General features: G+C 46.2%; 54 protein-coding genes, 2 tRNA genes and 2 pseudogenes. 29 read left to right on the plus strand and 29 right to left on the minus strand.

Annotated features, from left to right (window positions below):
- Positions 1 to 15: 15 nt before the first annotated feature.
- Positions 16 to 966, plus strand: a complete 951-nt coding sequence (locus tag HA494_00260; GenBank protein ID NHV96216.1) for a radical SAM protein — start codon at positions 16 to 18, stop codon at positions 964 to 966.
- Position 967: 1 nt separating this feature from the next.
- On the opposite strand, the gene HA494_00265 is transcribed toward HA494_00260, so the two are convergent.
- Positions 968 to 1,102: transfer RNA gene (locus HA494_00265), tRNA-Ile, on the minus strand.
- 181 nt (positions 1,103 to 1,283) lie between these two features.
- Between HA494_00265 and HA494_00270 the strand changes: the two genes are divergently transcribed.
- Both HA494_00270 and endA read left to right on the plus strand, forming a co-directional pair.
- A complete protein-coding gene (locus HA494_00270) occupies positions 1,284 to 1,937 on the plus strand; it encodes a DUF47 family protein (protein NHV96217.1) in 654 nt (217 codons plus the stop codon).
- 16 nt (positions 1,938 to 1,953) lie between these two features.
- Entirely contained in the window at positions 1,954 to 2,499 is a 546-nt protein-coding gene (gene endA / locus HA494_00275) for a tRNA-intron lyase (protein NHV96218.1), read from the plus strand.
- Positions 2,500 to 2,681: 182 nt separating this feature from the next.
- Here the strand turns inward: endA and HA494_00280 are convergent, their stop codons facing one another.
- Positions 2,682 to 2,993 (minus strand): hypothetical protein, encoded by a 312-nt coding sequence (locus tag HA494_00280; GenBank protein NHV96219.1) that lies wholly within the window; start codon positions 2,991 to 2,993, stop codon positions 2,682 to 2,684.
- Between the two features lie 36 nt (positions 2,994 to 3,029).
- A complete protein-coding gene (locus HA494_00285; protein NHV96220.1) occupies positions 3,030 to 3,749 on the minus strand; it encodes an NAD(P)-binding domain-containing protein in 720 nt (239 codons plus the stop codon).
- 130 nt (positions 3,750 to 3,879) lie between these two features.
- On the opposite strand from HA494_00285, the gene HA494_00290 reads away from it, so the two are divergent.
- Genes HA494_00290 through HA494_00300 form a run of 3 tightly spaced genes read left to right on the plus strand, consistent with a single transcriptional unit; the run spans position 3,880 to position 5,636 of the window.
- Positions 3,880 to 4,161 (plus strand): acylphosphatase, encoded by a 282-nt coding sequence (locus HA494_00290; GenBank protein NHV96221.1) that lies wholly within the window; start codon positions 3,880 to 3,882, stop codon positions 4,159 to 4,161.
- Positions 4,162 to 4,177: 16 nt separating this feature from the next.
- Positions 4,178 to 5,206, plus strand: a complete 1,029-nt coding sequence (locus HA494_00295) for an isocitrate/isopropylmalate dehydrogenase family protein (GenBank protein ID NHV96222.1) — start codon at positions 4,178 to 4,180, stop codon at positions 5,204 to 5,206.
- Positions 5,184 to 5,636, plus strand: coding sequence for a DUF488 domain-containing protein (locus HA494_00300; protein NHV96223.1), 453 nt, complete (start codon positions 5,184 to 5,186; stop codon positions 5,634 to 5,636). Before HA494_00295 ends, HA494_00300 begins: the two co-directional genes overlap by 23 nt.
- Here HA494_00300 and HA494_00305 read toward each other — a convergent pair.
- The 3 genes from HA494_00305 to HA494_00315 all read right to left on the minus strand — a co-directional run bounded on the left by HA494_00305 (position 5,633) and on the right by HA494_00315 (position 8,807).
- Positions 5,633 to 6,565, minus strand: a complete 933-nt coding sequence (locus tag HA494_00305; GenBank protein NHV96224.1) for a DUF362 domain-containing protein — start codon at positions 6,563 to 6,565, stop codon at positions 5,633 to 5,635. The two genes, HA494_00300 and HA494_00305, sit on opposite strands and share 4 nt — an antisense overlap.
- Positions 6,566 to 6,737: 172 nt before the next feature.
- Positions 6,738 to 7,793 (minus strand): 4Fe-4S dicluster domain-containing protein, encoded by a 1,056-nt coding sequence (locus HA494_00310; GenBank protein ID NHV96225.1) that lies wholly within the window; start codon positions 7,791 to 7,793, stop codon positions 6,738 to 6,740.
- A gap of 51 nt (positions 7,794 to 7,844) precedes the next feature.
- Positions 7,845 to 8,807, minus strand: a complete 963-nt coding sequence (locus HA494_00315; protein ID NHV96226.1) for a hypothetical protein — start codon at positions 8,805 to 8,807, stop codon at positions 7,845 to 7,847.
- A gap of 103 nt (positions 8,808 to 8,910) precedes the next feature.
- Here HA494_00315 and HA494_00320 point away from each other — a divergent pair, with 103 nt between their 5' ends.
- From HA494_00320 to HA494_00340, 5 genes and pseudogenes are all read left to right on the plus strand, one after another.
- Positions 8,911 to 9,357, plus strand: a complete 447-nt coding sequence (locus HA494_00320) for a 30S ribosomal protein S13 (protein NHV96227.1) — start codon at positions 8,911 to 8,913, stop codon at positions 9,355 to 9,357.
- Between the two features lie 7 nt (positions 9,358 to 9,364).
- Positions 9,365 to 9,898 carry a 30S ribosomal protein S4 gene (locus HA494_00325; GenBank protein NHV96228.1) on the plus strand — a complete coding sequence of 178 codons (534 nt, stop codon included), beginning with the start codon at positions 9,365 to 9,367 and terminating at the stop codon, positions 9,896 to 9,898.
- Between the two features lie 4 nt (positions 9,899 to 9,902).
- Positions 9,903 to 10,304, plus strand: a complete 402-nt coding sequence (locus HA494_00330; GenBank protein ID NHV96229.1) for a 30S ribosomal protein S11 — start codon at positions 9,903 to 9,905, stop codon at positions 10,302 to 10,304.
- A gap of 76 nt (positions 10,305 to 10,380) precedes the next feature.
- Positions 10,381 to 12,106, plus strand: a pseudogene (gene glmS, locus HA494_00335) (glutamine--fructose-6-phosphate transaminase (isomerizing)).
- Between the two features lie 163 nt (positions 12,107 to 12,269).
- Positions 12,270 to 13,250, plus strand: a complete 981-nt coding sequence (locus HA494_00340) for an FAD-dependent oxidoreductase (GenBank protein NHV96230.1) — start codon at positions 12,270 to 12,272, stop codon at positions 13,248 to 13,250.
- Here the strand turns inward: HA494_00340 and HA494_00345 are convergent.
- The 6 genes from HA494_00345 to eif1A all read right to left on the minus strand — a co-directional run bounded on the left by HA494_00345 (position 13,234) and on the right by eif1A (position 18,408).
- The gene (locus HA494_00345) at positions 13,234 to 13,812 is read right to left on the minus strand and encodes a rhomboid family intramembrane serine protease (GenBank protein ID NHV96231.1); all 579 of its coding nucleotides are present in this window, start codon (positions 13,810 to 13,812) and stop codon (positions 13,234 to 13,236) included. The two genes, HA494_00340 and HA494_00345, sit on opposite strands and share 17 nt — an antisense overlap.
- A 239-nt stretch (positions 13,813 to 14,051) precedes the next feature.
- The gene (locus HA494_00350; GenBank protein NHV96232.1) at positions 14,052 to 15,071 is read right to left on the minus strand and encodes a DNA topoisomerase IV subunit A; all 1,020 of its coding nucleotides are present in this window, start codon (positions 15,069 to 15,071) and stop codon (positions 14,052 to 14,054) included.
- Positions 15,072 to 15,114: 43 nt separating this feature from the next.
- A complete protein-coding gene (locus tag HA494_00355) occupies positions 15,115 to 16,740 on the minus strand; it encodes a DNA topoisomerase VI subunit B (protein NHV96233.1) in 1,626 nt (541 codons plus the stop codon).
- Positions 16,741 to 16,742: 2 nt separating this feature from the next.
- Positions 16,743 to 17,303 carry an RNA-binding protein gene (locus HA494_00360; GenBank protein NHV96234.1) on the minus strand — a complete coding sequence of 187 codons (561 nt, stop codon included), beginning with the start codon at positions 17,301 to 17,303 and terminating at the stop codon, positions 16,743 to 16,745.
- A complete protein-coding gene (locus HA494_00365) occupies positions 17,300 to 18,085 on the minus strand; it encodes a serine protein kinase RIO (protein NHV96235.1) in 786 nt (261 codons plus the stop codon). The genes HA494_00360 and HA494_00365 overlap by 4 nt, the downstream gene beginning before the upstream one ends.
- A gap of 11 nt (positions 18,086 to 18,096) precedes the next feature.
- Entirely contained in the window at positions 18,097 to 18,408 is a 312-nt protein-coding gene (gene eif1A / locus HA494_00370; GenBank protein ID NHV96236.1) for a translation initiation factor eIF-1A, read from the minus strand.
- Positions 18,409 to 18,592: 184 nt separating this feature from the next.
- On the opposite strand from eif1A, the gene HA494_00375 reads away from it, so the two are divergent.
- The 6 genes from HA494_00375 to HA494_00400 all read left to right on the plus strand — a co-directional run bounded on the left by HA494_00375 (position 18,593) and on the right by HA494_00400 (position 26,138).
- Positions 18,593 to 19,786: a CoA transferase gene (locus HA494_00375; GenBank protein ID NHV96237.1), complete on the plus strand. Its 1,194-nt coding sequence runs from the start codon at positions 18,593 to 18,595 to the stop codon at positions 19,784 to 19,786.
- A 250-nt stretch (positions 19,787 to 20,036) separates the two neighbouring features.
- Positions 20,037 to 20,131: transfer RNA gene (locus HA494_00380), tRNA-Ala, on the plus strand.
- Positions 20,132 to 20,309: 178 nt separating this feature from the next.
- Positions 20,310 to 21,293 carry a (Fe-S)-binding protein gene (locus tag HA494_00385; protein NHV96238.1) on the plus strand — a complete coding sequence of 328 codons (984 nt, stop codon included), beginning with the start codon at positions 20,310 to 20,312 and terminating at the stop codon, positions 21,291 to 21,293.
- A gap of 32 nt (positions 21,294 to 21,325) precedes the next feature.
- On the plus strand, positions 21,326 to 22,492 hold the full coding sequence (locus HA494_00390) for a lactate utilization protein (protein NHV96239.1): 1,167 nt from the start codon (positions 21,326 to 21,328) through the stop codon (positions 22,490 to 22,492).
- A gap of 65 nt (positions 22,493 to 22,557) precedes the next feature.
- The gene (locus tag HA494_00395; GenBank protein ID NHV96240.1) at positions 22,558 to 24,360 is read left to right on the plus strand and encodes a hypothetical protein; all 1,803 of its coding nucleotides are present in this window, start codon (positions 22,558 to 22,560) and stop codon (positions 24,358 to 24,360) included.
- On the plus strand, positions 24,357 to 26,138 hold the full coding sequence (locus HA494_00400; GenBank protein NHV96241.1) for an ATP-binding protein: 1,782 nt from the start codon (positions 24,357 to 24,359) through the stop codon (positions 26,136 to 26,138). Before HA494_00395 ends, HA494_00400 begins: the two co-directional genes overlap by 4 nt.
- On the opposite strand, the gene HA494_00405 is transcribed toward HA494_00400, so the two are convergent.
- From HA494_00405 to HA494_00420, 4 genes are read right to left on the minus strand one after another with little or no spacing between them, the layout of a single operon-like run.
- Complete coding sequence (locus tag HA494_00405) at positions 26,131 to 27,672, minus strand: molybdopterin-dependent oxidoreductase (GenBank protein ID NHV96242.1); 1,542 nt, start codon at positions 27,670 to 27,672, stop codon at positions 26,131 to 26,133. The genes HA494_00400 and HA494_00405 overlap by 8 nt on opposite strands.
- Positions 27,673 to 27,692: 20 nt before the next feature.
- A complete protein-coding gene (locus HA494_00410) occupies positions 27,693 to 28,733 on the minus strand; it encodes a cysteine synthase family protein (GenBank protein NHV96243.1) in 1,041 nt (346 codons plus the stop codon).
- The gene (locus tag HA494_00415) at positions 28,714 to 29,085 is read right to left on the minus strand and encodes a sulfur reduction protein DsrE (protein NHV96244.1); all 372 of its coding nucleotides are present in this window, start codon (positions 29,083 to 29,085) and stop codon (positions 28,714 to 28,716) included. The genes HA494_00410 and HA494_00415 overlap by 20 nt, the downstream gene beginning before the upstream one ends.
- The gene (locus HA494_00420) at positions 29,086 to 29,310 is read right to left on the minus strand and encodes a sulfurtransferase TusA family protein (GenBank protein ID NHV96245.1); all 225 of its coding nucleotides are present in this window, start codon (positions 29,308 to 29,310) and stop codon (positions 29,086 to 29,088) included.
- A gap of 165 nt (positions 29,311 to 29,475) precedes the next feature.
- Here HA494_00420 and HA494_00425 point away from each other — a divergent pair, with 165 nt between their 5' ends.
- Together HA494_00425 and HA494_00430 are read left to right on the plus strand one after the other, a co-directional pair.
- Positions 29,476 to 29,844, plus strand: coding sequence for a translation initiation factor IF-2 (locus HA494_00425; protein ID NHV96246.1), 369 nt, complete (start codon positions 29,476 to 29,478; stop codon positions 29,842 to 29,844).
- A 5-nt stretch (positions 29,845 to 29,849) separates the two neighbouring features.
- The gene (locus HA494_00430) at positions 29,850 to 30,215 is read left to right on the plus strand and encodes a DUF424 family protein (protein ID NHV96247.1); all 366 of its coding nucleotides are present in this window, start codon (positions 29,850 to 29,852) and stop codon (positions 30,213 to 30,215) included.
- A 57-nt stretch (positions 30,216 to 30,272) separates the two neighbouring features.
- On the opposite strand, the gene HA494_00435 is transcribed toward HA494_00430, so the two are convergent.
- The 3 genes and pseudogenes from HA494_00435 to HA494_00445 form a co-directional block, all read right to left on the minus strand.
- Entirely contained in the window at positions 30,273 to 30,419 is a 147-nt protein-coding gene (locus HA494_00435; protein NHV96248.1) for a hypothetical protein, read from the minus strand.
- 86 nt (positions 30,420 to 30,505) lie between these two features.
- Positions 30,506 to 31,460 (minus strand): annotated as a pseudogene (locus HA494_00440) (trypsin-like serine protease).
- Between the two features lie 69 nt (positions 31,461 to 31,529).
- On the minus strand, positions 31,530 to 32,762 hold the full coding sequence (locus tag HA494_00445; protein NHV96249.1) for a matrixin family metalloprotease: 1,233 nt from the start codon (positions 32,760 to 32,762) through the stop codon (positions 31,530 to 31,532).
- Positions 32,763 to 32,819: 57 nt separating this feature from the next.
- On the opposite strand from HA494_00445, the gene HA494_00450 reads away from it, so the two are divergent.
- Positions 32,820 to 34,079 carry an aminopeptidase P family protein gene (locus HA494_00450; protein ID NHV96250.1) on the plus strand — a complete coding sequence of 420 codons (1,260 nt, stop codon included), beginning with the start codon at positions 32,820 to 32,822 and terminating at the stop codon, positions 34,077 to 34,079.
- On the opposite strand, the gene HA494_00455 is transcribed toward HA494_00450, so the two are convergent.
- A complete protein-coding gene (locus HA494_00455; protein NHV96251.1) occupies positions 34,076 to 35,095 on the minus strand; it encodes a hypothetical protein in 1,020 nt (339 codons plus the stop codon). The two genes, HA494_00450 and HA494_00455, sit on opposite strands and share 4 nt — an antisense overlap.
- Before the next feature lie 39 nt (positions 35,096 to 35,134).
- The gene (locus tag HA494_00460) at positions 35,135 to 36,085 is read right to left on the minus strand and encodes a hypothetical protein (protein NHV96252.1); all 951 of its coding nucleotides are present in this window, start codon (positions 36,083 to 36,085) and stop codon (positions 35,135 to 35,137) included.
- Positions 36,086 to 36,154: 69 nt separating this feature from the next.
- On the opposite strand from HA494_00460, the gene HA494_00465 reads away from it, so the two are divergent.
- The 4 genes from HA494_00465 to HA494_00480 are packed head-to-tail and all read left to right on the plus strand — an operon-like array spanning position 36,155 to position 38,043.
- Positions 36,155 to 36,586, plus strand: coding sequence for an archease (locus HA494_00465; protein NHV96253.1), 432 nt, complete (start codon positions 36,155 to 36,157; stop codon positions 36,584 to 36,586).
- A gap of 14 nt (positions 36,587 to 36,600) precedes the next feature.
- Positions 36,601 to 37,155, plus strand: coding sequence for a UbiX family flavin prenyltransferase (locus HA494_00470; GenBank protein NHV96254.1), 555 nt, complete (start codon positions 36,601 to 36,603; stop codon positions 37,153 to 37,155).
- A 1-nt stretch (position 37,156) separates the two neighbouring features.
- On the plus strand, positions 37,157 to 37,465 hold the full coding sequence (locus tag HA494_00475) for an LLM class flavin-dependent oxidoreductase (protein ID NHV96255.1): 309 nt from the start codon (positions 37,157 to 37,159) through the stop codon (positions 37,463 to 37,465).
- Positions 37,462 to 38,043, plus strand: coding sequence for an LLM class flavin-dependent oxidoreductase (locus HA494_00480; GenBank protein ID NHV96256.1), 582 nt, complete (start codon positions 37,462 to 37,464; stop codon positions 38,041 to 38,043). Before HA494_00475 ends, HA494_00480 begins: the two co-directional genes overlap by 4 nt.
- On the opposite strand, the gene HA494_00485 is transcribed toward HA494_00480, so the two are convergent.
- Complete coding sequence (locus HA494_00485; GenBank protein ID NHV96257.1) at positions 38,027 to 38,656, minus strand: hypothetical protein; 630 nt, start codon at positions 38,654 to 38,656, stop codon at positions 38,027 to 38,029. The two genes, HA494_00480 and HA494_00485, sit on opposite strands and share 17 nt — an antisense overlap.
- 86 nt (positions 38,657 to 38,742) lie before the next feature.
- On the opposite strand from HA494_00485, the gene HA494_00490 reads away from it, so the two are divergent.
- Genes HA494_00490 through HA494_00510 form a run of 5 tightly spaced genes read left to right on the plus strand, consistent with a single transcriptional unit; the run spans position 38,743 to position 40,277 of the window.
- Positions 38,743 to 39,048 (plus strand): RNase P subunit, encoded by a 306-nt coding sequence (locus HA494_00490; GenBank protein ID NHV96258.1) that lies wholly within the window; start codon positions 38,743 to 38,745, stop codon positions 39,046 to 39,048.
- Positions 39,049 to 39,094: 46 nt separating this feature from the next.
- Complete coding sequence (locus tag HA494_00495) at positions 39,095 to 39,550, plus strand: 30S ribosomal protein S19e (protein NHV96259.1); 456 nt, start codon at positions 39,095 to 39,097, stop codon at positions 39,548 to 39,550.
- A 10-nt stretch (positions 39,551 to 39,560) separates the two neighbouring features.
- Positions 39,561 to 39,833 carry a DNA-binding protein gene (locus tag HA494_00500; GenBank protein ID NHV96260.1) on the plus strand — a complete coding sequence of 91 codons (273 nt, stop codon included), beginning with the start codon at positions 39,561 to 39,563 and terminating at the stop codon, positions 39,831 to 39,833.
- Positions 39,834 to 39,992, plus strand: a complete 159-nt coding sequence (locus HA494_00505) for a 50S ribosomal protein L39e (GenBank protein ID NHV96261.1) — start codon at positions 39,834 to 39,836, stop codon at positions 39,990 to 39,992. It abuts the gene before it with no gap.
- A gap of 9 nt (positions 39,993 to 40,001) precedes the next feature.
- Positions 40,002 to 40,277: a 50S ribosomal protein L31e gene (locus HA494_00510; protein ID NHV96262.1), complete on the plus strand. Its 276-nt coding sequence runs from the start codon at positions 40,002 to 40,004 to the stop codon at positions 40,275 to 40,277.
- On the opposite strand, the gene HA494_00515 is transcribed toward HA494_00510, so the two are convergent.
- The 7 genes from HA494_00515 to HA494_00545 all read right to left on the minus strand — a co-directional run.
- On the minus strand, positions 40,274 to 40,792 hold the full coding sequence (locus tag HA494_00515; protein ID NHV96263.1) for a hypothetical protein: 519 nt from the start codon (positions 40,790 to 40,792) through the stop codon (positions 40,274 to 40,276). The genes HA494_00510 and HA494_00515 overlap by 4 nt on opposite strands.
- A gap of 89 nt (positions 40,793 to 40,881) precedes the next feature.
- Positions 40,882 to 41,925 carry a hypothetical protein gene (locus tag HA494_00520; protein NHV96264.1) on the minus strand — a complete coding sequence of 348 codons (1,044 nt, stop codon included), beginning with the start codon at positions 41,923 to 41,925 and terminating at the stop codon, positions 40,882 to 40,884.
- Between the two features lie 72 nt (positions 41,926 to 41,997).
- Positions 41,998 to 43,290, minus strand: a complete 1,293-nt coding sequence (locus HA494_00525) for a tRNA (N(6)-L-threonylcarbamoyladenosine(37)-C(2))-methylthiotransferase (GenBank protein NHV96265.1) — start codon at positions 43,288 to 43,290, stop codon at positions 41,998 to 42,000.
- On the minus strand, positions 43,287 to 43,592 hold the full coding sequence (locus HA494_00530; protein NHV96266.1) for a MoaD family protein: 306 nt from the start codon (positions 43,590 to 43,592) through the stop codon (positions 43,287 to 43,289). Before HA494_00530 ends, HA494_00525 begins: the two co-directional genes overlap by 4 nt.
- A gap of 42 nt (positions 43,593 to 43,634) precedes the next feature.
- On the minus strand, positions 43,635 to 43,964 hold the full coding sequence (locus tag HA494_00535; protein NHV96267.1) for an iron-sulfur cluster assembly protein: 330 nt from the start codon (positions 43,962 to 43,964) through the stop codon (positions 43,635 to 43,637).
- Positions 43,961 to 45,430 (minus strand): glycine dehydrogenase subunit 2, encoded by a 1,470-nt coding sequence (locus HA494_00540; GenBank protein ID NHV96268.1) that lies wholly within the window; start codon positions 45,428 to 45,430, stop codon positions 43,961 to 43,963. Before HA494_00540 ends, HA494_00535 begins: the two co-directional genes overlap by 4 nt.
- Before the next feature lies 1 nt (position 45,431).
- On the minus strand, positions 45,432 to 46,382 hold a 951-nt coding region (locus HA494_00545), incomplete at its 5' end, for a glycine dehydrogenase (GenBank protein ID NHV96269.1).

Consider the following 46,382-nt stretch of genomic DNA (forward strand, 5'->3'; position numbering starts at 1 on the left):
AAAGGTAGACGATTCGTGTATAGAAGCGTGGAGGATGTTAAGAAGGATATAGACTCAGCCAAAGCAATCGCAGACCTACTAAAAATACTCTCAGATAAACTCGGTGGGCTGGACTGGCTTGCTAGGCTTATCGACCCCATCTTCCTCTACAACAAGGGCTATGAAGAGCTGAGCCCACAGGAGTTAAGAAACTACGAAAACATCGTGCTGGTTTATCGGTGGTTGAAAACTGGTGCCCGAACCGTCTTCCTTCAAGACGCGAATACCCCAATAATGCGCACAAACGAGCTCGTCGAAGTGCTAAATCACATAAAAAGAAGCTTCCCAACCGTTGTAAGGATCACATCTTACGCCAGGGCAAAAACGCTAGCTCACAAACCACTCGAAGATCTGATCAAGATAAGGCAAGCTGGGCTTACTAGAGTACACGTTGGCTTGGAGAGTGGGGATGACGAGGTTCTGGCATATATTAGAAAGGGTGTGACGAGCGAGGAACAGATCGAAGCGGGCAGACGCGCAAAGAAAGCTGGCTTCGAGTTATCAGAATACTGGATGCCCGGAGTAGGTGGTAGGGCCCGCTGGGAGCAGCACGCTAGAAACACGGCTAGAGTACTTAATGAGATAAACCCGGATTACATAAGATCAAGACCATTCACACCACGCCCAAACACTCCCCTCTACGAAGCATATATTAGAGGAGAGTTTCAGCTCACAACACCACACGAAAGGCTGCGGGAGCTAAGATTGACTATCAGCGAACTTAACGTCACAAGCAGGGTCTGCTTCGACCACTTCATGAACTCTTGGCGCAAAGCAGACGGCACCTTCTTATTTAAACAAGACTACGAGGGCTACAAATTCCCGGAAGAGAAGCAGCTAGTATTAGAGTTGATAGATGAAGGGTTAAGGCTCGATGAATCGACTCATATAAGTGCAGAAACCTTGGCCAGAATGCCATACATATAAGTGGGACCGCGCGGATTTGAACCGCGGACCTCTACCGTAGCGTTAACTCGCCAATTCGGTTATCAGCGTCGCCGAGCACCCTTAGGCTCTCGAACGCTCCTTGGCCAGCCTGCTAACCAAGCTGAGCTACGGTCCCCAGACGCTTTAGCTTATAGAGCTTCTAAATAACTTTTATGTATGGGTCGAGGATGATGTTACGATAAGGTCTTAGTGTTTGGTGCTTTCTTTGGCTATCACAATTCTACTTATCGTAACATCATCCAATGGATAGCCGTAAAAATTATTAATCAAAGAGCCTAACATATGGCGGAAATATTATGTTCAGCAGCAGTAGTGAGCTTCAGGCAAGGAGGAAGACGCTTTCCATACTCCAGGATGAGGCTAAGCGTGTACTGGAAGCAGCTAGGGAGTTCTCTGAAACCTTCCCCGCTATACTTGGAAACGATCAACAAGCACTTAACAGATGTGCTGAAGCCATTATGAAGGCCGAGGATGATGTTGAGAATCTACGGAGGGTGTTGACGAGGGAGTTAGCTGAGTTGGGTCCGATGGTTATTAACCGTGAAGATGTTTTACGTGCAGCCTACGACATAGAGGAGATCACTAGCTACATATCGAGCGCAGCTTTCAGATTGGCTGGGTTTAAGCTTACCGACTTTAAGAAGACTTCTCTACTAAAGGATCTTGGTTCTGTTATCGATCTAGCTGTTGAAATGGTTCATAGACTTAATGAGGTTGTTCGGGCTTTGACAATAAACCCTAGCCTAGCCATCGAGCTGACGAACAGTATTCAAAAGATTGAGAGGCAGGTTGACGACCAATATAGATCGCTTAGTTTGAAGCTCTTAAGTGAGCTGGAGTCCTTTAAGGAGGTGCTTGTGCTGAAAGATATAATCGAGCGGGTGGAGAACATGGCTGATCAATGCCTCAAAGCCGCTGATTCGATTACCATAATCGCCCTAAGCCTATAGATGAGGAAGTAGCAATATGCACGCTGAGCTTGTAGGCAACAGAATCATCATCTGGAATATTGACGATGCGAGAGCCCTCTTTAAAGAAGGATTTTACGGCAAACCCTTGGGCATACCTAAACCTAAGAACGCTGAATTTAATGCACCTCTTGTCCTAGATCTGATAGAAGGATACTATCTTCTAGAGAAGGGCAAAATTTCTATAACACAGTCACCGTCGCACCGAAAGATGAGTTTAAAGAGTATAAGAGAAATTTGTAAATCCGAGTACTTGGACTTCCCAGAAAAGTATCTGGTGTATAAGCATCTTAGAGAAGCAGGGTTAGTAGTTAGCCCGGGCATCAAGTTCGGTTGTGATTTTGCTGTATATGAGCATGGGCCGGGAATAGATCACGCGCCCTATCTTATTGAAGTCGTTAAACCTTCACACGACCTCACAGCTACCCGCATTATCTTGTCAGGTAGGTTGGCTACTACTGTAAGGAAGCAGTTCATCTTAGCTGTTGCTGACGTACCCAGAAAGAAGGTTGAGTTTATAGCCTTTGATTGGTGGAGAGCTTAAGCAACAATAATATATTTAGCCGCATCTATTGCTGTGTTGGTGGGGCTTATGGCTGAAGGTGTAAAATGCCCATACTGCGACTCTACGTTCCCAGATAAAGCCACTTTATCCAAACATATCGATCAGGTTCACCTTGGGAAAGGTCTTCTTGAAGGGGATAGGAGAAAGTGGTAATCTGAACGCTACCCTCTCTTTTTAGCACATTCATCACAGTACGCTACATCAGGTGGTACAGGCTTACCACATAAAGCGCATCTGTCAGTAGCCTCAGCTGGGGTGGAGGAGGTTGGGGTTAAGAGTCCACTTCTAACGAACGGTTGCCTAGAACCCAGTTTCGCTCTCTTAAGATCAGGTAGAAGAATGAGGATAAGCCCGAATAGCACCATTAGGAATGAGGTTGCTGCGAACATAAAGGATTCAAGCCTTAAGAGGATCATCGATAGAATTACCAAAATGAGCCCGACAGTCGGCGTGCTGTTGCTAGAGATAGGCATCCCCGCCTTGATTTAGAGAGAGGGTTATAAAGTATTTTACTGCTTATTTCTACTATAGGAGAAGCTAAGAGCTTCTATCTTCACACCTTGTAGCGTTAAGAACCTTATAAGTTCACAAACCCCTTCCACAGACCTCCAGTACATCTGAGGCACTTCGATAAACTCAGCGTTGGGGAAGACGTCTCTTAACACATTAAATAGGGTCTGAATGTCTTCTGAATTATATCCCCAACTCAGTATCGGCTCACTCATATTCTTCCCCAAGCTAAGCATCTTATATGAAATCGTCTTTAAGGTAGCGGTAATATGGGGTCTAGAACCAGTGGCATCATTCAGATACAAATAGATCTCCTCTGTTACCGAAGGGCTCTTCCCTGGACCAAAGTGGCTTCTATACCTTTCAAGCTGCCTTGTATTGAGAAGCATAGGTGAACGAAGCTTATGGGGCACTATAACATCAACTACATGTTTTGCGGTAAGCTCTGCAGCCAGCTGGTCTAAAGTGTCTTTCAGCGCATCATAAGGTATGGTTAAGAATACCATTTCTGCCGCTTTAGCAGCCTCTGCATTTGTTGCGCCTACTACTCTGTTTGTATCTAAATTGCGTGCTTTCACAATCTTTGACGCTGTTTCTTGCGCTCTGAAGAGGTTTCTAGAACCTATATATACTTGGTAGCCCGTTGAGGCAAACTCTGCGGCTAACGCTCTACCTTCTAATCCAGACCCACCTATGATGGCTATCTTCTTACTCTGCACCACACTATTGTATATAATATATTAGAGTATTTCAATTTTATTGCCTCCGTTGTGTAGAGGTATCGTACCAAATGTAGTCTTTTGCTAGTCGATCAGCTTAAATTCTACCTTAACTGCATGTGATGAAGGTTTGGCTAAGGGTAGGTTACATCTTTACGTTTCAGGTTATGTGCAAGGTGTCTTTTATAGATCTAATGCGAAGAGGATTGCGGAGTCGCTCTCATTGACAGGCTGGGTTAGAAACCTTAGGGATGGGCGTGTTGAGATCGTAGTAGAAGGGGAAGAGGAGGGTCTGGCAAAGTTTATCGAGTGGTGTAAGCGCGGCCCGATTGGCGCTAAAGTGGAGTCGGTTGATGTTATGCGTGAAGAATATAAGGGTGAGTTTAAAGGGTTTGAGATAAGGTATCAATAGATTAGTGGTGGTTAATTTGGTTAAGAGAGTTGCCTTGATCAGAGGGGACGGCTCAGGTCCTGAGTTAGTAGATTGTATGATAAAGGTTCTCAAAGCTGTTGATGCCCAGGTAGAGATAAAGGTTTGTGAAGCTGGGTATGAGTGGTGGCAGAAGCACGGTGGCGACTCCTTTATACCAAAAGAAACTTGGGAAATACTGCAGAATTCGGATGCTTGTTTTAAGGGACCAACTACTACACCCCCAGACCCCAACACACCCAGAAGTGTAGCCGTGAGCATAAGGCAGAAGTTCAATCTCTACGCAAACATAAGGCCGATTAAAACATTCAAGGGTGCTGAAGGTCCGCTAGGCTCTGTTGACTTTGTCTGCGTCAGAGAGGCCACCGAAGGCTTGTATAGCGGCTTGGATGTTCGTCTCAGCGAAGATACTGCAATTGCTGTGAGGAAGATAACACGCAGCGCCTCTATGCGTGTCGCTAGACGTGCATTTGAGGAGGTTGTGAGAAGGGGTTGGAGTAATCTCATAGTTGTGACGAAACGGAACGTTTTGAAGGAGACCGATGGTCTCTTTTTTAACTCAGTTCTAGAGGTGGGTAAAGCGTACCCCAATGTTAAGGTGGAAGAGTATTATATCGATAACCTTGCTCAGCAACTTGTTAAGAACCCCCAACGCTTTAACCAGCATGTCATTTTAAGCACAAACCTATTTATGGACATAATCTCAGAGGAGGCTTCTGCGCTGGTTGGCAGTATAGGTATGATCTACTCTGGCAACTTCGGCGATAACTACGCTATGTTTGAGCCAGCACACGGGAGCTCGCCTAAGTATAAGGGGTTGGATAAGGTCAACCCCACCGCGACGATTCTCTCAGGCGCTTGGATGCTCGAATATCTTGGAGATGTAAAAAGAGCTCGCGCTATCTTTGAAGCAACAGAGGAAGTAATCGCTGAGAAGAGAGTTGTGACCTATGATCTGGGCGGAAACGCCAGATCGTCTGAGATGGCTGAAGAGATAGCTAGGCTTGCAGCGAAGAAGCTCAGATAAAACCGTGATCTACACCATAGGCTACGGCGCGAGGAGTAAAGCGAGTTTTCTACATCTATTGCGCAAGCATAAGATAGAGGTTCTAGTGGATGTTAGAAGGTGGCCTAGCTCAAAGATCGAGGAGTTCAGGCGGGATTTTATGGAAAGGTGGCTTCAAGAATCCTCGATAAGATATGTGTGGATGGGAAGTAGTCTAGGCGGTTTCAGAAAAGGTGGCTACGAGAAGTATATGGCTGATGCTGAGTTCCAAAATGGGGTTAAAGAGCTGCTTAAAATCGCTTCGCAGAATAGGGTGTGTATAATGTGTCGAGAGGTCAGCCCTAAGGGTTGTCATAGAAAGTATATCGCAAGATATCTACGAGGCTTAGGAGTGGTGGTTAAGCATATAATGTCAGATAAGAAGGTTGTCGATGATGTTGAGTTGATCTAACCTTGCTTCTGTAGAACTTCTTCTATCCACTCGACTTCTTCTTTGCTCTTTTCGTCAAGAGGTATAAGTTTTATATCATCGGCAGAGCCTACACCAACGCCTATTTCAGCAGCCCTCTTGATCTGTTCAAGCTCGAAGATTCTGCCTTTCATAACATCTGGTGTAGAGCCGAACCTTCTCAATATAGCAGCACCGACAGCATCTATAGCAACTCTATCGGTGCTGGCTATGATCAAGTTTGGTTGGATTACTCTTCCACTCTCTGGTCCTCCCGTAGCGAAACCAGATAAAGCATCTAAGATCACTAGATCAGTCTTATAGAAGGCGTTGATCTCGGCGATCATAAGTCTCTGGTAAGGTGAAGTATGCAGCTCAACCATGTAGTCGTAAAGTTCCCCTGGCACATTCTTTGCGACAAGCCCTACTGAATTCTTTAGCGACATCGTGAAGTGCCCTCCAAACCTATGTGTCTTTAAACAGCACGTCTGAATCACTCTATCAGCTTCAAAAAGGCTCTTCGGCAGATAGAAGCCTCTTAACCAATGCGTACCATCCGGCTCTACTTTAACCCATCTACTCAAAGGATTGTCGTTAAGTACCTCTACTTTTACCCCCGCTTTAGCAGCTAATTCAAACACGCCCAACCGCTCTAAAACCATGCGGGTATCTCCCATCCCACTTCTTTCACCAATAATCATCTCATTTACCTCTTGGCTTTTTAGAGAGGCGATAATCGTTCTGAGCGTATCTAAATGTGTGGATGCTGGATATGGGTCTGCGCTATTAAAGTTGGCTTTTAAGAAAACTTTTTTGTCCCTATAGTCAGATAGATTAAATTTTGAAAGGATTCTCTTAACACCATCACCCCTATCAACAGTTTTAATTATGTAAACCTCTGCTGGTCTCACAACCCCCTTATTCGCCTTCATCTCTCTTAGTGACATTACGGTAAAGTATGCTGAGGCTAAAGCGCCTACTGTACCCAAAGCGGATAAAGCGATCAATCGACGCCTACCAATCTTCAACTAATACAATTGAGCACCCAGAGCCATATATGCGTTCTTTTGAAAAATAGGGCCTATTTGAAGAAAAGGGAGCGGTTTAAGATGGACTGCTTAGAGCCTTAGCCCTCCTATTCCTTTGGATAGCTGAAAGCTTCACTACTGTATCGTAAGATGCTTTGTGTTTCTCTATGGGTTCTGTTTCGATGTAACCTGCTTTCACAGCGGACTCTAAGACATTTTTGCCCTGGTCTGTTCTCACTACACATATTGTCCAACCTTGTGCACCGGCTCCACCAGCAGATATATCAGCCAACTCTGCTGAAAAGTCTCCGCAGTAGAAGCAGCCCTTTCTCACATACTGCCTAGCTTCCTTCAGACCTATTTCAGCTACTCTACCATCTTTTGTTTCGATTATTATCTTACCCTTTATGTTCATCTTCGCTATCTGACTAGGCTCTATTCCAAGCTCTCCTCGAATCTTCTTATCTATGAGCCCACTCATAGAGTAGCTTTCGTGGCACATCAAGCCTATTGTGAAGACTACTGTGCCTACACTCTTCCTCAACTTATTGTACTGCATCTTCCTAACCGCCTCAACTTCACACCCTGTTCCTACAAAGGCTACTCTGATCCCCTTAGCACCAGCCTCCCTTAGCAGAAGGTTATTAGGGCTATAGGTGTACCGTGTTCCAGCAGATGAAAGAACCTCAGCCTTAGTCCTAACTAATCTAGGCCTAGCCTCCCAGGTCTCAGGGTTAAACCCAGCCACTATAGCAGCATCAATTACACCGTTTTCTAAACTCCAAATGAGGAGCGAAGACACCAACCCTCCATCTTGACACACTTTAAGCACATCTGGATCACGGCTTCTGGCTGCAAGTATGCTCTGGTGCACACCAAAGGATTCTCCTTCACTCGTTCTGTTGAAGAGCATCCTCTCCACATCAGCAACATTGAAGTTATAGCGTGGGCAGGCCTTAAAGCAGACACCACAATCAGTGCACTTCCCTACTAGGGCTGGTAATGTTTCCTCATAGAGGTAGGTTAGTGCTGTTTGGGGGCAGACCGCAACACAGGAGCCGCAGCCACAACATTGACCGCTATCAACTACCGCGTGGTAAAACTCTTTGAATGTTGTTTTCTGTGTAGACATCTAAGTGAAATGGGGGTTGATGTGTCTTTTAAATTTTTTATCATCTTTCGGCTAGATGCTTTGAGCAAGCTTTGTAACAGTGTGATCTACATCTTGCATCGGTATTCGACCGCTGTTTGTGAAAGAAGCAAGTTTAACTACACCCTTGCCTAAGATAGATCTGTCCTCAATGTCCTCAATAAACTTATGCGGCTTGCTTTTGGAGGAGGTTTCGGTTTCACTCTTATAGATGCGCTTTAAAACTTCAATAAGCAGATACCCCAGGTAGAGGTATGCATCCACCACCATATTCGCTTCAAGCAGATAAAAGGCCTTTTTCGCAGCAAGCGTTGGGAGCAACTTTTCTAATTTGCATTGTCCTAAGAGCCCTAAAGCCTCTGTTTCGTAACATCTAGATAAGAAGTCAAGCCTTCTTTTCACGGTTGTAGTGGTCGCTTCCGCTAAACCGAGCAGCGAACCTATGGTCTGGCTGTAAGCGCCACAATATGCTCTAAACTGCTTCATTAGATGGGATGGTCGAGGGGTGTCGCCAGCAGCCCAGATCAAAACTTCAAGTAAGCTGTAGCCTGATGCTAGAAGCCAGAAGCATGCACTCATATTGTAATCTTCTTTAAGGGCGCGTTTGCCTAAGCCGAGGTAGCTGATGGAGTTTGTAAGCGCTGAGGCTGCTAAGTTCTTTCTTACCTTCTGGGTCTGGTTCTTGAGCAAGTTTATTAGCGATGCCAGGCGTAGATCTGGATCTTGGAGGATTATACATTCGGTTAAGGATGGAATGAGCACATTATCAGATCTGCGAGTTATCTGTTCTACATCGGAATACCATATGTCTAAAATGAGGTCTTGCTCTACTATCCTCTCAAAACCATCACAGTTTCGTGAAATTATGACCAAATCGAGTTCACATACAGGATGGTTAATACCCTTAGCCCAGCATCCAACCAAACCTACAGGAGAATCTTCATGTTCGTCAAGAATCTTTCGCAGCACGTTACCGTAGAGTTCCCGCCAATCCATAGTTAGAAGGAGAGTAGAGGATGCTTTTAAGTTGCTTCGCGAAAAGTCTTTAAAGGGTTAAGTAGAGCCACCTTACTAAGAGCGGTTAGAGTGAGCCCAAAGGTTGAGCGAGTTTAAGCACATAGTCAGGATAAAGGGTAAGGACCTCGATGGTTCGAAGAAGCTAGTGGCGGCGCTAGCTGATCTTAAAGGCGTTGGGTTAAATCTGGCATACGCTGTCATTAACGCTTTGAGGCTTGATCCTAAGGCTAGGCTAGGTTTCCTTTCCGATGCTGAAATTAACGAGATAGAGAAGGGGTTGAGTGATCCGAGTAGAATCGGAATTCCTACTTGGAAGCTCAACCGAAGGAAGAGCCCAGACGATGGGTTGAACTACCATCTTATAGGTGCTGACCTAGAGTTCGCTGTAAGAAGCGACATAGAGCGGGAGAAAATGATCGGTAGCTGGAGAGGCGTAAGACACTCACTTGGGTTAAAGGTTAGAGGGCAGAGAACCCGCACAACAGGCAGAAAAGGTAGAACCGTTGGGGTAAGAAAGTCGGCGTCGTGATCAGCATATGGGAGACCCTAAGAAACCTAGAAAAAAGTACACGCGACCAAGGACCCCTTGGAGAGCGGACCTACTAGCCCAAGAACTATACTTAGTCGGAACCTACGGGTTAAGAAATAAACGGGAACTATGGAAAGCTCAGACCCTTCTCTCTAAAATCCGTAAACAAGCAAGGATGCTTCTAGCAGCCCCTCCAGAGATTAGAGCGAAAAGAGAAGCTACACTTTTAACTTCGCTCGCTAAAAAGGGTCTGGTTTCTACAGACGCTACGCTTGACGACGTTCTCAGCCTCACTGTGGAGAACATCTTGGCAAGGAGGCTTCAAACAGTAGTCTGGAGAAAAGGGTTGGCTTCAACACCTTATCAAGCACGCCAACTTATAACACATAGGCACATAGTAATCGGCGATAGAGTTGTGACGAAACCGGGCTATTTGGTTTCGGTGGATGAAGAACCTAAAGTAGGGTTTAGAGCCGATAGCCCTTATAAAGCTAGGCTCGCCACATTAGCTGCCACACCCGCCTCTGAGGAAGGTGAGTAAAGAATTGGCGCAGAAGGAAGAGCCTACTAAATGGGGTGTAGCGCACATCTACAGCAGCTACAACAACACCATAGTTCACATCACAGATCTGACTGGCGCAGAAACCATCGCGTTCAGCTCGGGAGGAAGGCACGTCAAAGCAGATCGGTTTGAGTCCTCACCCTACGCAGCTATGAAGTCAGCGACCGCAGCGGCGGAAACAGCTAAGGCTAAGGGAATAACACATCTTCACATAAAAGTAAGGGCTGTGGGAGGCACAGGACCAAGAACACCTGGTCCAGGTGCACAAGCGGCTATTAGAGCTTTAGCTAGAGCTGGTTTCAGAATAGGTAGGATAGAGGATGTAACGCCTATTCCTCATGATACTACGAGGAAGAAGGGTGGAAGAAGAGGAAGAAGAGCCTAGCCTCTAACCTGCGCATTCAGTTTCAGCTTCTGATTCGTAACATATTTATTATAAGACTGTGTTTTAGGTTTGTGTAATGTGTGGTATTATCGGGTGTGTTACCGATGTTGATGTAGTAGAAGTGTTAATCGATGGTTTGAAGAATATGGAGTATAGAGGTTATGATTCTGCCGGGTTTGGTGTGCACGACGGAAACACAATAAGAGTCTGTAAAGGTGTGGGGCGAGTAGATGAGATAGTTAGAAGCCTAGATCTGAAGAGCTTCTCTGGTAAAATAGGCTTGGCGCATACAAGATGGGCGACACACGGAGGTGTAACACCAGAAAACGCTCACCCACATTTATCTTGTAACGAAGAAGTCGCAGTTGTCCATAATGGCATCATCGAAAACTATCAAGCGCTTAAAGCGAGTTTAGAGGCTAAGGGGCATAGATTTAGGAGCACAACCGACACAGAAGTGATCCCGCATCTGATAGAGGAGAAGCTAAAGGCTGGTAAGAATCATAGAGACGCTGTTTTGGATGCTGTTAGGGAGCTGAAAGGCTCATACGCCTTCCTCGTTCTATTTAGAGATTTAGGCGACAGATTGTATGGTGTACGAAAGGACGCTCCTCTCATAATCGGTTTAAGTGAAAGAGGGAACTTTCTGGCAAGCGATGTGCTCTCTTTTCTCAAACATACGAATAAAGCTGTGTTCTTAGAGAACCTAGAAGTAACCGAGGTCAAGAGAGATAGCTACATTATATGGAATTTCGAAGGCGAAGAGGTTCAACGCAGCGTCTCTACTTTGGTATGGGAATCCATGACTGTCTCAAAAAAAGAGTTCACGCACTACACATTAAAAGAGATCCTTGAGCAGCGTGAAACTATCGCTTTGGCCCTCAGACAAGATTCAGACGATCTTGACCGCTTCTGCTTAGCCCTGCAAGGGGCTGATAGGATATATATCATAGGTGCTGGGACGAGTTATCACGCTGGGCTGGTAGCTAAGCACCTTTTCCTTAACCTAGCTAAGCTACCTGTAGAAGTGATCTTAGCGAGCGAATTCGAGGATTACGTTACACTTATCGATGAGGGAACACTTCTGCTCGCTATCTCGCAGAGCGGCGAAACCGCTGACGTATTATCTGCCGTTAACATAGCTGAGAAGAGGGGTGCGTCTGTGCTCTACTTTAGCAAGAATGAGTGAGCAGACCCTTTACCTAAATTGTGGTCCAGAGGTTGGTGTGGCTGCTACGAAGACCTTCACAGCTCAGCTCGCTGTCATCTACTGTATAGCCTCTAGGCTTTCAAATCTATCTATCGACTTGATCAAGATAACAAAAGCTGTAGAGGAGGTGTTCGGTGTTGAGCGGCAGATGGCCTATCTCGCCCAAGCCTTTTCAACATCTAAAGACTGCTACTTCATAGGAAGAGGCATAAACTACCCCATAGCGCTTGAAGGCGCCCTGAAGCTTAAGGAGATAGCGTATGTCCACGCAGCTGGAGAACTTAAGCACGGAACCTTAGCCCTTATATCCGAAGGTGTACCAGTAATAGCGCTCAACCCAAGAGACAAAACCTACCACGATACGCTAAGTAACGTCGCTGAAATTAAGGCGAGGGGAGGTAGGGTGATCGGCATCTCAGACGTTGAGAACAGCCTATACGACTACTACGTAAAGATACCTTCTGTGGGAAAGCTATTCTACCCCTTGGTTGAGGTTATACCCCTACAGATGTTCGCGTACTACTCAGCGTTAGAGAGGGGGCAGAACCCAGACTACCCAAGGAACTTAGCCAAATCAGTTACTGTAAAGTAGACTCAAACGAAAGAGCAAATCCATCTAGCCTCTAAACCAATGAATATGAGTCGGTGCTTAACCACTTTCTGCTAATTTCGGCCTAGCGGCTCAACTCTTTTAAAGCCTTACGTGCACATATAGAGTTAGATAAGGTGGTCCTCGATTGAGTGAAGATGAGCATTTGTACGATGTAATAATAGTCGGCGGCGCCTCCGCCGGGCTTACTGCAGCGATTTACGCTGGAAGACAGGGCTTAAAGACGCTTCTGCTAACAAAGGATATAGGAGGGCAAGCTCTTCTGACTGATTCCATACAAAACTACCCAGGCTTCGTTAATATAAGTGGGTGGGAGTTGATGAAGAAGTTTCATGAGCAGGCGCTGCTTTACGGTGTCAAGATATTATTCGAGGAGGTGAAAGAGATCAGGGAGAAGGATGGCGTATGCTTTACAGTCAAGACCACAGTAGGAGAGTACGACGCCTGCGCCCTGATTTTAGCATTCGGTAAGACACCTAGAGACTTAGGTGTAGAAGGTGAAGAACGGTTGAAATCCAGAGGTGTCTCATACTGCGCTATTTGCGATGGCCCTCTCTTTAAGGGTAAAGATGTGGCAGTGGTAGGCTCCTCTGAACCAGCGGTAGAAGCAGCTCTCTTACTAAGTAATTTAGCATCCAAGGTCTATTTGATCTACAAGCTCGCCAAGCTACTTGCCCCTGACGAGCTCGTTGAAACGCTGCGAGGCAAGAATAATGTCGCTTTTCTGCCAGAATGTGAAGTGGTGAAGATCAACGGGGTTTCTTCTGTTGAATCCGTCTCAATTAAAGAGAAGAGTGGCGAGGTAAGAGATATACGGGTACAGGGTGTGTTTGTGGAGATGGGCTATGTGGCTAAGACAGATTTAGTTAAACATTTGGTCCAACTCAACGCTAAGAATGAAGTAGTAACAGCGAAGGACGGTTCAACGTCACATCCAGGCATATTTGCTGCAGGTGATGTTACCGACACACCATATAAGCAGGTAGTAATCTCAGCAGCCCAAGGTGCGATCGCGGCTCTCTCAGCCTACAACTATATACAGCGGCTCAGAGGCAAGCCAGCCATCAAAGGCGACTGGAGGAGCTTACCAGAAGCTAAAAAAGTGGAAATCAAACTCGAACTTTAACCCTTCTAACTCTAACTCTGAGGTAGGCACCGTAGATCAAACCCACAATCATACCTCCAAGATGCGCGCCGTGCGCTATTCCCGTAGGCATAGATAGACCAGCTATATCTATGAGCGCCCATATTGCTGCTGCTAGCGCCATGGGGACTGGTATGAATCCGTAGATGTAAACGAGTAAAGAGGGCGCTATTACTGCTAGTGTGCCGATTATACCATAGATTGCGCCTGACGCTCCGATGGCTGGTATGTAGGGGTCAGATGAAGTAAGCAAGTATCCTAAGTTTCCCACTATTCCAGATAAAATGAAGAGGGCTGCGAACGAGCCGCTACCTATGACCCTTTCAAGGTAGATGCCGAAGAAGAAGAGCGCAAACAGGTTAAAGAAGAGGTGTAGGAAGTCTGCGTGGAGGAAGATCGATGTTATAAACGTCCAAGGCTCGTAGAAGGCGAAGGCTGGAAAGAAGGCCAGGTTAATCCAAGTATCCGAAGCAAGCTGATAGACGAAGAACAAGAGTATCACTAGAATAAAGATGAAGGTGAACTTTGGTCTACCATCATACAACCCTAAACACCAACATATGTGCCGCCTAACTATGCAAAACAAAATATAAAACGGTTACCAGTAACCACAGCCCAATGTGCTATAGAGAATGGAGATCAGCCTAGAGCGTGATCTAACCTTATGTCGGTAAATATTGGCTTTCGGCCGTTGCTGAAACAAGTGTACGCTTGGGTCAGATAATTCAAATACCTTCTTCGATTTGTAGAGTAGGGAGATTATAGTCAAACCTAGGTTTAGGGTTAGAGGCTCTTCGCCTCTTCGAGCTTTTCAGGCAGATATTTGTCAACGATCGTGGTTAAACCGTATTTTGCGAAGGCTTCTAGCTCGCTCTTCCTTTTTATCTTAAGGAACATGTCGAGCTCACGCAGCCAGATCCCCTTTGAATACCTTGGGTCCTTCTTTAACTCGTAGATCCTCTTAATATCCATTTCAGTTAAGGGGTCGCTCGGTAGACGGTACTTAACTATATCTGTGCCCCAAACACCTATCCACTTAGCATCAGGAACCGTTAGATCTTGTAGATGGGCAGCACCAACAGAGCCAGAGACTATGACCATAGCAATATGCTCCCCATACACATCACCATCTGCAAGAATATACACTGGAAGCTTCAGCTCAGTATTCAGCCTCCTCAACATATAGCGTGTTGATCTCGGCGGTTGACCAGCTGTGTCAACGATCAACGCCTTATACCGTTTATGCACGTTCTCCTCAACGAACCTCGTGAATAGCCCGCCTTTTTCAACAGCTAAAACCATCTCAGCCGAGGTATCCACGAACTCAGCTGTGCTAAGACTAGGGCCGATGAGGTAACCGTCTGGGTGTGAAGCTAAGTTTAGGCGCTTACCCTCATAACCAGGCACAGTATACTCTATCGTCAGATCGCCGAAGATTGCCGAACGTTCTTCCGGGTAGACGTTAAAGTCCTCTCTAGCCTTCGATAGCAGGACCTCTAGATCGGTTATTATCTCATCAGACTCAGACTGATCGGTAAAGTCCACACCATAGGCTTGGGCTGAGTAGAAGACATCTCTAAGTGTAGACGTCTTTGACGTCTCAACGAGTTTATTTACGAATGAAGCAAGCCAGATCAGCTGAGTAAATGAGCGAATATGTTTAATGTTGTGAGCTGATCTCTTTATCTTCGCCGGACCGAGCACATACTGCCTAAGCCGCTCATCATAAACTATGTTGCTGACAGACCTACTTGCCAAGGTGACTTCAGGAAAGTTCTCCTTCTCAATATCCTCATAGATCATCCGACCCAGCTGGTGAAGTAGCTTCTTTACTTCAGCCTTCCTTCTACTGGCTGTACTCTTCGAGCCTTCGCTGCTCAAATCTTACCGCCTCTTCAACGTAATTAACCTCTTTCTCTTCTTTAATTGGCTTCTCACTTTCATCGACAAAAGGCTCCTCTACACTCTTCTTAAGCAGCTTCCTATAGTTAGGGGGTCGAGGCGCCCCTATAAGCTCAGCCGAAAATCTTGCAATTAAGGGCAGATACTTCTCGTATATGTTCATCTTCTTCTTGACAAAAGCGAGTGTGCTCTTTCTGGAGAGGTAGGTGCTGAGTCTTCTAAGGACCTCCCTTAACCCATTCTTTAACTCTCTTTCAAGTTCGGGTCTGTCTGCCAGATACTCTTTTCCCACGGTCTTGTAAGGCACCTTCGTTGAGCATACGTGCGTTATGATAGTTAGAGGCGCGTCTTGTGGAATCTTATACCTCTTCCAGTCTATCTCCTCGTTAACCACCTTCCAAGATATATCGTTAGCCTCATCATATAGAAGCGGGATTCTATTAGCGAACCTAAGAAGCTTCAACCCGGGCTCAACATTCTTCCCACCATATGCTAGACCAACCTCCACGATAAATGGGAAGCCAGAGTATGCAGAAGGAGGTCTCTGCACCACCGCTACAAACTCAGGCTGCAATTCCTTTTCTATGCCTGCGGCAAGAAGTTCCTCGCCTAAAGGTGAAAGGCATCTAGAATCTGGTGGTAGGAATTTATCATATGAATGTAGAGCACTCCCAAGCCTAGTTATCTCATCATTGGTCAAATCTTGAGGTTTCTTATTGGGGTCTAGACCAGCGTATCTTAGAAAGTCTTCCGCGATACGCTCACCAACCCTGTGAAAGTTCTTTGAAAGAAACTTCTTTAACGTGCTTTCACTAGATTCTCTGAGCAGCCTCCTAAGAGCCTCTAGGTCTATGCCAAGGGGGTGTGGGAGCGTCTCTTTCGCTGGCTTCGGCATCTTCTCTGTCACCCGCTCATAGAAGCAGAGCCTACCACTTGGGTCGATGAAGAGAATATTAGCATAGGGTGTTACGAGCGCTGTCTGCTTAAAATATTCCTGTATCTTTAATCCAGCTCTACTATAGTCGCCTTCTAGTGTGAGCTGCACAGATACACCTGTTTTGCCGAGAGCCGGCTTGACCGATTTGTTAAGCACAAGAGGTGTATTGTCGTGTATATTGACCATCATCTCAAATGTGTACGCCTTTTCTCCATCTACAGAAGTCGTAACTAAAACGGGCTTGTTTGTCGTAACTTGTCCGTAAAGGATTGCCATTGTAGCACCCATACCAAACATACCTCTAGACTGCTTAAGCTGAAACTTACTCCCGTAGAATATGCGGGCAAAAGCGTCTGGCACATACTTCGGCTCAACACCCGGACCATTATCTTGGACCTTCAGTATGTAGGGTTTTGGGTCTGCTAAAGCACCGTCTAAGTCAGCAGAAGTTATTCTCACAAATATGTCGGGTAATATCTGCGCTGCCTCACACGCATCCAACGCATTCTCAACCAACTCTCTCGTTGCAGAGTAGAGGGCTCTGCTTGGGTTACTGAAACCAGCTAGATCTCTATTTCGGTAGAAGAATTCGCTAGGCGATATCTCCTTGAAGAGAGTCTGTCTCTTAGCCACCCCTACTCCTCCTCCCATAGTTTTAGGCGCTCAAACTTTGCTTGCTGCCTGGCTCTCTGCAGCATCCTATATACTGTGCTATGTTGGCTTCCTGATGCGAGCATCTTTACAGCTTCTGATGCGAGCCTAACCCCATCTGGCTCACCTATTATGGCTACAGTATGCCCATAAACAGAGATCTCAGTCCCTGTAAGCTCTTCTATTACTCTCCTTGCTTTGCCACGTAACCCGATTATTCTACCTTTTATTCTGGTTAAAGCGTCTTTAGATCTGCCTACGTATTCACGAAGATCTATAGTTTCAAGTATGTATTTATCGCTAAGGAGCTTAAACGCTCTTTGGGGCGAAAATCCTCGGCTTATCGCATTAATTATAGATACAGCTTTAAACGGCTCAGCCTCCTCAACCGAACCCTTCAGCTTCACAGTAACCTCCCCAGTTTTGCTGTCTACGTCGAGAGATACATTGCAAGTCTTCTCTATTTCTGCTTTCGTCAAGCCTTGCTTACCTAACAGTACACCTACACGATCCAAAGGTATCCTTAGCGTCTGTTCAAAGCTCATTCGCCCTTCACTTTTTTAAGTAAAGTTTTCGTTTGCAGAATCTTCACACCGTTTTTGGCGAAGAAGCGATTGAGATTCTCTAAGTCACGCAGAAGAAATTCATCTGCATTAGGGTGGTCTATGCTTACCGCAGAGCCGAAGTCAAATAAGATGACTTCACCCTTCCATTTGAAGATGTTGTATTCGGAGAGATCTGCGTGCACCAACTCCGCCCTCTGATAAAGTAGACGTATCTGCTCTATACAAAGGCGGTAATCTTTCTGTGTTACTTCTTCCACCTCTCTTAGGGTTGGGGCTGGTGTGCCGTTCTCACCTATGAACCGCATGACAAGTACGTTACGGTTCAAACCAAAAGGTTCAGGAACCTTAACTCCTGCTTCATAAGCTTCGGTTAAGTTACGGTATTCTTTTTTAGCCCAGACCTCGACTATGTCGTGTATACCTCTACCTACCTCGGCAAACCTAGGGTCACCTTCTATGTATGGTAAGCGTCTTCTAAACTCCGAAGCTACGGTCAGATAGATCTTCACAGCAACGTCTGTGCCGTCAGCCTTCTTACCCCAATAGACTCTTGACTCTTTGCCAGTCTTGACTACGCCTAAGAGTATGTGGAGCACACCCTTGTTGATAAGCTTGTAGAGCGCCATCTTGGTGCTTTTATCAAAGACATCTTCTACTACCTCGTAGTCTTCTGAGCGCTTTCTAAGGTATCTGCTCTTCTTCTCATACTCTAATATCCTTGCCCTTACCTCCTCTGGAAAATCTCCCTCGCTACTCCACATCCAGCTCATCCTCAGAGGTTTAGTGGTAGATACCCTTGTGATTTTAGGAGGTCTACTTGTGCTATCGTGTAGCGCCAGATGATATCTCCACGCTCATCGCTCTTAAAGTCCCAGGGTGCTACTAAGACTACATCATTATCCCTAACCCATATTCTACGCTTAAGCTTCCCTCTTATTCTACCTATCCTAGTTTTACCATCAGCGCATTTAACAACCATAAGGTCACTTCCAAGCCTCTTAACTACTCTACCAAGTACCTCCCCTTCACTAGGATAGACCATCTCCTTTAACTCCTCTTCACTTATCACTTTCCTCTTTCCCATATTTGATCACCTAACTTACACCCTCTTCACAACCTCAGAGTTGGGTGTAAGCTTATTAATAAGGTAGATTGGTGAGTGTATTAAACTTTTATGAAGGTTCGCAGGTGTTGTCAGCCTAGGACCGGTCGAAAAACTTAAAATGGGGGCAAAAAGTGTTGGAAGGTATCGATAGTTGTGTGGAGCCTTGGCTTTACCATTAGATAACATTCGCATCCTGGATTTATCAAGGGATTTAGCCGGCCCCTTCTGCTCGATGATTCTTGCGGATTTAGGGGCTGAGGTGATTAAAGTGGAGATTCCGGAGAGAGGTGACGAAGCAAGGTCTTGGGGACCTCCATTTATCGGCGGTGAAAGTGCGTACTTCCTCAGCGTAAACCGCAATAAGAAGAGTGTTACGATAAATTTGAAGATGGAGGAAGGTAGAGAAATTTTGTATAAGATGGTTGAGAAATCTGATGTTTTTCTGGAGAATTTCAGATGGGGTGTTGCTGAAAGACTTGGGATTCACTACGAAAAAATCAGTAAGATAAACCCGCGCATAATCTATTGTTCCATATCTGGTTTCGGTCATACCGGGCCATATAGGGATCGCCCAGCTTATGACATAATCATCCAAGGGATGAGTGGGATAATGGACATCACTGGCGAAGATAGCAGACCACCTGTTAAGGTGGGTGTGTCAATAACGGACTTAGGTGCTGGTATGTATGCGGCTATCGCCATACTCTCCGCTATCCTAGCGCGTGAAAGATCTGGAAAAGGGCAGTGGATCGACATATCCCTTCTAGATTCGGCTGTTTCATTGCTGACGAATGTTGCTGCAAACTACTTTGCTACCGGTGTGGCTCCTAGGCGCATGGGGTCAGCCCATCCGAATATCGCTCCCTACCAATGCTTCAAAGCTGCTGATGGGAAATATTTGACATTAGCCGTTGGGAATGATGAGATTTGGAAAAGATTTTGCCGCGCTTTAGGTTTGGAAAAGCTGATCGACGATCCAGAGTTTACAACAAACCCGAATAGGGTTCAAAACAGGGAGAAACTAGTTTCCGTGCTCAGTGAAATCTTTCTAACGAAGAAACGCGATGAGTGGGTTAAGTTTCTTTTAGAAAGGGGGGTACCTTGCGGACCAGTAAATACGTTAGAAGAAGTATTTCGGGATCCACAGATTCTTGAGAGGAACATGTTAGTCGAAATCAAGCATCCTAAGGCGGGTAAGATCAAGCAGATTGGGATACCTATTAAATTCTCGCAAATAAATTTAGATGTGCAGTCTTCACCACCGTTGCTGGGGCAGCATACGGAAGATGTTCTTAAAAATCTATTAAATATGAGCAGCCAGGAGATAAATCGGTTAAAAGAAAAGGGAGTTATTTGACAGGGCGCTCATGGACTTAGAGGGTTTAGAATAGGCATGTTCTTGACTAAAACAGCCCCTTCTACACCTCAGCAACATAAATAAACACCCTCCCAGACCACCAAGCTACAGATAACCGTAATATGCATCTATAGCACCATATGGTAAGGGGGAAGAGGCGCAGCCCAACCAATCGACGGGCGATCTGACCTACTCAACAGGGATGACGAGTAAAGTGTTGGGTTGTGCTTCAGCCCCCAGCTGTAGAAACGGGCCGGTAGTTCAGTGGTATGAGCAGCTGCTTAGGCTGGTGCAGACGCCCGCCTCGCACGCGGGAGGTCGGGGGTTCAAATCCCCCCCGGTCCACTTATTGAAAGAGGGTTGAGTAATATGTTGTAAGCAGTAACTACTTAGAAGTAAATGAGAACGGATGCTTCAACTTCACCAGACTACCTATATTGTCACCGAACTGAACAATCCATCGCAAAATTGCCAAAAAAGAAAAGTTCTTAAATCAACTTCGGGAGAGTTAATTGAAAACCGATTGCAGCAAGAGCCGGTCTCATCGCTCATCAAAATAATGCTCGCTCTAGTTGATAATATGAAGAAGAGCGGGAATCCTGTAGGTGTTTCGAAAGATAAATTATCATCTTGGGCTAGAGGGGTAGAGCAAGGCAACAGCAGTTTGGTTTTATGTACTGGCTGTGAATATCAGCTCATCCCTTATTTTCTTCCTTTGGTTGATAGAGTGAAGAAGAGCGGATTGGTAGAGAGTAAGCTGTTAGACTTTACACTTAGGTTAAAGGGCTTTGGTCTTGATTTTGTGAGCTTATTTGCATCTTTGAGCGCAAAAGATAGCGACTATTATAATGAGTTGGTGCGTAAACATCTTCTACTGTTACGTAGAGTAAAAGAAGATATCGCTTTCCTACCCGACGAATTGTACCCTGGGACTCTACTTTACGAATTCGGTTTTCTTGAAGAGTTCGTGGAGCACGCGAAAAAGGTTTCGAAGACCTTTAAGGAGAGGGGTGTAAAGACAATCATCACGATTTCTCCTCACTCATTAGAGATGTTTAGATTGGTCTACCCTTCTTTTGTAGATGGGTTTGACTTTGAAATCGTCCATTACCTTGAGTTGCTTACAAAGTATGCTTCGAATCTGAGGCTAGCGGTCAAGGAACCTACTTCAGTTACGATACACGATCCTTGCCATCTAGCGAGGAGCATGAATATTGTAGAGGAGCCGCGAGCGATCCTGAACTCAGTAAAGGGTGTGGAATTAAAAGAAGTGCCTTTTGCAAAGAAGCGGTGGACTACCTGCTGTGGGGCGCCGATAGAGACCTTTCTACCGATGTTAACAGAGGGTATAAGCCAGAAGCGGGTAAAAGAACTGAAGGAGAGCGGCTCAGACATCGCCTTAACCCTTTGTCCATTCTGCCACACAAATCTAAGAAATGCTTCTTCGACCTCTGGTTTAAAGGTTATGGATTTTGTAGACTTCCTTAGCAGGTGTATAGAATCTTGAAGGCTGCTTTTGATGAATATTATCACCGACTTATGGAAGCTTTTCAAAACGAGAGTATTGCGCTGGCTATAGAGCGTGCAACAGCATCTTACCGCAAGAATGTTACAAATGCTCTGACCAAGTACCCGCACACTGTGAAGTTGGCGAAGGAGGTTAGAAGTATCAAGGAGCGATCCGTCGATCGGTGGGAGGATCTGTTAAAGGAGGCGATGGATAACATAATCAGCAATAATGGGCAAGCATACTTTGCTAAAACAGCAGGGGATGCGAAGAAGATCATAAGCGATCTCGTAGGAAGAGAGAAAGTAGTGGTGAAGTCAAAGAGCCTTACATCAGAGGAGATTGGTTTACGTCAGCATCTAGAGTCTTTAGGAAACGAGGTCTGGGAGACGGACTTGGGAGAATTTATAATTCAGTTGCTGGACGAGGAGCCGATGCACATACTAAGCCCAGCTATCCACGTACCGAGAGAGGAAGTGGCGAAGCTCTTCTCTAATGTTATGAAAGAGAGCATCCCAGCAGATATCCAAAAAGAAGTGGGGGCTGCTAGAAGGTTTTTGCGGAATAAATACATAAATGCTGATGTTGGGATAAGTGGTGCAAACATCGTATCCGCTGATACTGGCGCGGTCTTCGTGCTTGAGAATGAGGGTAACGCCCGCCTCGTCACAGGCCTACCTGAAAAGCACATAGTATTGGTCGGGATAGAAAAGCTAGTTCCAACCTTAGCGGATGCTTTTAAAGTTGCTGAAGTTACATGGCGCTACGCACAATACGTCATACCATCTTATATGAGTTTAATAGGTGGTCCAAGCAAGACTGGTGACATAGAAAAGGTGATCACATATGGCGCACACGGACCCAAAGAGTACCACGTGGTTTTCATCGATAACGGGAGGAGTGAGTTAGCAAAAGACCCAGACTTAAAGGAAGCTCTTTACTGCTTGAGGTGCGGCGGCTGCATGTACGAATGCCCCGTCTTCTCACTTGTAGGTGGAAGGTTCGGTCACAAGTATTTTATAGGCTACGGTGCGGCTTGGGAGTTGGCTGTTTCTGGATTAGAATGGGCAGCACCAATAGCTTACACCTGCTTACGTTGCGACAGGTGCAAGGAGAGGTGTCCCGTCGAGATAAATACTGCCAAGATAGTCTTGAGAATAAGAAGATTGTTTGTTGATAAGTATCGCTCTTCTAAATAGATAAAGTAGCACGAGACTTCGGCACTACCTTTATTAATTATCAGCCCTCTCTAGAGGGTAGAAGGTTGTCTGGTGTCATAGCAAGTAGGTTAGGGAACCAAACATCAACCTTGGTTAAAAGCTTCACTACTAGAGCGGATAGATTAAAGGGTAGGTGCGAGTTCCAAGCTCTATTCAAACGCGCAAGTGGAGAGGAGTGGCTGGTTGCGGCGCGTAAGTTCTTTGACGCTCAAGAGGGGTTAGCCGTAGGTATAGACGGCTCTATGGACTACGATGAGCGGCTCGAGATGATTCTGTTTTATGTCTGTGCAACAGCCTATAAATGCCCTATTCGCTTCGATGGGAAGAGTATAAATGTCGGCGTGACAGCTGCTGAGCGCGACTCAAGATTTACAGCCTCTGCTGCTATACCGCTTTGGCTTGACGATACCTCCTATACCCTTAATCCACTTACCTCAACAGATGTGGAGTTTGAATTTAAGCAAGCGTTAGACCGAATCCCATACGCTATAATGACTTTAGGCGAACTCTCACTCGCCTTAAAGACAATTAGCCAAGAAGGTGTGAAGGTACTCTTCCTCGACCGACCTCTATCAGGGACCTTCGGTCCAGCAGCAAGAGACCTTAGACTCCTTCTAAGAATAGGTACCTCAGCGTTAACCGAGATAGAGACCCAAGAGGGTAGGGTATCTATGCTCGATCTCAGCTTGGCTTCGGTGCTTGGCCCTGGAACCTTATATGTCCCTGCGCGCCCACCCTATCTACTCTATCGAGCTATACAGACTTTAATTCAGCGAGGCGAGTTGACGAAGAGCGAATTAGCTAGGGAACTTAAGATAGGTGATGAGGAGCTTCACAGACTTGTGAAGAAGCTGAATGAGATGAATGAGCACTATAATCAGCAGCTGCTCGAAAAATGTGATCTCATGAGTATATCCCTTAAACCAGAGGTTAAGGATTATTGGGCTAGGACTAAGGCGGTGGCTGAAGCTGTTAGAAGGAGGGTCTTTGAAAGCGACGAACATCCTCTACAGCTCGATGAAGATAAGTGGCTGACCGTCCTCGACATAAACGCTGTGAACATCTTTCTAATCTACGAGCTTTTACATCAAACACAGAAGAAGAGAGTACTAGTTATAGGTGTGACCAAAGATACCGTGGCATCAGATTTTACGAGAAGCGTAATTCCATACGCTATATCCCAGAATATATTGGAGAGTGGCGAAGCACCGTTGATAAGAAATGATAAAGCGTTCTTGACTGTCCTAACATCCGTTAATGAAGAGTTTATTGAAACGCCTTGGAGGACGCTGAGTTATGATATCTGCTTCACCACGCTGGTTAAGAGCGGTGAGCAGAGAGCTCCTCTACGTGCTGCTCGAAAGATTGTCTTCAGAGAAAAGTTCCTAGTCAAGTCATATTTCCAGCTGAAGACTTTTGCGACAGATAATCGAGCACGCTCACCTGTATTCGTATATGATCGCTTTTACCACCCTGCCTTTGATGAAACTTTCTGTAAACCTCTAAACGTTTTGTCGAGAGATAAGGTTATTCAGATAGAGCCTTATGTTGAAGACGGTGGTGTAAACCCTCTTGATAATCTAATACTAGTTATCCTTTCGCAGTCTGATAACCCTGAAGTGCTGGAAGCCATCGGGCATAACCAGCTTCTCTACTTAGCTGATAAGGCTGTAAAGGCTGAAGTTAACCTTATGAGGGCGATGCTTAGAGGAATCGCTGACCTTCACCTAGGAACTCTCACAAGAAAGCACCGCTACTTCTATATAGCGAAGGGATTTAGGGGCGCAAGATCTGAGATAGAGGAGAGTAGGAAAAGAGCAGCCCGAGTAGGTGGTTTGGAAGCTTGAATCCTCAAAGTATCTTTGATGATATGGGTGGAAAGTTCGAAGCAAGGTTAAGGGATCACAGAACCGTAGTTAGGTCAACGAAAACAAGAGAGGGAGAGATAAGCGTCTCTAACTCGATTGCTGTATTAGAGGCTAAATTCGACTTCAAGGTTCTTGATAGACTTCATCAACCATCCTTTGTTGGGATAGAGCGTGTAACATCCGAGGGCTCAAGGATCTACCTAATATATGAGATTGTTAATCTCAGACCTACACATTTTCAGATGCTTGGGATGGATGTTTCTCTACCTAAAACTGTTAGGCTGGAGTTTCTTACAAGGATAAATGATAGCTGGGGTGAGAGCGAGGAGACTTGGCTGGACATAGTGGCTGTACCCACTGGTTATTCGCTGGAACTGGAGAGTGGTGAACCAAGATTTGCGAAAACCACTCTGATACCCCTTATAGGCTCTAAGGCATATCTTCTCTCAAACTATACTGTACGCAAGTTTCTTTGCGTAGAAGAAGGTGTGCCGATAGGTACTCTGATAGGCTTTAACATGCCTTTGACCGTTGATATCGAAAGCATAGTTAGATACCACGCTGGCGTATTCGGCTTCACGGGTTCAGGCAAATCAAACCTAACATCCTATCTGATAAGAAAGGCGGTTGAAGCCATCCCAGATCTTAAAGTGGTGGTCTTTGATGTTGCTGGCGAGTATCCTATACACCTGCTAGATCTACTAACAACCAGTGGTATGGTCTTCTCAACCGAAGACTTTCAAGGCGATGTATCCAACTTCCTAAACGCTCAAGCTGTACCTGAAACATTAGAACAAAGGCTACCTGACTCGGTGCTTAGAGAGAGTGTTAAAAGATTATTTGAGGAAGGTAGGATTCAGAAGGTAGTGGCTGAAGATAGCGGGGAGTTCAAGATAGATCTGAATTTTATACTCACAACTCTGAAGAATATTTATGATTCAGGGAAAGCCGGGGCGACTTCCGCTAACCTTAAGCTTAAAGAGATCATAAAGCAGCTAATAGAGGGTAAAGGATACGATCGGAACACCGATCTAACGGAGCTTAGAGAGGAGGATAGAGAGTACCTTATCCAAACATTAGAAGAGCTGGTTCATTTAGCGCCAGAGCGATCGTCATTGAAGATAGACTTGACCGCAATTTTAGACTACCTTAAAGAAGCAGACAAGTTGAGGGAAAGCGAAAAAGTCGAAGCGCACATATTAACCCCGAACGCGTTTGCAAACCAGTTGCTGAAAAGTGACCAACCAGCTCTAAACATATTGTATCTGCCTGACCCAGACAAAGCCAGATTAATGGCGGCCAAAATCATCAACATTCTTCTCCACATAAAGAAGACCAGAGGCGCTAGAAGAAAGGTTCTGGTAGTGTTAGATGAGGCTCAAGAGTTCATCCCCGATAGGACTCTCAAAAACGACTATTCGGATGAATCAAATAGAGCGGTGGAAGCCCTTCTTAGACAGGGTAGAAAGTATAGGGCACACTGCTGGCTGAGCACGCAGAGAGTTGCACACTTGAATGTAAATGCTCTTCAGCAGCTTCACAGCTACTTTGTAAGCACCTTGCCTAGGCTATATGACAGAATCGTTATCGCAGACGCTTTCTCGCTCAGCTACGATCTATTGGAGAAGACTACTGAACTAGATACTGGTCAGTGGCTCTTTGTCTCCTACAAAGCTACTAAACAGAAGAGCGTTCCAGCATTTATACAGTCTCCTAATAACGAAGATATCCTGCTCACAAATCTGGGTGTTAAGTAGCTTCTACGTGTACAACTATTGTGTGGTATCCTGAAGCGCCCTTTGGGAATGGTTCAGATAGGTCGTCTGACTGAAGGTACCCATAGCCGTCTGTAGCCCTAACCTTAATCAGATAGCTGCCTAATGTATTAACCTCCCAATCTAACCACCATATAACCCAAGTATACTTAGAGAGGGGTTTCTTGAGGTTAGCTGTTAGCCAAGTTGAACCGCCATCTAGGCTGACTTCAACCTTAGATATGCCTCTATCGCCAGCGAAAGCTATACCAAAAATCTGCACTTTATCGCCTAGCCTTGTTTCTTGTGGTTTCGGGTCTAGTCCGAAGCGCTTTCTAAGTGGACTATAGCCAGGCACCAATATAGTTGAATGTGTCTGGTATTCTGCTTCATTAGCCCAACCGAGCTTTTGCCAAAAACCCAAGTATATGCTATCGACTACTTCTATCTCGGTTATCCACTTTGGATTCATCATACCGTAATATTTTGGTGCTATGAGTCTTAGCGGGTAACCGTGATCTGCGGTTAATGGTTCGTTATTCATTTCATAGGCTAGTATAGTCCCCTCGTCTAAGGCTACATGAAGCGGTATGCCCACGCTATATCCATCAGAGCATCTGAACACAACATACTTGGCATCATTTTTGACTTCGGCCTTTTCTAATATGCTTCTTAACGTCACACCTCTCCAAAGAGCTGTGCTTATCAGATCCCCTCCTACCGGGTTACTGACACATTCTAATGTAGCATACTCTTCTACTTGAGGCATAGCCTTAATGTCATCTAACCTTAGCTGAAGCGGATCAGTTACCAACCCATTAACCTTAAGCACCCACCTCTCTACATCAACTGTAGGCGAAACAAAGTCTTTCGAAATTGAGAAGAATAGGGGAGTTGGTGTGACTTCGTAGTCTGTCAAAGGTTTGAGAGTTTTCACATAAGGTTCCGAAAGCTTGTCTTCAGCAGATTTAGATAAAGTCAAATAGAGTAAGGTGGATAGGGCAGCTGCCACTAAAGGTGTGCTTAAAATTAGCCTTTTGATTAGTCGTCTTCTTTCAACATTTGCTTGCTGACTATGTGGTGCGAAAGCCATTAAATAGGAGGCTCCTACTATGATTCCAAAGATTACGCTTAAGGGTATGTGGTAGATTATGAGGCTACTGAGTTGTATTCGCAGTAGATCTCCAGAGAGGTTGGCAGCTAGTAATACAAGTGTGAGTGTAGTTGAGTAGGCTAAGGTAGTGGAGACGAGCACACCAACCACTCTGATTTTCTTAAATTCTTGCACATAAGTTAGAATTATACCTAAGAAACCATAAAAGCAGAGAAGTAATGCTATTCCCAGAAGAAGGGCAAGATACTTTGCAGCAGAGCCAAGTACCTCTATTATTCGGTAGGAGAGCGCTGCAGGGGTAATAGAGATTATGGCTTGTGCTATGATTTCGGGAGCGAATGGGGCGTCGACTAATATTATTTTTAGAAGCGCGGCTACCGCTATTGACGCCGCTCCAGCCACTAGTCCGGATTTAAACCCCATAACCTTGCTCCGATTTGATATTAGTAAACCCTCAAAACTTCCTCTTGGAATAATATGTTTTCAGGCAGGTACCTTGCGTTGCGGCTGTAATATTCGAACTCCTCTCTCGTGAAGACTTTAAATTTGCTGTAGAGGCTCCAGAACTTTCTGCCATCATCAGCAAATATCAGAACCAGTTTACCTTTACTGAGCCTCTCAGCCACTTTTTGGGCTGCTGCGTAAACAGCGCCGCTAGATGGGCCTACAAATAGACGTTTAGATTCTGCAAGAAACCTAACCGTTTTGAACGCCTCGCTATCGGAGACTTTGATCCACTCATCTATTAAATCGAGCCTTCTGCGGAGCAACTCAGGCGCCATAGATTCCTCTAAGTTTCTTAAGCCTTGTATATGGTGAGCCTTTTGAGGCTGCACACCAATAACTTTAACGTTAGGGTTCTTCTTCTTAATGTAAGCTGCCACACCAGTTAAAGTGCCTCCTGTGCCTACTCCAGCTATGAAGTGTGTCACATCTTTTAGGCTGCTCCAAATCTCTGGACCCGTGCTCTCATAGTGCGCAAGGAAGTTTGCTTCGTTCGCATACTGGTTCAGCATAACATACTTCTCCGGTCTAGCCCTAATTATAGAGTTCGCTAACGCTATGCACTGATCTGTGCCCGGCCCTACACGTGGGCATAGATCATCTTCCGTCTGAAGTACCAACGCCCCAAGCCTCCTGATCAGCTCTTTGGTTTCTTCGCTGACTTTAGCCGGGACGACTAATTCGGCAGTATAGCCGAGTGCCCTCGCTATACCAGCTATAGCGATGCCGGTGTTACCTGATGTCGGTTCGATGAGTATGGTCTGCCCTTTTTTTAGCACCCCCTTTTTCTCGGCGTCTTTGATCATCCATAGCGCTGCCCTATCCTTTAGCGAGCCGAAGGGGTTGAACCATTCTAGCTTAGCATATAGCTCTACTTTATCGTTGGGGGATGAGAGTGGTATGTGTGGCGTATTGCCCACGCGCTTTAAGATATCCTCAAAGCTCTGCACCGACTTCACCTCAAAAGTATTGTACACCATCAGCCTCCAACACGAGATCGTTTAGAGTAGCGGCGCCAACCAGCTTTACCTCACTCATTATCTGATCCCTTGGTATGCCGAGCAGTTGGCAGCTTCGTTCACAAGCCATCAACTTTACACCCGCTTTGACCGCTTGATCTAGAACCTCTTTGAGGGTTGGGAACTCTCCTATCTTGATCTTCTCTGCCTCACCTTTCCTTACTGCAGTCACACCTTTTATTACGAAGTAGACCGTAGCGTCTATATCTGTCGCAGCGGCTGTTGCTGCTAATATTAAGGGTGCGTAAAGGCGCTCAGGTGTGTCCACCCCACTTGTTTGAACATATAGCATCTTCTTTCTTTGCTCACTCATCTACTTCACCTTCTTGATCAAGAAGTGTATGTCTTTGCCGTTCTTCTGGATGGAAAGTATGCTATGCCCAACCCTGTTCGCCCAACGCGGTATATCTTCTTCAGAGGCTGGGTCATCTGCGATAACCTCGATAACCTCACCTGTTGGAAGGGCATCCACGGCTACCTTCGTTCGGAATACTGGTTCTGGACAGTAGAGCCCTCTTAAATCGAGTTTGTTTACGATCTTCTGTTCGGTCAAGTTTGCTCTAATGGTGTATGGTATTTAGAGGTAAATAAACATAACGCTGTTATAGGAGCGAAACCTTGAAATATCAACCCGTAACCACTATTTGCTGAAAGAGGTTTGAGCCTATCCTACCACGAGCTCTTACACAGACTTAGAGTTAAGATGGGTACGCCAGCAAAGTCAACCGGAACTAGGCTGGAACTGCCTGAGCCTCAGATTCTCTGGGTCGGTAACAAGACTATCCTCAGGAACTTCGCTGACTACCCTAGGCTGCTTCGGCGTGATGCAAATAAGCTTCTGATGTTCTTGGCTAAGGAGCTGGCTACCGCGGCTTCCTTAGATGGTGAGAGAGCGATCTTTATTGGAAGGAAGGATAAGCAGTCTTTCGCTGTGCTGCTTAATAGATATATGCGTGACTATGTATTATGTCCTGTCTGCGGTAGCCCAGATACTAGAGTCGAGAAGGTGAAGCGACTACAATTTCTGCTCTGCGAAGCCTGTGGCGCCAAATCTTCTCTGAAGTCCGTGTGATGGTTTTGGGTGAAAGTAGATTCTGCGTCAAACTTATTACAAGCGGAGACATAAGGATGGCGAATATCTGTGATGCTGAGATTCTGAACAAGACTATAAGTGAAGGTAATCTTGTTATGCACATTTCACCCGACTACTTTGGAGAAGAGGTTGTGGGTCTAGATGAAGCGCTTAAGATAGTTGAGGAGACGCCGATACTGAACCTAGCTGGCAACAACATCGTAAGCAAGGTTATTGAAGCAAACTTTGCATCGCCAAGAGCAGTAAGAGAAATAGGTTGCGTCAAGTTCCTTATGGTTTTCAAATTTAAGCACACAAAGTCACAGTCGAAGAAGCGTAGTAGAGTTGCTACTCCGCATAGAGAACGCTAACTGTATATAGCAAAGAGTCTGTATTAGACCGGTAAAAATTAGTAGAAGGGTGCTCCTCTATAACTCTATTCGCTGGAGCTGATGCCCAGGGTTAGAGTTTATATGTGCGACAGCGCTTCCGACCTGTAGGGTCTCGAAGCCGCAGGAACACTTATACTTCCAGCCGTTTAGGCCGCTTTTTTGATCTGGTGCTTTCTTACTCAAATCTGATCATCTCTTGTAGATGACGCTTCGGCAGACCGCTTTATAAATTTTGCTAAACATGTTGACCTAAGCATACATTTTCTTCGCTACGTAGGCGCCTCAGCCAGCATCACTTTAGCAACGCCCTCGAAGCTGCCCCGCTTGATCAGAACTTCGACTTGAGAACCTACCCCCTTCCTCTTGATTATATCTTGCAGATCACGGATACTACTTATACGCACACCATCCATACTTACTATGACGTCACCTTCTTCTATATCTGCTTCAGCAGCAGGTCCGTCTGGAACCACCCTAACCACCAGCACACCTCTATCAACACCTAACCCGTAGTATCTGGCTACCTCCTTTGTAACATCCATACCCACTATACCAAGCCAAGGTCTGATGACCCTGCCGAACCTAATAAGATCTTCGAGAATCATCTTAACCGTATTCACAGGCACGGCGAACCCAATACCCTGAGCCTGAGAGATCATCGCAGTATTTACCCCGATCACTCTACCATTAGTGTCGATAAGGGGTCCTCCGCTATTACCGGGGTTTATCGCAGCGTCTGTCTGTATAAGATTCTCGTAGACCCTCATCCTCAAGCCTAATGTACCTGTTAAGAGCGCTTATGACCCCTATTGTAACCGTTGGTCCGCCTTTTAAAAGGAAGCCAAAGGGGTTGCCTATGGCGATAGCGAGCTGCCCAACCTTCAGAGCGTCTGAGTCACCCAATTCAGCCGGTTGAATATCTTCAACCTTAGCTTTTACAACCGCTATATCAGTAGCAGGATCTACACCTACGACCCAACCTTCATATCTAGAGCCAGCGTAGGTTGTAACGACAACCTCTCTGCTCTCAGCGACCACATGATGATTGGTAACGATGTGACCAGAACTATCTACCGCCACGCCTGAGCCTATCCCGCTAACGGGGTAGATGTTAAAGAAGTGGTCACGGACGAGCTGGACGGTGCTAATATTCACGACGCTCCTACTTACTTTAGCAACAGCTTCTACGATCCTGTCTTCAAATTCGCTAGGGAAAGATGGCACACCATCCACCTACACTAAACCAGCTAAGAAGTCAGATAAAAGGATTAAAAAATAAAAGAACAAGGGGGCTTAGCCCCCTTTAACAACCTCATATGGGATGGATGCTGGTAGCGTTACTATCCGAGGAGCTTCAAATCCCTTTACGCTATTGTTAGGTACCCAGCCGAAGACTTGTGCGACTCCATATATGTCGAGTGTAGAAATCCCCATAGACCTTAGCCCCCAGCTCGTCAGCACAGGATACATTAGATCCTCTGGGATGTCTGTGTGACCTAATCCAAGCGCGTGCCCCAGCTCGTGAAGTGTAACAGCGTAAACAATCTTCTCAGTGTACCTTGGTCCAACTCTGACGGTGACAGTTATATTGTTGAATATTTTGTCTTCTGTGAATGAGGTCTGCGTCTCCCCTCCTATTCTGAACATCCCTTCGTCTGTGAATCTGATCTTAACATCTGCGTCATCTGAATTGGTCAGCTTCAGAACGATGTTGGAGAGGTAGCTGTATTCGCTGTGTTGGGAAGCGAAGACTTTAAGCGTGTCGTTCCAAGTCTTAATCGCTTCGATTACAGCGTTGGTGTAGTTTGCTGCGAGCGGGCTTTCCTCGATTTTGATGGTTATTGTGGTGTGATCCCAGGTTCCGCCTAGGGTTCTTATGCTGTAAGCCCGTAGGGTTGTTGTAGCCTCTAAAGTGCCATCAAGTTTCAAGAGATACGCTCCATTCAGCCTCACCATCTGAGCCTTGAAGGAAACGTTGTAGACCCCTTCGACCTCTGTTGGTTCTACTCTGCCCTGTAGTAAAGCGAGGTAATGTTTGCCCTCTTCGTCACTGATTCTAATCTGTATGATCAAAAGACCGTGCTTGGTCTTGGTGTTGAAGACGCCTCTGCCAGATTCAACAGAATAGGTTTTATCGTCTATGGTAAGTTGCCCCTTGTTAATTAGTAGGGTGCCTTGGTTATGCCAGATCTGAAGGGTGCCTGATAAAGAGAGTGTTGCATCTGCTGTTGAGGCTTTAGACCATCTGCTTATGTTCTTCGCCTCACCAGCAGCAGTAATGGTGAAGTTGGCTTCGCTGAGCTCGGGTGGTTGGAAAATAGGTGGTAAGGGTATGGGTCTTCCAAAGCGCGCCTCTGGGTAACCTTTGCTAGTCTGCTTAAGTAAACCATAGTTAGTAGTGGTAGAGGTTGGTATGCTGTTCTTCACGGATACTGCTTCAGCCTGCATCTGCACTGCGAGCGAGCCGATTAGTAGTGCAGCTACCAGCGTGGTCACAGCAGCTATAGCCAGTTTTCCTGCGCGCATCGCACCACCGCCTTAACCTTATGCTTGGGCGGTAATTTAGGAATCCTATTACCAAAGGTGGAGAGTGGAATAGGAACGACCGTTTCGGGCAAGATTTATCGCCTACATAAGCAGCACCTAAGCGGGTTGCTTAGCGATCTGGACTCTAAGATGGAGGAAAGAGGCTTAGATGGTATCTTAGCGTTAGGCGACTCTACATCAAACAACCCTGAGCTACTCTACCTTGTAGGCTGCTCCCTACCAAGAGGAGGCTTTTACCTTAAGAGGAGGGGGCAAGACCCGATCTTAGTTGTAAGCGAAACAGACCTAGGCTCAGCCAGATCAAGTAGAGTTAAATATGTTAAGAGCTTTGGTGAAGTGGGCTACTATAGGCTGCTGGAGAAGGATGCGAAGCGCGCTTACATCAACCTCGTCAAACAACTTGTGGTTGATGCTGGTCTCGAGGGGAAGATTGCCATTTATGGTAGAAATAGGCCGAATATAATCTTACAGGTATCTTCTGCGTTAAAGCGGATGGGCTTGAGTGTTGTTGAGGAGGACTCGCCAACGCTCCTAGAGGAGGTTATGATGACGAAAGATGACCGAGAAATCGAAGCTATTAAGCGAGTTGGCGTAGCAGCCTGCAAGATAGTGAAAGAGATCCTAGAGCATCTAGCATCCTGCAGAGTAGGGGATAGACTTCTTTACAAGGGAGAGGAGTTGAGAGTTGGGCACATCAAACGATTAGTTCGGGTGCTCTTGGCTGAAAAAAACCTTAAACCCTTAGATGAGATGATCTTTGCACCAGCCCCAGAATCCAGCGACCCACACTACTCAGGCATAGATTCCGAGCCGATTAGAGTTGGGCAGCCCATAGTCTTCGACCTCTTCCCACAGGGCAGCGAAGGATACTGCTTCGATCTAACCAGAACAATATCCATAGGCTCGCCTACACCAGAGTTTAGGGAGATGTTTGAGGCTGTACTTGAAGCGCAGCTGACCGTTTTAGAGCGTTTGAGGAGCGGTATGCTTGCTAAAGAAGCTATGGAGGCTGCTTGCGAAGTCTTTGAGAAGAAGGGTTACGACACACCCAGAACAAACCCCAAATTAACCAAAGGCTTTACACACAGCCTAGGGCACGGCATAGGTCTGACTATAGGTGAAAGACCCTATCTTTCACTCTACTCACAAGAAAGAATTGTTGATAGGCAGGTCTTCACAGTAGAGCCCGGGCTATATGATGCTAAGCTTGGTGGCGTTAGGTTAGAAGATGTAATTGTTATGGAGGGTGGTGCTGCTAAAAACCTTACCGATCTTGAGAAGATGCTTGTGTATTAGCGTAGCCGCTGCAAGATCGTTTCAGCTTCGGCGACTTTCATCCTTGCCGCGATGTAGTCACCCTTCTCTAGAAGGGCTGTAGCTTGTTTCGCAAGTTTAGATGCCTCCTGCAACATCCTCTCCTCCCTGTCTACATTCACACCCTTCGCTTTGATGTCGTTGAGCTGTCTTCTTATCTTCTGGATCTCCTCGCCCAGACTCTTAACTTCCTCGCTGAGGTTCTTCTTCATCTGCTTCATAACCTCATTTATCTGCTTCACCGCCTCACCTAACTTCCCGGCTTGTATCTGGCGTCTGGACGCGTTCAGCCCCTCTATCTGCTCTTTAAACCCACCTTTAGCACCTTCTGCGCCAAAGAGCCTACCTAGGGTCTTGTTCACATAATCTTCAGCCAACTTGGCTTTCTCCTTCGCATACGCTTGGTTTAAGTTACTTACCAAGTGACCGAGCATACTCTTGGCTTCAGCGACCCTTCTACCCGCACCTAAAGCATCGCCTTTAGCCGATAGAGATTTCGCCTCATCGACTAACTGCGAAACAGCAGCGAGCTTCTCAGCCAAATTAGAGATATTGTAACCTTTCGCCGCAGCCGAATTTGTCATGTTCTTTATGTTAGTTAGCAAAGCGCTCATTCTTAGGGTTGAGTGTGAAGCAGCCACTATCTGCTCTTCTTCGCTCTCTTTGATCTCGGCCGCTACGCTCTTCACTATGCTAAGCGCTTTCAGCGAGTTGTTTAAGGCGTCTTGATATGCTCCTTCGTTAAATGCTTTTTGCGCCTTTTCTGCTAATGTTTCAGCTTCTTTTAGGCGGATCTTTAGAGCTTCGTATGCTTGGTCGCCCTCTCCCCCCTTCAGTACCGTTTGTAGGTTTGTGATCGCTTTATCAAGAATTTGGTTTAGGGCGTAGGCTGAACCCTTAACTCCTCCAGCATCCGCTTCTGTTAATGTGATCTGGGGAACGGTTAGAGCTGCGAGTAGTATGAGGGCTGCTAGAGTAGCCGCCTTAACCACCATCATCCACTTTGCCCCCACCTTCTATAGACACTGGTCTCGATTTTAGGGATTCTGAGGAACATCCGTTCCACCCCCGATTTCAGACTCACTTCTTATATACACGAGGTTCTGCCCACCAACCTTCTTCACACCCACCAGCCCCTCGCGTTGGAGCCTTCTGACCGTCCTCCACATCGAGGTCTTAGGTAAGTTGAAGCGGCTTCTGAGCTCAGCCTCAAAAGCCTCGCCTCCAACCTCAGCCAGAAACCTCAACACCTCCTTATCATCGGGTCTCAAATCTGGTTTAGATGCAAGAATCTTCTCCACATCTATGACGCGCTTCTCCTTCACATATAACTTGGCAGCAAGCCTCCTCCTTCTCAAAGTAATCCAAGTAACAGCCCCGCCAACAAACACAACGCCAGCTGCAAGAGCAGAGTAGCTTAACCATCCCCACCATCCTACTTCACTTTGCTGTGTAGTTGTGGGTTTGGTCGGTGTGACGATGTAGTTTAGGGTCAGCCCCCCTCTGTCGAACACAATTGTTAAGGTTTCTCCTTCGCTGCTGATGCTGAGAGGCGCCTTATTTAAACCAACGACGGTAAGCTCTTTTGGCAGCTTAACCGTGATATCTACTGGAGCGTCTATTGTGAAGGTCCAGAGCCTACCAGTTTTGTTGGTTAGGTCTTGTGTGAAGTATGATATCTTTATGTCTGTCAGACCTAAGGTATCGACTTCGAGACCGTTTTGTGTGGTGTTGTAGTCGAGGATAAGCCCATCACCGCCCGTGACGATCAAATCTTCAAATCTTCCACCGAAGAGTGTTAAGTTGATTGAGGGTAAGAGGGGGTTAGCCTCAACTTCATACTCGACCCAAACGTATCCATCAGCGTAGATTGTGGTTGTTAGACGCTTAGGTTCGTAGGTAGTTGGGACAGCTTGCACCATAGGTGTAAAGAGTAGTAAAGCTAAAGTCGCTGCGAGTAGAGTGGTTTTTGCGCCCGACTCAGACACCACCCTTGAAGCACGCTTTTATCTTAGCACTCATAAACGATTTCTATCACCCTTAATTAAGGTATTGGTGTGAGTGAAGTAAGGTATCGTATGCTTGAGCATATGACTGACGCGTACGTAGAGGCCTATGGGAGAGATTTAAGCGAAGCGTACGCAAACGCAGCATACGCGCTTACAGACACTATCATCGATATAGAGAATGTGAAACCTGAATTGAGGAAGGTGATTGAGGTAAGGGGTTTTGATCTCATAAACCTACTCTACAACTGGTTAGAGGCTATATTGTTGGAGATGCAGGTTGAGCAAAACGTTTACAGAGAGTTTTCAACACAGGTTTCAAAAGAGGACGACTCATGGCTGATTCGAGCCGAATGTTTTGGCGAAAGATTCGTTGCTGAGAAGCACCGACCAAAGGTTGAGGTGAAGGCTGTAACCTACCATCTTATGGAAGTAGTTGAGGAAGGAAACCGATATGTGCTGCGTTTTCTCCTTGATCTCTAGCAGAGGTGGTTGGGATGGAGATTGTTGTAGCGTTATCTGGTAAGGGTCTTCTAATCGGTATTAGGCTTCTGAAGGCTCTAAAAAGCCTTGGTGTAAAGAGTCATTTGGTGTTAGATGAGTATAGTGAGTATGAGATTTTTGCAGAAACGGGCTTAAGAAGGTCGGCTGTTCTTGCGTTAGCTGACCACACTTATGATAACAGAGATTTTACAGCGCGGATAGCAAGCGGCTCCTATAAGGTTGAAGGGATGGTAATAGCGCCCTGCAGCCTTAAGCGGGTCGCTGATTTGGCACAAGGTTACGCTTCAGACTTAATCGGTCGGGCTGCTGATGTTACGCTTAAGGAAGGAAGAGACCTAGTCATCTCACCTACTGAAACACCGCTCTCTGAAGGTGATATAAGGAACCTTATTACGCTCGCAGAGGCTGGTGCTACGATCCTACCAGCCACTCCATTATTCTACACCGGTGTAGAAGATTTGAATGAAGCGATAGACCAGCTCGTCGGTAGAATGCTCGATAGGTTCAAGATCACCCACAACCTCTACAAGCCTTGGGGTGTGAGTTAAGTTGGTTAAGTTCGGCGTCATCTTACCGCAAGACGGGAAGACCTACAAAGAGATCGTTGAAACAGCGAAGGCTGCTGAAGATCTTGGTTTCAACTCCTTCTGGCTCTTCGACCACTTTATGCCCTTCTTCGTCGGCAAGAAGAAAGATTATCTCGAGGCTTGGACGACCCTCTCATCCCTAGCGGCGGAGACGAGCAGCATAAGGCTAGGCACATTAGTCACTTGCGTCTCATATAGGAACCCAGCGCTCCTAGCTAAGATCTCCTCCACCATAGATGTGCTCTCAGGGGGAGGCTTGAATTCGGGATAGGTGCGGGTTGGTATAGTGCTGAATACGAAGCATATGGCTACCCCTTCCCGAGGGCTGGTGTAAGGTTAGCGCAGCTCAAGGAAGCCATAAGTATAATTAAGGGTATGTGGACGCATCCACAATTCACGTTTGAGGGAAGGTATTACACGGTTAGAGATGCTGTATGTGAGCCCAAGCCTCTACAGACCCCGCACCCCCCAGTACTTATAGGTGGAAGTAGACCGAAGATGCTCCAGCTTATGGCTGAAGAGGCTGATATCGCCAACTTCGGTTATAGGGTCTTCGGGTTAAGAAAGGCAGCATCCACACTCGATACGTTATGTAAGAAGGTGGGGCGTGCACCATCAGATCTGGTGAAATCGTATACTGGTGTATGTTTTGTCACAAAAGGTCTGCTTAAGGTCTTTCTGAACACACCCCACCTTGATGTGGTTGTAGCAGGCTCTCCTACACGATGTGCTGATAAGATTGACAGGCTTCTTATGTTGGGCTTCACATACTTCATCTTACAGTTTATTGGTAGAGATAGGCTTAAGGGTATGGAGGTTTTCGCTAAAGAGGTTATACCTGTCTTCTGAGCCTCTCATAATCATATATCACTCTCGCCAACACCGTATGTGTTTCAAGCGGCATTTCATGGATAGCAACCATCACATTAAATTTCTTTACAACATCTGGCGAAAATCCTCCTCGTGGGAAGCCCCCAACCACAAACACGGTATTATTCTTCACATACTTGCTCACCCATTCCTCTGGCTTCATCAAGTTGCCTCTGCGGCTGAAGCCTATAACCGATTCAGCACCAATCTGATCGATCAAATCATCAACCTTCGTCTCTCTGACTCTCAGCAGCTCCTCTTTATGACCGCTCAGCACCTTCTCCATCAAACCTTGGAATCTAAAGTAGGTTTTCGGTAGCCTAGTCTTCTCTGCAACCTCTATAACGAGGTTGGCGTAAGTATGTATGTAGAGTTTTGCCTCACCCATGAGATAGGCTGGTGTCCCCGTGACCGCTAAGACCGCTTGGTGGACTAGGTCCGGACGCCCCCTTCTCAAGCCGTCTTTAAGCTTCAGCATGGCAGTATGGTGTAGGCTGCGGTCCAGCAATATCTGGCCTAGGGTGCTTCCCCTTACTCTTAGCAGAAGCCAAGATGCTCCTTTCGCTCCATAGCTGCTGAGGTACAAGCTCAAGAGCCGATTCTGCGAGAATTATGTGAAGCACATATATCAATTGGTTTAGAACGGTTTAAAAACTTACACCTTGCGATAAACCAGCGTTGAAGCCGCCGAGACGCCTGTTAGCCGATCTAGCTAGACAGAGGATTGAAAGAATTTTACTGGTAGCTTTAGAGGTAGCTAAAACAGATTACGAGCTCGCAAAGAAGGAGGCTGCGTTGGCTCGGCGAATAGCCTTAAAGTACAATGTACGCTTACCCTTTTCTCTTAAAAGATTCTTCTGCCACGGCTGCAAGCAGCTTATCATACCTGGATTAAACTGCAGAGTTAGGCTCTCACGTAGAGCACACATCTTGAGGGTGACCTGTTTGATGTGCGGGCACACTTATAGACGCCCTTTAGGGTAGAGATATATAGGGCTTATAAGTTGGGTTAGGTTAAGCTGATAAGGGGATGCCGACCGTCTACGACGTGCCACAAGATCTACTCATAAAAAGACTTGCTGAGTACCTTAGGCGACTTCCTCAAGTTGCACCACCGATGTGGGCTTATATGGTTAAGACTGGTTCACACGCCGAGCGCCCACCAGCAGATAGAGAGTGGTGGTATACAAGGGCTGCATCTATACTCAGGAAACTCTACCTACATGGACCTCTTGGTCTAAGCGATCTCGAGTCTATGTATGGGGGTAGAAAGAGTGTAGGTTATTCGCTAGCGCATCATAGGGACGGAGGAGGCTCTAACATCAGACGTATCCTACAGCAGCTGGAGTCTGCCGGATTAGTAGCCAAAGAAGGTAAGAAAGGTAGGGTCTTGACGAACAAGGGTCGCAGCCTTCTTGATAGGCTTAGTGGTGAAATATTTAAGGAGCTGGTTAAAGTAAACCCTGAGCTGGCAAAATATGGTTGAGGTGGCTGAGATGGCTTCTGAAACACAGGATAGGCAGATGCGTGAAGAGCAGCAGAGAGCCATCAGAGAATCCATACTTAGAATAATCTTCACCTCAGAAGCGCGTGAACGCCTCGCAAACATAAGAATGGTCAGACCGGAGCTGGCGAAGCTAGTAGAGGATCGCTTTATACAGCTCGCCTCAGCCGGTAAACTTACACACCCCGTCACCGATGAGGAGCTTAAGCAGGTTTTAGCGAGCCTACAGCAGCCTAAGAGAGAGTTTAAGATAAGGTGGGCTTAGTTGAGTAGAAACAAGCCTTCTGGTTTAAAGATACGCCTCATCTCGAAACTGAAGGAGAACTACGCTGTGCCGACTTGGGTTATCGTTAAGACTAAACGCAGAGTAAGAACACACCCTGGGAGAAGGCATTGGCGTAGAAGTAGGCTTAAGGTCGGGTAGTGAGAGGATATGAGTAAAGAAGATGATGTTGAGCTTGAGAGGATCTATACCGTAAACCTAAGGCGCCTCATCATAACCCCGCGATGGAGGAGAGCGGTAAGAGCGGTCAATATGTTGAAAGAGTTTGCGCAGAAGCATATGAAGGCTAGCGAAGTTAAGATAGATCAATCAGTTAACAATCTTATTTGGAGCAGAGGCATCGAAAGCCCTCCACGTAAGCTTACAGTCAAGATGGTGAAGGATAAGGATGGCGTAGTTACAATATCACTACCATCCGAAGATTAGTCCACATGCCTAACTCGAAACCAGTTTCTGTAGATGGTAGCGCCCCTACCATACCATTTAGAAAGAAGCCTTCTTAATTCATCAGCCGTCTCCACCCCAGCTAGCTGCGCTTCTCTGTCGGTCAACTTATCTACGTCGACCACTTCATTTTTGTAGAATTCTATATACACCTCTGGCTCTTCGCCCTTAAACCTGTTCGAAACCACATAATATACTCCCGTTTTAGGCTTGTTCCGGTAAGTTACTTGCACCTCACCTAGTTTAATCTTCTCTATCAGAGGTTTTATGAACACGATCTTCTTAACCCTCTCACCTGCTTTTTCTGTGCCCACCCAGATCGACGGTAGTTGACGCTTTATTTCATCAGCAGCTTCCTCGAAGCTAAGTGAGCGGTCTACGAGCATATCCCAGTCGATCTTATCAAATATGTCTGGTTCACATAGATTCTCTTTCACCCATCTTTTAAAACTGCTCCAATTCTCATCGTCCTCAAGGTCGTCTCTGCTGTAGTTCATCTATCTTCACTACCCTCTGAGTCTGTAGGGGAAAAATAAGGTCATTACTTCATTACAGTATTGGTTCCTGTATCGGTTTTAGAAACTCTTTACTCTAGTTGAGTTATGTTATTGAAGGGTAGATCAAGAGTGCATTCGGGTCCAGAATCTAGCGTCCTCTCAGCCCCGAAGATGCTGTCCAAAACATCATAGTTTGCGAGCTTAATCTTCTTGAATCCTGAGACCAAGACTACGGAGGTAACCTTGCTATACCCACACGTGCTGAAGCCATACTCCACTCTAACCCCTCCGTCTCTAAGCAAGGTTGCAAGATGCTTTACACTATCCTCTACTTCACCCGCCAAAAGATTCTTTGAACCGCTCAGATAAAGTAGCGCAGACTCGGCTTCTGCTGGATCGGCTTTCTTATATATAGATGCCACCGCCTCGCCAACCGCCTCAAGCACATCAACCCTATCGCTTAAAGCGAGCAGCGTAAACCTATCTTTAATAGAGGCTGTTACAGTTTTATCTAAGCCTACTGGATAATCTTCTTTTTCAAAGGCTCCGAGTAGTCTGGATAGCGCAAAGGCTATCCGCTCGTTTATCTCCTCATACACATCTAGAATAGGTTTATCGCTTAAGGTTTGGGTGAAGTCGTTGTTGTCGATTACGATGACGTGGTCGCAAGCTCTGCTGAGGTGTCGAAGCGCTATAGAAGAGTAGAAGAGTTTGCTATGCTCAAAGTCTGAGGGCATTATAGCCACAGCCAGCACAGGCGAACCTTGCTCTTTTGCGGTTTCGGCTACTAGAGGGGCTAAACCTGAGCCCGTAGCTCCTCCTAGACCTGATATTATAAGTGTGAGCTTGGCGCCTTTCACCACTTCACGTATCTTGTTTAGATGCTTTACTCCCACACCTCTTACTGCTGCAGGCTCTCTCCTTAGGTGGGTGAGTGGTATGTAGATCGATTCGGTCAGCCCTCTTAGATCGTTTTCGTCGCAGCTTAGGTAGTAGAAGTGGTGTATACCTGTTTTGAATTCGCTGATCTTTGACGCTACTCTACAGCCAGCAGTCCCTACACCAACTCCAATAATATTCGAAGCCTCATCAAATATGAAGTGTTTTAAGGTTAGAGTATGCCCTCTACTCAAGGCTTGATCGCATAGCATTACACAGATTTACTATAATCCTCTACTTCTTAAGAGGGTTAGACCTTTTGTCACCTAATGTTGACAGACTACACCACGAAGGCAGGCTGCCGTTGCTCCTTTAACTTCAACATCCACATAGGAACCCAATTCAACACCATCATAAAGTAGAACTGGCTTATAGTAGGGGTTTCTGGCCACTTTAGCTCCCTTAACCTTCTCGTCAACAAGAGCCTCACCCCTCCAACCGAGCCAACGCCTATTCCTTTCTAAGGTGATCAATTTCACTAAGCTGTGGAGGGCTGCTGAGCGCCGTTTTACGACACTATATGGGAGCTGAGGTAATGAGGCGGCTCTTGTACCAGGCCTTGGGCTGAAGCGTGATATATTTACTACATCTGGTTTTACTTGCTCGAGCAGAGCAACTGTTTCTTTAAAGCACTCTTCTTTTTCTGTAGGGTAGCCCACGATCACATCTGTGCTTAAGGTTACTGAGGGTATTATTCGCCTAGCTTCATCCACGATCTTTATGAAGTCCTCTTTTGTGTACCCTCTCCTCATGTCAGATAATACATCGTTGCACCCGCTCTGCACAGGTATGTGCAGGAACTTGAAGAACCTCTCTTCCCGCAGCACATCGACTATCCTACTAACATCATCGAGTATATGTGTGGGGTTCATCATACCAACCCTAACCTTAAAGCATCCATCGAGCTTAGCGATCTTATCGAGCAGATCTGCTAAAGAGGAGCCCCTATCCTTCCCATAGCAACCATTGTCTTGCGAAGTGAGCCAGATTTCCCTACAACCGTGCCTAACAAGTCTAACGACTTCTTCCAAGATAAGCGCCTCCTCGAAGCTCTTGAGCTTCCCCCTCGCTATCTTGACTTGGCAGAAGGAGCAGGCTGAAAGGCACCCTGATGCGATCTGCACCACGCCTACGACAGGGTTTCGAAGCACCCTCGGTTGAAGAAGCTTGTTGTATGTTTGGCTGAGCTCTTCAACCCTCTCTCCCTCAAGCGCCTTCTCAGCAACCTCCTTTACCCTATCGATGGAGTTAGGTCCCAGCAATGAAGCTCGTTGGTTTATGCTTAGTATTGTTTCTCTTGAAGTTTTGGGCATGCAGCCAGCGACTATCATAGGTTTGCCTAGAGATGTAAGCGCCTTAAGCCTTGTCACCATCCTTTGATAGGTTGGGTCCTTGACGGTGCACGTGACTATGACATTGAGATCTGCTTCTGTAGGTGATCGGGTTATTGTGTAGCCTGCGTCAAGTAGTAAACCAGCTACGATCTCAGCATCGGCTAGATTCGCGCTGCATCCATATGACTCTATGTAAACCTTAGCTTGCGCTCCTGCTTGGGTCACAGCCCGCCGCCTATCGGTGGTAGGATCACAACTAGATCCCCATTTTTAAGCTTCAAAGAGGCTAGGTCTGAGGTGTCCACAGCATTACCGTTGACTAGCATAACCAGGCTCTCTCTTAAAGTCCCTTTCTGGTCCAGTAGGAATTCAGCGCTCTTCTTTCCGTAGCGAGCCACCAGCGCCTCCAAGAACTTCCTCGCATCAACTTCTCCATTAAACTCAAAGGCTTCCTCCTTCTTACCAGTAATCTCTCTTAGCGCTGCAAAGTACTTTGTAGTGATTATGGTCTTCTGCTCGCCGGTCATCTTACTTAAGGCTGGGTCTTTGCTGTCATAAAAGAATTTAGGTTAAGCCTGCTCGAGAAGCCTATTTACCAAATCGTCCAGAAGGTGACCTCTACAAACGACTTGAATCTTGTACCTCGGTGCCACTTCAGAGACCGCTTCGCGTATCCTTCGACCTAGATCTACAGCAACAGGGCTTGCTGGTGAGAACGGAGAATAGACCACTCGAATGGTTTCATCGTCTACACGGCTTATCTCCAGAATTATGTTGGATTCGGAGAGGAGCCGATTTGTCTCAGGATCTCTAACTTTCTGAATCTGTTCAACCAGATCTTTGAGGAGCGTATCCACGCTTACCCACTCACACGCCATTCTATTTAACTCTAACCTCACCACCTTACCTTTAGTGTGCGAGGATGCGACGCTCTAACCTCATCTACCCGTGCTACAGCGGTGCTATGTGGCGCATCAGCCGCTGCTCTAGGATCTTCATAAGCTACTTTCGCCGCTTCGTTTAATGCTTTAGCGTAGTGATCGAGTTCCTCTAAGCTCTCAGATTCTGTAGGCTCAATCATAATAGCTTCGCGTATAGTTATAGGGAAGTAGATAGTCGGCGGATGCACACCGTGCTCAAGAAGCAGCTTGGCTAAATCAAGCGCCGAGGCTTTCGATGAAGCCACAAATTCATGCTTACAGGGGGTATTTGAAAGGCCTTGAATGTCAAAGTATCTTCGATCAAGTCTACTCATTAGGTAGTTCGCTGCAAGCGTAGCGAGAGCAGAGGTATCTCTTAACCCGTCTCGACCGAGCAGAAGACAATAAACATATGCGCCTACTAGTACACCTATGTTACCGAAATAGCTTCTCACTCTACCGACTGACTTAGGTCTATCATAGTTCCACCTATATCTACAGCCATCAAACTCAAGAACTGGAGTAGGGAGATAATCGCCTAACTCTTCAGTAGCGAAGATAGGACCTGCACCAGGGCCGCCTCCACCGTGTGGTGTGCCGAAGGTCTTATGTAGGTTCAGGTGCGCTATATCGAATCCGATATCCCCCGGTCTTACCCTACCTAGTAGTGCGTTCAAGTTTGCTCCATCATAATATGTCAGCCCACCTGCTTCATGTATTATCCCGATAACCTCTTTCACATTCTTCTCGAACAATCCTAGTGTATTTGGGACGGTCATCATCATACCAGCCGTAGATCTACCAGCCACGGCCTTCACAGCCTCAATATCTACCACCCCATCTTTCGTAGAGGGTATCTTAACGACTTTGAAGCCAGCCATCGCAGCGCTCGCAGGGTTGGTTCCATGAGCGGTATCAGGTATAAGAATCTCGTTTCTAGTGCCAAGTTGCCCTCTATCCTTTAACCAAGCTCTGATCATCAGCGCACCCGTAAACTCGCCTTGAGCGCCTGCGGCGGGTTGTAGGGAAAACTTCGGCAAACCCACTATTTCAGCGAGCATCGTGCCTAACTCAAAAAGCATCTTTAATAGACCTTGAACGTATTCCTCAGGCTCTTCGGGGTGAATCGTCTTGAATCTAGCGTTTGAGATTACCCTCTTAATTATCTTTGGGTTATATTTCATTGTGCAGCTACCAAGAGGGTATGTGCCCAAATCTACCGCATAGTTCATCTGAGATAGTCTGGTATAGTGTCTTATTATCTGAGGCTGAGCTACCTCAGGCAGCCTAATATCATATCTCCTCAAATTTTTGGGTACTGTTTCCAAGACGTCTCCCACCTGTTTACTGAGCTCCGGGTCTGAGGGGAGGGTTAAGCCGCACCTACCTTTCCTACTTAACTCTATAAGTAGGGGCTCATCCCAGCTAGCCTGCCTAAATACCATGTCAACTCAACTCCTTCTTTATAGCGTTGACCAAAAGATCGATGTCGCTTTTCAAATGGACTTCGGTTGCTGAGAATAACGCTGCATCACTTAGCTCAGGGAAGTCTCTACCTAAAGGCAGCCCACCAACTAACCCGCATCTTGATAGGTTCACGTAGATCTTCTTAGGGTCTGCTTTTAGAAACCTTACAACGAAGTCTTTAAAGAAAGGAGTGTAATAAGGGGAAACCACATTCTCTAATTCACCCAGCTTCATAGCAGCGTAATGCGAGCTCTCCATTATACGCTTGCCAAGCTCCCTAAAACCGCTGCTTCCAAGGCTAGTTAGATAAGCGGCAACAGCTACTGCACAAAGGGCTTCGTTCGTGCAGATGTTAGATGTGGCTTCCTCTCTTCTTATATGCTGCTCGCGTGTCTGCATAACCATAGTGTAACATCTTCTAGCACCATCCCTTGTGACGGTTTCGCCTATTATGCGCCCAGGCATCTGCCTATAGACCTTCTGCCCTCCTCTGGCTGCGAATATTCCAATAAGAGGACCGCCGTAGTTGAGGTGTAAACCCAAGGGCTGCCCCTCTCCTACAACTATATCTGCGCCATACTCCGCTGGGGGCTTAACTACAGCTAGCGAAGTAGGGTCTAACCCTACTATGGCCATAGCACCGTGTTCATGGGCTAATTTACATACATCTTCAGCAAGCTCTTCAAAGACCCCGAAGTAGTTTGGGTTCTCAAAGTAGATGGCAGCAACATCTTCGTCAACCTTCTCTTTTAGAATAGCATAATCTACGCACCCTTTCATCAGATCATACTCAGCCGTGATAACCTCGACCCCTATTGGTGTGCAGTATGTCCTTATCACCTCAAGCCTCTGTGGACCGCAATTCCTCAACGCGACGATCTTTCGTCTTCTGGTTATTCTCACTGCCATCCTGCAAGCTTCGCCAGCAGC

It is taken from the genome of Nitrososphaerota archaeon (assembly GCA_011605775.1).
In the GTDB taxonomy this organism is placed as follows: Archaea; Thermoproteota; Nitrososphaeria; order Nitrososphaerales; family JAAOZN01; genus JAAOZN01.

What these genes read in the sequence shown, in the direction of transcription:
- endA (NHV96218.1), top strand. Translation starts at nt 1,954, where the DNA reads ATGCACGCTGAGCTTGTAGGCAACAGAATCATCATCTGGAATATTGAC.
- HA494_00500 (NHV96260.1), top strand. Translation starts at nt 39,561, where the DNA reads ATGGCTTCTGAAACACAGGATAGGCAGATGCGTGAAGAGCAGCAGAGA.
- HA494_00415 (NHV96244.1), bottom strand. Translation starts at nt 29,085, where the DNA reads ATGAGTGAGCAAAGAAAGAAGATGCTATATGTTCAAACAAGTGGGGTG.
- HA494_00310 (NHV96225.1), bottom strand. Translation starts at nt 7,793, where the DNA reads ATGTCTACACAGAAAACAACATTCAAAGAGTTTTACCACGCGGTAGTT.
- HA494_00360 (NHV96234.1), bottom strand. Translation starts at nt 17,303, where the DNA reads ATGAGCTTTGAACAGACGCTAAGGATACCTTTGGATCGTGTAGGTGTA.
- HA494_00305 (NHV96224.1), bottom strand. Translation starts at nt 6,565, where the DNA reads ATGAAGGCGAATAAGGGGGTTGTGAGACCAGCAGAGGTTTACATAATT.
- HA494_00405 (NHV96242.1), bottom strand. Translation starts at nt 27,672, where the DNA reads ATGGGGTTTAAATCCGGACTAGTGGCTGGAGCGGCGTCAATAGCGGTA.
- HA494_00445 (NHV96249.1), bottom strand. Translation starts at nt 32,762, where the DNA reads ATGCGCGCAGGAAAACTGGCTATAGCTGCTGTGACCACGCTGGTAGCT.
- HA494_00365 (NHV96235.1), bottom strand. Translation starts at nt 18,085, where the DNA reads ATGTGGAGTAGCGAGGGAGATTTTCCAGAGGAGGTAAGGGCAAGGATA.
- HA494_00470 (NHV96254.1), top strand. Translation starts at nt 36,601, where the DNA reads ATGGAGATTGTTGTAGCGTTATCTGGTAAGGGTCTTCTAATCGGTATT.
- HA494_00270 (NHV96217.1), top strand. Translation starts at nt 1,284, where the DNA reads ATGTTCAGCAGCAGTAGTGAGCTTCAGGCAAGGAGGAAGACGCTTTCC.
- HA494_00390 (NHV96239.1), top strand. Translation starts at nt 21,326, where the DNA reads ATGGAAGCTTTTCAAAACGAGAGTATTGCGCTGGCTATAGAGCGTGCA.
- HA494_00510 (NHV96262.1), top strand. Translation starts at nt 40,002, where the DNA reads ATGAGTAAAGAAGATGATGTTGAGCTTGAGAGGATCTATACCGTAAAC.
- HA494_00530 (NHV96266.1), bottom strand. Translation starts at nt 43,592, where the DNA reads ATGACCGGCGAGCAGAAGACCATAATCACTACAAAGTACTTTGCAGCG.
- HA494_00455 (NHV96251.1), bottom strand. Translation starts at nt 35,095, where the DNA reads ATGATGGTGGTTAAGGCGGCTACTCTAGCAGCCCTCATACTACTCGCA.
- eif1A (NHV96236.1), bottom strand. Translation starts at nt 18,408, where the DNA reads ATGGGAAAGAGGAAAGTGATAAGTGAAGAGGAGTTAAAGGAGATGGTC.
- HA494_00280 (NHV96219.1), bottom strand. Translation starts at nt 2,993, where the DNA reads ATGCCTATCTCTAGCAACAGCACGCCGACTGTCGGGCTCATTTTGGTA.
- HA494_00410 (NHV96243.1), bottom strand. Translation starts at nt 28,733, where the DNA reads ATGGTGTACAATACTTTTGAGGTGAAGTCGGTGCAGAGCTTTGAGGAT.
- HA494_00515 (NHV96263.1), bottom strand. Translation starts at nt 40,792, where the DNA reads ATGAACTACAGCAGAGACGACCTTGAGGACGATGAGAATTGGAGCAGT.
- HA494_00425 (NHV96246.1), top strand. Translation starts at nt 29,476, where the DNA reads ATGGGTACGCCAGCAAAGTCAACCGGAACTAGGCTGGAACTGCCTGAG.
- HA494_00315 (NHV96226.1), bottom strand. Translation starts at nt 8,807, where the DNA reads ATGGATTGGCGGGAACTCTACGGTAACGTGCTGCGAAAGATTCTTGAC.
- HA494_00350 (NHV96232.1), bottom strand. Translation starts at nt 15,071, where the DNA reads ATGATCTATGAGGATATTGAGAAGGAGAACTTTCCTGAAGTCACCTTG.
- HA494_00540 (NHV96268.1), bottom strand. Translation starts at nt 45,430, where the DNA reads ATGGTATTTAGGCAGGCTAGCTGGGATGAGCCCCTACTTATAGAGTTA.
- HA494_00495 (NHV96259.1), top strand. Translation starts at nt 39,095, where the DNA reads ATGCCGACCGTCTACGACGTGCCACAAGATCTACTCATAAAAAGACTT.
- HA494_00325 (NHV96228.1), top strand. Translation starts at nt 9,365, where the DNA reads ATGGGAGACCCTAAGAAACCTAGAAAAAAGTACACGCGACCAAGGACC.